General features: G+C 43.5%; 49 protein-coding genes and 1 pseudogene (2 of these 50 cut by a window edge). 18 read left to right on the top strand and 32 right to left on the bottom strand.

Features of this window, described 5'->3' with window-relative positions; genetic code table 11:
• On the bottom strand, nt 1-1,210 hold the 5' portion of the coding sequence (locus HRE53_RS01920) for a glycosyl hydrolase family 57 (RefSeq protein ID WP_235108866.1). It extends 275 nt beyond the left edge of the window; 1,210 of the gene's 1,485 nt are visible here — the first part of the coding sequence; it begins with the start codon at nt 1,208-1,210; its stop codon lies beyond the left edge, outside the window.
• Nucleotides 1,211-1,830: 620 nt separating this feature from the next.
• On the opposite strand from HRE53_RS01920, the gene HRE53_RS01915 reads away from it, so the two are divergent.
• Complete coding sequence (locus tag HRE53_RS01915; protein ID WP_235108865.1) at nt 1,831-2,673, top strand: DUF1350 family protein; 843 nt, start codon at nt 1,831-1,833, stop codon at nt 2,671-2,673.
• A 138-nt stretch (nt 2,674-2,811) separates the two neighbouring features.
• Here HRE53_RS01915 and HRE53_RS01910 read toward each other — a convergent pair whose 3' ends face one another.
• Nucleotides 2,812-3,132 carry a hypothetical protein gene (locus HRE53_RS01910; protein WP_235108864.1) on the bottom strand — a complete coding sequence of 107 codons (321 nt, stop codon included), beginning with the start codon at nt 3,130-3,132 and terminating at the stop codon, nt 2,812-2,814.
• An 859-nt stretch (nt 3,133-3,991) separates the two neighbouring features.
• Between HRE53_RS01910 and HRE53_RS01905 the strand changes: the two genes are divergently transcribed.
• Together HRE53_RS01905 and HRE53_RS01900 are read left to right on the top strand one after the other, a co-directional pair.
• Nucleotides 3,992-4,513 (top strand): Spy/CpxP family protein refolding chaperone, encoded by a 522-nt coding sequence (locus tag HRE53_RS01905; RefSeq protein ID WP_235108863.1) that lies wholly within the window; start codon nt 3,992-3,994, stop codon nt 4,511-4,513.
• Between the two features lie 398 nt (nt 4,514-4,911).
• Entirely contained in the window at nt 4,912-5,136 is a 225-nt protein-coding gene (locus HRE53_RS01900) for a hypothetical protein (protein WP_010472706.1), read from the top strand.
• Nucleotides 5,137-5,351: 215 nt separating this feature from the next.
• Here the strand turns inward: HRE53_RS01900 and HRE53_RS01895 are convergent, their stop codons facing one another.
• The 6 genes from HRE53_RS01895 to HRE53_RS01870 form a co-directional block, all read right to left on the bottom strand.
• A complete protein-coding gene (locus HRE53_RS01895; protein WP_212661973.1) occupies nt 5,352-6,668 on the bottom strand; it encodes a cell wall metabolism sensor histidine kinase WalK in 1,317 nt (438 codons plus the stop codon).
• Nucleotides 6,669-6,720: 52 nt separating this feature from the next.
• Nucleotides 6,721-7,398, bottom strand: a complete 678-nt coding sequence (locus tag HRE53_RS01890; RefSeq protein WP_235108862.1) for a response regulator transcription factor — start codon at nt 7,396-7,398, stop codon at nt 6,721-6,723.
• 146 nt (nt 7,399-7,544) lie between these two features.
• Nucleotides 7,545-8,915 (bottom strand): DUF4168 domain-containing protein, encoded by a 1,371-nt coding sequence (locus HRE53_RS01885; protein WP_235108861.1) that lies wholly within the window; start codon nt 8,913-8,915, stop codon nt 7,545-7,547.
• Between the two features lie 277 nt (nt 8,916-9,192).
• The gene (locus HRE53_RS01880) at nt 9,193-9,486 is read right to left on the bottom strand and encodes a hypothetical protein (RefSeq protein WP_235108860.1); all 294 of its coding nucleotides are present in this window, start codon (nt 9,484-9,486) and stop codon (nt 9,193-9,195) included.
• Between the two features lie 191 nt (nt 9,487-9,677).
• Nucleotides 9,678-10,745 carry an ISKra4 family transposase gene (locus HRE53_RS01875; protein ID WP_235108859.1) on the bottom strand — a complete coding sequence of 356 codons (1,068 nt, stop codon included), beginning with the start codon at nt 10,743-10,745 and terminating at the stop codon, nt 9,678-9,680.
• Nucleotides 10,746-10,821: 76 nt separating this feature from the next.
• Complete coding sequence (locus tag HRE53_RS01870; RefSeq protein WP_212661970.1) at nt 10,822-11,766, bottom strand: ribonuclease Z; 945 nt, start codon at nt 11,764-11,766, stop codon at nt 10,822-10,824.
• Between the two features lie 133 nt (nt 11,767-11,899).
• On the opposite strand from HRE53_RS01870, the gene HRE53_RS01865 reads away from it, so the two are divergent.
• The gene (locus HRE53_RS01865) at nt 11,900-13,753 is read left to right on the top strand and encodes a tetratricopeptide repeat protein (RefSeq protein WP_235108858.1); all 1,854 of its coding nucleotides are present in this window, start codon (nt 11,900-11,902) and stop codon (nt 13,751-13,753) included.
• 142 nt (nt 13,754-13,895) lie between these two features.
• Here the strand turns inward: HRE53_RS01865 and HRE53_RS01860 are convergent, their stop codons facing one another.
• From HRE53_RS01860 to HRE53_RS01835, 6 genes are all read right to left on the bottom strand, one after another.
• Complete coding sequence (locus HRE53_RS01860; protein WP_235108857.1) at nt 13,896-15,221, bottom strand: hypothetical protein; 1,326 nt, start codon at nt 15,219-15,221, stop codon at nt 13,896-13,898.
• Between the two features lie 28 nt (nt 15,222-15,249).
• A complete protein-coding gene (locus tag HRE53_RS01855; protein WP_235108856.1) occupies nt 15,250-16,413 on the bottom strand; it encodes a glycosyltransferase family 4 protein in 1,164 nt (387 codons plus the stop codon).
• 177 nt (nt 16,414-16,590) lie between these two features.
• Nucleotides 16,591-17,577 (bottom strand): glycosyltransferase, encoded by a 987-nt coding sequence (locus HRE53_RS01850; RefSeq protein WP_235108855.1) that lies wholly within the window; start codon nt 17,575-17,577, stop codon nt 16,591-16,593.
• Nucleotides 17,578-17,788: 211 nt separating this feature from the next.
• Nucleotides 17,789-19,033, bottom strand: a complete 1,245-nt coding sequence (locus HRE53_RS01845; RefSeq protein WP_235108854.1) for a glycosyltransferase family 4 protein — start codon at nt 19,031-19,033, stop codon at nt 17,789-17,791.
• A gap of 15 nt (nt 19,034-19,048) precedes the next feature.
• Complete coding sequence (locus HRE53_RS01840; protein ID WP_235108853.1) at nt 19,049-20,185, bottom strand: glycosyltransferase family 4 protein; 1,137 nt, start codon at nt 20,183-20,185, stop codon at nt 19,049-19,051.
• 156 nt (nt 20,186-20,341) lie between these two features.
• Nucleotides 20,342-22,987 carry a TIGR03960 family B12-binding radical SAM protein gene (locus HRE53_RS01835; RefSeq protein WP_315876134.1) on the bottom strand — a complete coding sequence of 882 codons (2,646 nt, stop codon included), beginning with the start codon at nt 22,985-22,987 and terminating at the stop codon, nt 20,342-20,344.
• 154 nt (nt 22,988-23,141) lie between these two features.
• On the opposite strand from HRE53_RS01835, the gene dapB reads away from it, so the two are divergent.
• Nucleotides 23,142-23,969 carry a 4-hydroxy-tetrahydrodipicolinate reductase gene (dapB, locus tag HRE53_RS01830; protein ID WP_212661963.1) on the top strand — a complete coding sequence of 276 codons (828 nt, stop codon included), beginning with the start codon at nt 23,142-23,144 and terminating at the stop codon, nt 23,967-23,969.
• 236 nt (nt 23,970-24,205) lie between these two features.
• Nucleotides 24,206-24,541, top strand: a complete 336-nt coding sequence (gene psb28 / locus HRE53_RS01825; protein ID WP_212661962.1) for a photosystem II reaction center protein Psb28 — start codon at nt 24,206-24,208, stop codon at nt 24,539-24,541.
• Nucleotides 24,542-24,698: 157 nt separating this feature from the next.
• Here the strand turns inward: psb28 and ctpB are convergent, their stop codons facing one another.
• Both ctpB and HRE53_RS01815 read right to left on the bottom strand, forming a co-directional pair.
• Nucleotides 24,699-26,045 (bottom strand): carboxyl-terminal processing protease CtpB, encoded by a 1,347-nt coding sequence (gene ctpB, locus HRE53_RS01820; RefSeq protein WP_235108852.1) that lies wholly within the window; start codon nt 26,043-26,045, stop codon nt 24,699-24,701.
• Nucleotides 26,046-26,292: 247 nt separating this feature from the next.
• Nucleotides 26,293-26,502, bottom strand: coding sequence for a hypothetical protein (locus tag HRE53_RS01815; RefSeq protein WP_212661960.1), 210 nt, complete (start codon nt 26,500-26,502; stop codon nt 26,293-26,295).
• A 471-nt stretch (nt 26,503-26,973) separates the two neighbouring features.
• Between HRE53_RS01815 and HRE53_RS01810 the strand changes: the two genes are divergently transcribed.
• Nucleotides 26,974-27,471: a cyclic nucleotide-binding domain-containing protein gene (locus HRE53_RS01810; protein WP_212661959.1), complete on the top strand. Its 498-nt coding sequence runs from the start codon at nt 26,974-26,976 to the stop codon at nt 27,469-27,471.
• Between the two features lie 155 nt (nt 27,472-27,626).
• On the opposite strand, the gene ilvC is transcribed toward HRE53_RS01810, so the two are convergent.
• The 3 genes from ilvC to HRE53_RS01795 all read right to left on the bottom strand — a co-directional run bounded on the left by ilvC (nt 27,627) and on the right by HRE53_RS01795 (nt 29,556).
• Complete coding sequence (ilvC, locus tag HRE53_RS01805) at nt 27,627-28,622, bottom strand: ketol-acid reductoisomerase (RefSeq protein ID WP_212661958.1); 996 nt, start codon at nt 28,620-28,622, stop codon at nt 27,627-27,629.
• Nucleotides 28,623-28,854: 232 nt separating this feature from the next.
• Nucleotides 28,855-29,034: a 30S ribosomal protein S21 gene (rpsU, locus tag HRE53_RS01800; RefSeq protein WP_010476866.1), complete on the bottom strand. Its 180-nt coding sequence runs from the start codon at nt 29,032-29,034 to the stop codon at nt 28,855-28,857.
• A gap of 261 nt (nt 29,035-29,295) precedes the next feature.
• Nucleotides 29,296-29,556, bottom strand: a complete 261-nt coding sequence (locus HRE53_RS01795) for an RNA-binding protein (RefSeq protein ID WP_212661957.1) — start codon at nt 29,554-29,556, stop codon at nt 29,296-29,298.
• 311 nt (nt 29,557-29,867) lie between these two features.
• On the opposite strand from HRE53_RS01795, the gene mnmA reads away from it, so the two are divergent.
• Nucleotides 29,868-30,935: a tRNA 2-thiouridine(34) synthase MnmA gene (gene mnmA, locus HRE53_RS01790; protein ID WP_235108851.1), complete on the top strand. Its 1,068-nt coding sequence runs from the start codon at nt 29,868-29,870 to the stop codon at nt 30,933-30,935.
• Nucleotides 30,936-30,951: 16 nt separating this feature from the next.
• Here mnmA and HRE53_RS01785 read toward each other — a convergent pair whose 3' ends face one another.
• The 4 genes from HRE53_RS01785 to HRE53_RS01770 form a co-directional block, all read right to left on the bottom strand.
• Entirely contained in the window at nt 30,952-31,659 is a 708-nt protein-coding gene (locus HRE53_RS01785) for a GDSL-type esterase/lipase family protein (protein WP_235108850.1), read from the bottom strand.
• 318 nt (nt 31,660-31,977) lie between these two features.
• Entirely contained in the window at nt 31,978-32,445 is a 468-nt protein-coding gene (locus HRE53_RS01780; protein ID WP_212661954.1) for a YlqD family protein, read from the bottom strand.
• Between the two features lie 23 nt (nt 32,446-32,468).
• Nucleotides 32,469-34,409: a long-chain fatty acid--CoA ligase gene (locus HRE53_RS01775; RefSeq protein WP_235108849.1), complete on the bottom strand. Its 1,941-nt coding sequence runs from the start codon at nt 34,407-34,409 to the stop codon at nt 32,469-32,471.
• 128 nt (nt 34,410-34,537) lie between these two features.
• On the bottom strand, nt 34,538-35,074 hold the full coding sequence (locus HRE53_RS01770) for a pentapeptide repeat-containing protein (RefSeq protein WP_212661952.1): 537 nt from the start codon (nt 35,072-35,074) through the stop codon (nt 34,538-34,540).
• A 498-nt stretch (nt 35,075-35,572) separates the two neighbouring features.
• On the opposite strand from HRE53_RS01770, the gene HRE53_RS01765 reads away from it, so the two are divergent.
• The 5 genes from HRE53_RS01765 to HRE53_RS01745 all read left to right on the top strand — a co-directional run bounded on the left by HRE53_RS01765 (nt 35,573) and on the right by HRE53_RS01745 (nt 42,935).
• Nucleotides 35,573-39,550: a magnesium chelatase subunit H gene (locus HRE53_RS01765; RefSeq protein WP_235108848.1), complete on the top strand. Its 3,978-nt coding sequence runs from the start codon at nt 35,573-35,575 to the stop codon at nt 39,548-39,550.
• Between the two features lie 271 nt (nt 39,551-39,821).
• The gene (locus tag HRE53_RS01760; RefSeq protein WP_235108847.1) at nt 39,822-40,238 is read left to right on the top strand and encodes a hypothetical protein; all 417 of its coding nucleotides are present in this window, start codon (nt 39,822-39,824) and stop codon (nt 40,236-40,238) included.
• A gap of 694 nt (nt 40,239-40,932) precedes the next feature.
• Complete coding sequence (locus tag HRE53_RS01755) at nt 40,933-41,433, top strand: hypothetical protein (protein WP_235108846.1); 501 nt, start codon at nt 40,933-40,935, stop codon at nt 41,431-41,433.
• Complete coding sequence (locus tag HRE53_RS01750) at nt 41,381-42,079, top strand: hypothetical protein (RefSeq protein WP_235108845.1); 699 nt, start codon at nt 41,381-41,383, stop codon at nt 42,077-42,079. The genes HRE53_RS01755 and HRE53_RS01750 overlap by 53 nt, the downstream gene beginning before the upstream one ends.
• Nucleotides 42,039-42,935, top strand: coding sequence for a hypothetical protein (locus HRE53_RS01745; RefSeq protein WP_235108844.1), 897 nt, complete (start codon nt 42,039-42,041; stop codon nt 42,933-42,935). The genes HRE53_RS01750 and HRE53_RS01745 overlap by 41 nt, the downstream gene beginning before the upstream one ends.
• A gap of 472 nt (nt 42,936-43,407) precedes the next feature.
• Here the strand turns inward: HRE53_RS01745 and HRE53_RS01740 are convergent, their stop codons facing one another.
• The 9 genes from HRE53_RS01740 to HRE53_RS01705 form a co-directional block, all read right to left on the bottom strand.
• On the bottom strand, nt 43,408-43,629 hold the full coding sequence (locus HRE53_RS01740; protein ID WP_235108843.1) for a hypothetical protein: 222 nt from the start codon (nt 43,627-43,629) through the stop codon (nt 43,408-43,410).
• On the bottom strand, nt 43,610-45,064 hold the full coding sequence (locus tag HRE53_RS01735; protein WP_235108842.1) for an exopolysaccharide transport family protein: 1,455 nt from the start codon (nt 45,062-45,064) through the stop codon (nt 43,610-43,612). Before HRE53_RS01735 ends, HRE53_RS01740 begins: the two co-directional genes overlap by 20 nt.
• 16 nt (nt 45,065-45,080) lie before the next feature.
• On the bottom strand, nt 45,081-45,320 hold the full coding sequence (locus HRE53_RS01730) for a hypothetical protein (protein WP_235108841.1): 240 nt from the start codon (nt 45,318-45,320) through the stop codon (nt 45,081-45,083).
• A gap of 824 nt (nt 45,321-46,144) precedes the next feature.
• Nucleotides 46,145-46,459, bottom strand: a complete 315-nt coding sequence (locus HRE53_RS01725; RefSeq protein WP_235108840.1) for a hypothetical protein — start codon at nt 46,457-46,459, stop codon at nt 46,145-46,147.
• Nucleotides 46,460-46,488: 29 nt separating this feature from the next.
• The gene (locus HRE53_RS34845; protein WP_315876540.1) at nt 46,489-47,073 is read right to left on the bottom strand and encodes an O-antigen ligase family protein; all 585 of its coding nucleotides are present in this window, start codon (nt 47,071-47,073) and stop codon (nt 46,489-46,491) included.
• Nucleotides 47,074-47,092: 19 nt separating this feature from the next.
• Nucleotides 47,093-47,563, bottom strand: coding sequence for a hypothetical protein (locus tag HRE53_RS01720; RefSeq protein ID WP_235108839.1), 471 nt, complete (start codon nt 47,561-47,563; stop codon nt 47,093-47,095).
• A 669-nt stretch (nt 47,564-48,232) separates the two neighbouring features.
• Nucleotides 48,233-49,459, bottom strand: a complete 1,227-nt coding sequence (locus HRE53_RS01715) for a lipopolysaccharide biosynthesis protein (protein ID WP_235108838.1) — start codon at nt 49,457-49,459, stop codon at nt 48,233-48,235.
• A gap of 34 nt (nt 49,460-49,493) precedes the next feature.
• Nucleotides 49,494-50,303: a glycosyltransferase gene (locus HRE53_RS01710; RefSeq protein WP_235111024.1), complete on the bottom strand. Its 810-nt coding sequence runs from the start codon at nt 50,301-50,303 to the stop codon at nt 49,494-49,496.
• Between the two features lie 174 nt (nt 50,304-50,477).
• On the bottom strand, nt 50,478-51,389 hold the full coding sequence (locus tag HRE53_RS01705) for a WecB/TagA/CpsF family glycosyltransferase (RefSeq protein WP_235108837.1): 912 nt from the start codon (nt 51,387-51,389) through the stop codon (nt 50,478-50,480).
• A gap of 21 nt (nt 51,390-51,410) precedes the next feature.
• Between HRE53_RS01705 and HRE53_RS01700 the strand changes: the two genes are divergently transcribed.
• The 5 genes and pseudogenes from HRE53_RS01700 to recJ all read left to right on the top strand — a co-directional run.
• Entirely contained in the window at nt 51,411-51,584 is a 174-nt protein-coding gene (locus HRE53_RS01700; RefSeq protein ID WP_235108836.1) for a hypothetical protein, read from the top strand.
• 573 nt (nt 51,585-52,157) lie between these two features.
• Nucleotides 52,158-54,810: pseudogene (gene mutS / locus HRE53_RS01695) on the top strand (DNA mismatch repair protein MutS).
• A gap of 81 nt (nt 54,811-54,891) precedes the next feature.
• Complete coding sequence (locus tag HRE53_RS01690) at nt 54,892-55,662, top strand: hypothetical protein (RefSeq protein WP_235108835.1); 771 nt, start codon at nt 54,892-54,894, stop codon at nt 55,660-55,662.
• 190 nt (nt 55,663-55,852) lie between these two features.
• Nucleotides 55,853-56,017: a hypothetical protein gene (locus HRE53_RS01685; protein WP_212661948.1), complete on the top strand. Its 165-nt coding sequence runs from the start codon at nt 55,853-55,855 to the stop codon at nt 56,015-56,017.
• Nucleotides 56,007-57,671: the 5' portion of a single-stranded-DNA-specific exonuclease RecJ gene (recJ, locus tag HRE53_RS01680; protein WP_235108834.1), read on the top strand. Its footprint extends 678 nt past the window's final position; 1,665 of the gene's 2,343 nt are visible here — the first part of the coding sequence; it begins with the start codon at nt 56,007-56,009; its stop codon lies beyond the right edge, outside the window. Before HRE53_RS01685 ends, recJ begins: the two co-directional genes overlap by 11 nt.

The raw sequence follows: 57,671 nt of genomic DNA, 5'->3' as shown, positions 1-57,671 counted from the left end.
ACTGATGATCGGTAGCTTGTAGCTCTTGAATCGCGGTTTCAACCTTTTCCGGGCTAACCGTGTCAGTCCCAATCTTGTTCCAAATCTTATATTGGCCCACCGCTTGGCAAGTGGGATAATCGTCTGGACTTACGCCCGCAGCATCCAATAGCTCTAAATACTCCGTACCATGGATGCCCGCGACACCAGATCCTTGATTTTTCAGCTCATGCCAAACGGGCTGGTAGTCACGAGCGAATTCATTCATCATTACGCCCCCATTTTCACCATCGGCGATTTGGGTCACACAAGAGGGGACTGAGATACCTCCAATTTCTTGGCGTCCCCGACCTTTGGCCTCGTGGTAAGGCTGCATTTGAGCAACAAGCTTCGTATCAGAACCTTGAGTTTTGATCAAAGCGGTGATGCTGATGGTCTCGCCTTGTGAGTTGCGGGCTACGAGCTGATTAGGAATGTACTTATCGTCATGCCATAAGTCTGATCCATCTAGGCGCTCAACAGAATGTTCTTGTACCATCAGCCAACGATAACCACATTCTTTCAGAGCTTTGATGTATTCAAAGAGGGTATCGGGATGGTTAGGCAGATGCATTTCAGGGGGAGAAAACCCTTTGACCCGTTTCAGTGCTTCATCCCCAAACAGGCTGGCAAAATACTGCTGCCATGCCTGAATTTGTAATTTTAAATCGGGGATGGGTGTGGAAGGTGCAACAGCATGACTCCACATGGTGCCCAACCACTCAACATAGGGTTGATATTGAGGATTACAAGTCAGCTTCTTCAGATTATCCAGAATATCGTTCCGACCCATCTGATGGAGTCCCCACAGAAGGTTGCCGGAGTAATCCAGCATAATTCTTGGAGAGCAGCCAGCGCTTACCAATTCAGGGATAAAATCTCCCATTCGGCTGTAACACCAGGCAAAAACTTCAGCGTTATGGTTATCACCATCGCCAGGATTCTCAAACATATGCTGCAGGTTGCTGATCAATGCTCCCTCAGAGCCGGCTGGAATGGTGGGCTGGTGCATATGAAGGGCACAAGCAAAACTGGAGTGAATGTTCTCTAGCCGTAGATCAGTAGTGGGTAAATAAATCGGTTCAGAGTGGTTCGCCAGAGCTGCTAGTTCTGATTCCCGACCTGTGAGATTGGGTAACAGAGACTGAAGATCATCTTGATGAGAATCAGGCGATGGTGCAGTTGCAATCATAAAGGCTTAATCCTTGCAATAGTGAGGATTTCGATCAATTCGGAAGATTTTCCTGTCAGATGATAGATCACTCTTTCTGGAAATAGGCTTAAGCTCAGCTAAATTCTATAAACAATTGTCAGGATTCTGAAAAGACCGACTTTCTACGCCCAGCATCTGTATGCACGTTATTGAAAAGACTTCCTTTTTGTCATGGGTCTAGGGACTGGATATTGCTGTAGTGATTAGTGTCAAGACACGACAACTTCCCCAATGTTAACTATGTATCGTTGCAATAACTATTCTCTTAGTAATATGTAATTGGATTTATGGATGCAGCAAGGTTTGATAGTAAAAAAATATTCCCAAGCTTTGTCTTTAACAGACATACTTGCATAAAAAAAGTAAGATATCGCTGATATAGCTTATGGGGCCTCTAGTTTCTCTGATTCATACCTAGGCCGAGATAATAGCTTTATTTTTTACTATTGGTATTTATCTCATAAGTTCAGGATGAATTTGAATCTTAATAATAGGCAGTTATTTCTTCTTTTTTGGATTAGGTGAATGGTGGCATTTTTTAACTAATGAAATTGCTCATTATTCGATTGTTCTAAATTTCATCATTGATGAGGGTTTTTATGCAATCAACATTTAAGTTTTTACCATTGCAATTTAGTTGGGTTGCAATCCATCCCAAGCCTGTGGGGGTTGTTCAATTTATTGGTGGTGCTTTTTTTGGGTCATTCCCCACCATCTTTTACCGATTTCTCCTACAAAAGATCTATGACCAAGGATATACAATCATTGCATTGCCTTATCGATTCACATTTCGCCATTGGTCTGTTGCAATCGGATTAGTGCGTGAGCAAAGAGCTCTCCGTCAAGCCATTCTAGATGAGGCGAAACGTCGAGACTATGATTATAAAATTTATGAAGAGGATCCCAAGTCAGCAGCTAAGAATTATTTTTGGTTGGGACATAGCTTAGGGAATAAATATATAGCTTTACTCGAGCTATTGACGGATCTAGAAACCAAGTCAGAAAAAGAGATCTTAGGAGGCTGTGTTGGACGGGATCAGTACCAGGAACTTGAAGATCGATTAAATGGGGTGGATTTCAAAGATATTTCTCTATTGAATCAGCCTTCTATACTGATGGCTCCAGCTATTACGGGCATTGAAAGTGCGATACCAGTAAAAGCAGTTGCTGATTTTGTTAAACGTCTGGGCTTAGATGTTAAACCCAGCGTAGAAGAGACCTATTGCCTCATAAAAGAAAGTCAATTATTCGGTCTTATGGGGTTAATCTCTTTTACAAAAGATAAAATTGCTAAAGATACCGTTGACTGGCTGAAAGCTAATTTACCCAATAAACCTACCAAAATGAGAGAGCTGGAAGGTGAACATCTCACACCTATGGGTTATCGCCAGGGCGATCCTGCCCTTGTCGAGACTGTACTTGAATTTCTGAAGGCCCTTTAAAAGACTGCGCCAGACTTTGTAGTTTCTCAATTAAGCGGCTTTATGGGATTGAAGTTTTCTAGAGCCGCTTAATTATATTGAATCGATGACATTATTGATGAATCTCAGGCCTGAGGTTGAAATCAACTTGCATCAATTTTAGAAATGATGTCCCCCATGATGTACCCGGAACTTTTTCCAGTGGCAGTGGCGCTTGAATTTCACGATTTTACGTCCATGGCGATAGAAAACGACAGGGCGCTTGAAGCATACCCACTTTTTGCGCCAGCGTACTCGACGCAATTTGCGTCTTCCTCGCCAGCGATGATGAGATACTACTAATGTACTTTGAGTTTGTTCTGCAGCTTCTGATTGTTGCCCAACCGACGATGAAGAGTAAGCATTAGCTTGGGGGATAGCAAGTGTGGTTGTGGTTGCTGCCATTAGACCTAGCAGCGTAACTTTAATTGGCTTTAGCATGATAGATTCTTCCAACAGAAAAATAGAATAAGAACGTTGACTGATTTGCCAGAGATATATTAGATGAAGTGATACTAGAGTCTCTATTTCTTATTAATAGAAGAGCAATGAACTTGCTTCTAATCTGTTTATCTCTCTTTTCCTAACTTATCGGTAAAGGCCAATGAATCATCCGATTTGGATCACATGAACAATGTGATACTTTCTGCTTGTCAGCGTGATCTTACTGAGTTTTTAGTTCTGGATCTATCGTCATAGTTTAATCTCAGAGAGATATTGAGCTATATGCTAGTAAGTTTGATCTGCAAGATCTCTAGATTTAATTCTTCCGTTAAGACTATTGTCCCGTCCCTATTCTTAAATCAGACTATGAATGAATTATTAGATATTTCGTGAATCTTGTAGGCAGCATATTTATTGAGGATGGGGTATTCTTTTAGGATTTAATTAATTCAAGAGTTGTATGCCTTGTTTTTAGGGATTGAATGATATCAAGGTTTGAATGAGGTAAATAAACAATCTTGGAGAGAAATGATTTTTTAGTGAAAATATAGCAAGAGTGTTGAAACTATGCCTGAAAATAGTTTTTAATCACCAAAAGAATGCTTATGTCAAAGTCTTTGTTAGGTACACCTGAAAATCATAATTGTCTGAACCGGACTAAAGTGAAGTTTATCCATCTTCGTTTTTTGTCCTGAGATCTAGAACTTTGGTACTACTCCAATCCGGTTCTTTAGATCCATACCAATTTGGGAAATGTGATCCTTTCGGTCATAGTAGTGCTTTTCTTATGATTAGAGCGTTGGGAGCACTTATGCACATACATCACCCAACATCTCCAAACAAGAGGTTTTTTAGTATGAAATTCCGTGCTGTTTATTTACTGGCTGCCCTACCGCTATTACTCCCAATAGGTAATGGTTTGACTGTTGCGACCGAATCTTTGTTTCCTAGTTACGCAATTGCACAAGAAACGACTGAAAAACCGAATAAGGAAGAATTTAGAAAACGTCGACGAGAGCAGTTCCGCCAGCAACTGAATCTTAGCCCGGATCAAGTCTCAGAAATCGATCAAATTCGGGAGCAGAATAAACAGGATAAGCAAGCAAAACGAGAAGCTTTGCGAGCGGCTAAAGACAAAATTCAAACCTTGATGGCTAGCGATGCATCTGATGATGAATTGAGAGCGCAACATCGAATTTTACAAGATTTGCGCCGTGACATGGGTGAGGCCCGATTTGAAACTAAACTAAAGATTCGACAAGTTCTCACTCCTGAGCAACGAACTAAAATGGCAGAGCTAAAGAAGCAAAGGAGAGGCCGTTGGGGCCGCCGACATGGCCGCCGACATCACGGGCCAGAAAACTCTCAAGCGAAATAACGCCACAAACTTACACCGAATTCCCAACCAAACGCAGGTTGGGAATTCTGGTTATTGGAGTAGTTAATAGATCTTCTTACTCTGCAAACCTATAGGAAGTGTGATTTAGTGCCTTGAGTACAGTATTGAATTCCTCCTCTGGTCCATAGATATTCACCATGGAGCATCATATGTAACCAGACAGAAATGTTCTAGTTCCAGAGTCTTATTTTTTATTCTCCTCCGGGTAAACCACTAGAGCCTATCAGTGATTCGAACTCGGACTACGTAGGATCTCTATCCGGGTAAACCACTAGAGTTTTGGGCCATCTCGCAGAACAAATCCGTGATAACTCTGTTTCGCTCTCAATTACTTTGGCAGATGATAAAAGAGAACTCAGGAAAAAAGCGGGGAGATCATGTTAACCAGCCTGTTAGCCGAAGCATTAGCAGTTACCTTTGATAACTTGACCATGACAGCTACAATCCTAGATTGTGCAGAAGAAGCTGCCGAAGATTTGAGCCCAGAAGCGCGACAGAGACTGGCGCTTGTTCATACTGGCCTTGCAATGGCGATTCAAGGTATGGAATGTGATGAACTACAGCAGTTGATCAAGCAATCTGAACTTTTTTGCGATTATTAATCATGCTCTGTATCTGTCAGTCGGGTCTTCCAACTAGTGACGAACCCGTTGCATCTCCGTATGCCTTTACCTCAATGTATTTAAGAAGCTGATGGTAGGTTAGCTTCCTAGCCTTTGATTTGTTCAGAGACTTAGGGTTAAGACATTTGGGTGAGTTTGGTGAAAGTACTGATGATACTAAGTTTAAGCGATTCTTACTGTTGGGGCACTACCCTTTATTTAACTTTTGGAGATACTAGTGGAGTACTCCTAGAAGCTAACTGAATAGAGTTATTAGATACTTCAATGACACCCATTTGTACCGTTGGTAAATGAACTCGGAAACAACTCCCTACCCCAACTTGACTCTGAATAGTAATTTTGCCTTTATGGAGTTGAGCAATGGATTGAGCTATAGCCAACCCAAGGCCTAAGCCTCCTTGCCTTCGAGCTCGGTGCTTATCTACACGATAAAAGCGGTTAAAGATATAGGGGATTTGTTCTTTAGAGATGCCTATTCCAGTATCCTCCACACTAATAATGGTGACCTGGTTAGTCCGCGCTACAGATAGAGTCACTTTTCCCCCAGAAGGGGTGTAAGCCACAGCATTCCTTAATAGATTTGAGAATAATCGAGCCAATTGCATGGCATCTCCAACTAATGTCATTGGAACAATGCCTTGGGTCACTAATTCAACCCCTTGAGTTTGAGCAGAAGGATCTAAAAAGTCGACTAAGTCCTTCAGGACTTCATCTAAAGCCACTCTAGTCCATTCTCGTCGGGCAGTTGGTACAGATGTATCTGTTCTCGCCAAAAAGAGTAGATCTTCAACTAATCGGTTCATTTGTGCAGTTGCACTAGAAATAGCCGCCAGTTTTTTTGCATCTTTGGGGTGGACTCTTTCTGGGTGATTCATCATCACCTCAACAGATGTTTTGATCACTGTTAGGGGAGTTCGTAACTCATGGGAAGCGTCCGCAGTAAACTGCTTTAGCCTCAAAAAACTTTGCTCAACTGGTTTTAGTGAATATTCCGTTAGCCACAACCCTCCTATTCCGACTAAACCTAGTGCAATCGTTCCTCCTACTCCTAGTCCCCAAAGCAGCCTCAGCTGAGCTTTTTCTACAGGAGTAATGGACTGACTAGCCCGAATATATCCTTCTAGTAAGGGGCGCTTTAGCGCATCGGCATCGCTATGAACAGAAATAGTAAATGCACGAACCTGAAAAGACTTCTCTTCTCGTATGACTCGGACAACAATATTTTGTTCTCTCAGTTTGGGTGGCAAGTGAAGTGTAATCGCCCCTTTCCGAGCCAACAACCGACCATCTGCTGTGAACCATTCCAAACTATGTCGGTCTCGATTAAAGATATCGCGCCATGGAACTTTATCTACTTTATCGAGATAGGGCTTGCCTTCCTGTTTAATATCTGAGAGAGAAAGGGCTGCAGATTGAGCTAAAGTTTGTAGCTCTGCATCAATTTGGGCGTAGAGTCGTCGACTTACAAAGACATAGACTTGTACGCTAAAAACGGCCAAGATTGCTGCCATAACCAATAAGTAAGACAGCAATAAACGCCACCGCAATCCTTGAAAGAGAGGATTACGAAACCTGTTTAAGACGATAGCCAAAACCATAGACCGTTTGAATTAAATCATTGGGGGCTCCTGCCCCTTTCAACTTATGCCGTAACCCTTTGATATGGGCTTTTACCGTATCTTCTTCTGGTAAAACTTCATAAGCCCAAAGATGCTCCAGGATTTGGGCTCGACTGAATACTCGACGTTTGTTTCTTAAAAAAAGCTCCAACAAGCTATATTCTTTGGGAGTCAAAGCAATCAGCCCTTCTTGAAAGAAGACCTCGCAGGTGTTGGGATTTAGCTTCAGATCCTCCCATTCCAGGATTGGTGGCGAAGTCATGGGACTCCGACGCAAAAGGGCCCGAATTCTGGCCGATATTTCCTCTAACTCACAAGGTTTGACAACATAATCATCGGCACCTGCGTCTAGCCCATCGACTTTATTTGCTGTGGTATCTCGAGCTGTCAGCATCAGTACGGGAATATCCAAACCTTGGTCTCTCATCTGCCGACAAAAAGTCAAACCATCCATCTTGGGCAACATAACATCCAGCAAAACCAAATCATAGGTAAATGCCTCCAGTAGCTCCCAGCCCATTTCTCCATCATGGGCGATATCTACTGCATAGTGCTGATCCGTCAGATCTTCTGCCAATGCTTCTGCAATTCGCTCGTCATCTTCTACTAGTAGAAGCTTCATGCCGCTTTTTCTCTCTTTGTCTCAATACTAACTGGAGAAGATCCAGCTACTCATCAGATGTCCTATACAGAAAACATTACGGCAAACTGGTTGTGCCGTAATGTTTTCTTATCAAAACAGTAGTTTCACTAATTTAGTGAACTGCTCTAGTTTGTTTGTAACATCTGCTGAACTTTGGTTCGCAAGGATTGGTCTTGGCGAACAGCCGCTAAGATCTGACTAAATCTCTGAGGTTCTAGTCCTTGGGAACGAATCACTTTTTCTTGCTCTGCTTGCCCCTTTTTTTCAATGGCCTGAATTTTGGTCATTGCTTGTTCAAAGGACTGTTTTTCTGCATCAGTGGCATCTACTGCTGGGCTACTGGCTTGCTGCCCATTGTATAGAGAATTGAACTTATCTTGGGTCAGTCCTGACTGACCAATCACTTGGGAAATTTCCCCTTTGGTTGTTTTCTCAAGTGAACTTAATTGAGGTATGGCGGTTGCAAATTGCTTAAGCTCACCCTCAGAGATGGAGGATTGTTCTCCTGATGCAGAATCAGCTTCTGGCTTTAAAGCATCAGCACTTGGAGTGGTTTCAGGGGTACTGCTGGAGGGTTGTTCAGTTTCTGAAGGCATTGCTCCTTCAGGGCTCGTTTCCTCTATAGGAGCTGTAGGAGTGGCACCGGTATCATCAGCGGGTTGTGCAGCACCACCTTCACCACCTTCAGGACCTGAAACAGGGGGAGTTACGGTTGGGGGAGTAACAGTGGGAGGAGCGACAGTGGGAGCTGTCATTGTCGGAGCAGTGGCATCCGGTGTAGTGGCATCACCAGCAGATGGATCGTCAGCAGGTTGTTCTGCACCACCTTCTGCAGTGGCGTCCGTCTCGTCAGTAGCTCCCATAGCATCGTCAGCAGGAGCGTCACTGGCAGATGGATCGTCAGTAGGTTGTTCTGCACCACCTTCTGCAGCGGCGTCCGTTTCATCAGTAGCTCCCATAGCATCGTCAGCAGGAGCGTCACTGGCAGATGGATCGTCAGTAGGTTGTTCTGCACCACCTTCTGCAGCGGCATCCGTTTCATCAGTAGCTCCCATAGCATCGTCAGCAGGAGCGTCACTGGCAGTCGGTGTTTCGGTGGGTTGTTCTGCGCCACCCTCTGCAGTATCTGTCGGCTCAGCCGCAGCATCTACTTCACCACCTGGAACATCGCTCATGGCGGGGGAATCAGCCGATTCTTCTTCTGCAGATACTGTAGTATCAGCAGGAGCACTATCCGTTGCTGAAGCATCTTCGCTAGTTTCGGTTGCTGCTCCAGTGCAACGAGAATTCAGAGGGAAGTTCTTGCATAGAACTTTCAAGGCAGCAGGAGAAAGCTCTTTAGGGGCTTGAGCTTCAGCTATCAGTTGTGTGGATGAGTTAGAGAGAAGAGAAGATTGGCTGGCAACGCTAGGTAAGCTGGTCAAAACACTCATGCTTGCTAGACCGAGCAGCGTAGGGAAGATTTTCAAAGTTGATACATACTTTTGAGTATTCATAGGTACTCCTAATGAAAATAGGTAACGAATGGTCTGGAGTGATCTGTAAAACTCAGCTCATTAATGTTGTAAATGCTTTTGTTCTGAACAAGGCTATTCATTCAACTATTGTCAACTTGACAATTGCTCTATTCAGAGAGATTTGGATGCACACGACTGTGGACGAACCAAAACAGCATTTGCGACTTGTGCCAAAAATTAAGTTTTCCAAGTCAAGAAGGGATTCAACTGTTTCTTTACAAAGAAACAGTTGAATGGGGAAATTTTGCTTCTAAACTTAAGGAGCTTGAGGGGCAGTCGAGTCTGTTGCATCAGGTGCATCTGGAATTGCAGGGGCTTCAGCATCAGGTACAGCGGGAATCCCAGAAGTTTCGTCAGGGCTATCACCAGGAACTGCATCAGGTACAGGGGGATACTTGGGACTTTCTGTATCTTCTAATTCTGCACCACCCTGAGGGACGTCTGCTTCGCTCCCAGGTTGAGTTGGAGCATTTTCGCTAACTGTTTCACAAGCGCCAAGGAATGTGGCTAGTCCTAAAGTTAGTAATGCTGGGATGAGTTTAAGTTTCACTTCAAATACCTCCACCAAAGTAATAAAACAGAGCTTTTTTAGAACTCTTTCAGATACTGAGGATAAATTTAAAGTGTGAAGAAATTGGGAAATAGATGTACTTTCTTCTCAAAAACTCATTTTTAACTAGACTTGTTAACCTATGTTTTCCCGATACAACCGTTGACAGAAACCCCTCTACAGGGAGCATGTCACCTTTGCATGCCAATTAAACCATTGAGATAAGCACACCGATGTGCAAGCACTTGCGGAACATTGCTTTCATTCCACTGCGCCCCTGAAATTTTGACTCTGCGACTAATCTGTTTGATAGCAGATTCAACAGCTCCAGACCCAATAGAACAAATTTGCTCACTCTGGTAATAGTCATAATTGACGATCCGATGCCGATGTTTGCGGATATAGTTGCAAAAGACTTGGGCTTGCTTTTTCTTCAACGATTCAAACAGAGTCAAGGTTTCATCCACCTTCCCCTGCCATAAGAGTTGTTCAGCCTGGTGCAGACGCTTGAGAGATCCACCGACCTTATAAAGATTTTCCACCAGATGGTACCAGTCCAGAATCTCCCGTCGTTGCTCAGGTATGCTCAGCTGACGAATGATGTTCCAAATGCCATCATGACCATCCCCTAAGCAGGTCACTGGAGAGGCTAACGGTTGCTGGTGAGTCCAGCCAATGAGCCGGGCATTATTGTGATAATCCGCAATGAGTCCCACGTCTGTTGCTAAGGTTTTATAGTCTTTCCACTGACAAGGTTGGCCTGCAGGTGTGCGGATGCGTACTTTGCCACCATCGACACTCACTTCAGTTAAAGCTTCGTGGGCCTGGGGCGTAGGAAACCGTTGCTGATGGACCAAGCGTTGCTGGGTTTTGGCTGCAACCTGAATACCCGTTAAATAAGCCACATCTTTAGCAGCTTGGGCGTAGGAGACATTGGCACTGATGCGCAAGCAACAATTCTCTAAATGAGGACTGATTTGACGGTAGGAGGAAACGGCTAGACGACTTGCCTGTTGAGTTGTAACCCTTAGAGCGCCCAAGGTGCTTTTCAGTTGTCGGTTGCGCCCTGCTGCTGTGCCAGTAACTGTGCGGATAAAAAAATGACCGAGTTCAGGACTGACATGGGTCTGGATTTGCTGACGCACCGTCATCTCAATGCCTTCTAGCGTCTTCATGTTTTCTGGGTCGCTCTCCTCATAGAGTAATTGTGCTATCGCATCGAGATGGATTTTGAGTTGAGCGGTTTTATCTGAGTTCATTGCTGAAGATTGCTGGGCAACACTTCATATCCTGAACGGTTTCAGATAAATCTGCAAAGGTGACATGCTCCCCCCTCTACACGGTTGCAAGTGTGCGACGAGGCACTTGATAGTTCAGGAAATCATAAGCTAACTCGGTATGGGGAAAGATGGCACTTGCTTCCGCCAAAAGTTCTTGTAACCCAGTTGCACCATTAGGGGCATATCGAGGGCTAAAGTGCGTTAGGAAGAGTTTTTTAGCCCCTGCAGTCTGGGCAACTTGTGCCGCCATTGTAGATGTCGAATGCAGGCGTTGATAGGCTAATTCGGCTTCTTGATGGGAAAAGGTGGATTCATGAATTACAACATCGGCATCCCTTGACAACTCAACCGCTTCTGGACAATAGATTGTGTCGGTGCAGTAGGAAATTTTTCGTCCAACCTCTTGAGGTCCACAAAAATCTTGGCCTAAAAAAGTGCGCCCATCGGGCAAAGTAATGCGTTCTCCCCGCTTTAAGCGCCCATATAGTGGTCCTGCAGGTATTCCCATGCTGATGGCTTTATTAGTATCGAAACGGCCGGAGCGATCGCATTCTTGTATCCGATACCCAAAAGCCGGAACCCGATGTTTCAGCGGAGCACAGACAACTGAATAATCTTGATCCGAAAAAACTTCTCCTGGTTGAACCGTATGAACTTGTATCGGATAAGAGAAATGCGTTTGAGAATAGCGTCGACAAGCTTGCAAATATTCCTCTAAACCTGCAGGACCATAGATATCAATCCGTTCCGTATTACCAGCCAAACCACAGCTCGCTAACAATCCCATCAAGCCAAAAATATGGTCCCCATGCATATGGGTGATAAATATGCGTCTGAGTTGGCTGCTCTTCAACTCACTCCTCAACAGTTGATGTTGAGTTCCTTCACCACAGTCAAACAACCATATCTCTGCCCTTTGAGGCAATCGAAGGGCAACACTAGAGACATTGCGTGATCTCGTAGGCACTCCTGAACTTGTACCTAGAAAGGTAATTTGCAAAACCCGACTATCCTTATACCTGATTTACTGTTTAGTCTATTTTCCCCGATCCTTGTTATACCCCAACAAATGAGCCACTACTCTCTAATTAACGGTATTTGCTAGGCTAAGACCAATTCAAACCCATGAACCCATGCGCGATCACTACCTTGAACTCCTAGATCAGATTGTTGCAGATACCTTGAAAGGCAATATTCGCTCCAAAGAGCAGATTTACCACATCTTAGAAGCAGAAATTAGCGCTGGGACTGGAGAACTCTTTGAAAGATGCTTACAAACGCGTATAGATGCACTTAAAGGACTGCTAGAAGCTGACGATGAACTCAAGCAAGCCAAAGCCATTCGTAAGCAAAGAGCCCTCAAGACCATCCAAAGTGAATGGGAACGATGGCAAAAGCAAAACCAGGGTAATACCGTATTGACCAATCTAGTTCAGGCTTTATTGGTAGCGCCTGATGAACAGAGATTACAGCATCTATTAATGGTGCTCGATCCGAATCAGAAAGAAATTTTAACTTTAGACCAACTTCGCCAGCTAAAACAGTCACTTGAGCAAGAGAGTCACTCCCCTAATAATCTGGAACCGTCTGAATCAACTGCTCTAATTGGGATAGCAAGAGGACTCCAACAAGGGTTGGACTCGTGGCAACAAATTGAGACCCAAGTGGTGAACTGGATCTACAGCCAGAGCCAAAGCTCCCTTGGATTTGGGAATATTACTGAACAACAGGGTCCCTGGAGCCATTGGGCCAAGACGGTCGATAGTCAATTCCTCCAGCAAGTCTTTATGGACTTGGCCCAACATCAGGAAATTACAAAAGCCGGAATCGGACAACCCCTTCAGATTAGCGATTGGCTAGAATTAGCTCTAGTTTTGCAAAAACTGCAAACTAACCTTGTCCGCTGGTTTGATCAGCAACCCTATGACTCCAAAGCAGGCAAACGTCTTTCCATCGCTACCTACTTAACCTTCACCATTGTCTGGGGGCAGCTTTCACAACGGTCTCAACAATTAGGACAACCCATTCTGACCGAAGCCTGTTTTCAAATGGCATTGCAAGGGTTAGTCCAATTTGCTCAACAATCCTACTTCCCCCTATACGGTGGATTGTTTACAGCCCTTTCAGGTGAATCGCTACAAACCCTCCTAGACTATCTGGATAGTCCCTTGAAACAAACCCCTAACACAGGCATAAAAGCTCGTATTCTCATCCTTTTGGGGTATACACAACACGCTCTTGGCCACGATGACCTAGCCCTCAGTTTTCATGAGCAATCGCTGGAAATTGCTCGTGTGGCCCAAGATCTCCGTTGTGAGGTTGCTAGTTATAACCACTTAAGTCGAACCTATCTCTCACAACATGAGTATTCTGCAGCGATCACCAGCAGCCAGAGAGCCTTAATTCTTGCCCGTCAAGGTGGAGATCGATTGGGAGAAGCTAATGCTCTTGCCAACTTTGGTTATAGCGAAGTTCTCCATATTCAGGCCGAAGACCCATTAGATACTCAGCGATATGAAAACGTCCTTCCTTATTTAGAGCAAGGTCTACAACTCTCTGAGCAACTGGGAGATCGTCCCAGTCAGGCGTTGTGTACTAACAGCTTGGGCATCGTGCTAGTCATCATGGGTAAATATCAAGCAGCCATTACAATCCTTGAGCAAGGAACACGTATCGCCGAAATTATTGGCGATCAATGGCTGGTCAGCCTCAATTATTGCTACTTAGCAGAAGCCTATCGTGAACTCGGAAATATTGAAAATGCTATTTACACCGGTAGCTTAGCCATGTACTTAATGTTTCAAATCGAATCATCAACCTGGCGTCAACCCGCTGGCTTACTCAGCATCCTTTATGGACAGCTAGGTCCCGAGGCTTTTCAGGAATACCTAAGTCATCTTCGAAAGCAATTGCTGATGATTATTGGCGTTGATGGTTATGATTATTTACCAAAACTGTTAGCAGAATATCGGCAATCCTTAGCTTAGGACATAAACTCTACATTTCTTGAACAACCCATTCTGATAAAAAGACAGGCCCATAGTTTGAGGAGGTCAAGAAAAAGTATGGGCCAGAATCTAATAGTTTTGGGAATAGGCAGAATACCGTAGCTCTTTGAGATGAAGCTCCTTAATTCGTTTGTACTGCCACTGCAAACCGATAATCATGACGATAAACAGCATAAAACCTGGCTCCTCCATTTGTGAAAAAAATTAAGCCATGGGCTAAAACAGTTAGCCAGCAGAATTTGGAGAAGTCATCCTGGCATAAGTAAATAAAAACCAAAATATACAGAAATAAATAAGCACCTAAGCCAAACAATCCTGTATCTCCCCAGATCCCTGCCCAACCGAATAAGGGTGAGAACATACTGGACTGATCTCCTAGCCAACTATCACTTACAGCGCCCCAAACGGCACCACTTGCCGGATGAATGCTAGAGCCTAGAGGAGCTAGCAAATCTTCATACTCTCGCAACATCCAGCCTCCTAGCCTACCGACAGAATGTCCTGGGCCTAAACCCAGAAACATATTCAATGGAGTCTCATAGAAAGTAGGAATGATTCGTAAAGAAGCTGTTTTTAATAACGTTGCTTCACCATCAGAACCATATATGTCTGGTCTCATCCAAGTGTTAAAGGCTCCAAAAGCAGGTACGTTCTGGACACACCACAAAAAAACAACCGTGAAAATAAGACCAGGAATCAGGTATTTAAGGGTTTCAACAATATCTTTAGTCTTCGAAAGAAATAAAATCCCACCCGCAATTATAAAAGTGAATAATACCTGCTTTGCATCTGCCAGGAGCATTCCCCAAAAGGTTGCAAATAGCACCGATATTCTGATCCAAATGGGTGCCGCCTTCGCAAAGAAAAAATAATATAACCCAAAGGTCAATCCAACCGAAGCACCAACAACATGTCCTGATCCAGATTCATAAAATATTCCTTGTACATAATCTGGATTGCCTGCTTTAGGATGACGTCCGAGCACAATAAATAAAAAGTATTGGCCATATATCAAAAAGATATGAGAGAAGCAAAATCGGATCAACCATTTCCGAATAAACTCATAACTCTGGATAGATAGAGGAATACTTGTTATAGCTAAAAGCAAGAGGAAAGGCTCTACTTTAAGCAAGTAATCTACCACCAAATTAATAATTCCAGCCTGATTGATCAGAGCGCTAGCAGTCATGATTGTTAGGTAGACTAATAACCCAGCAATAACTAGCCAAGCAATATTAATTTGTTTGGCATCTTTAGATTTACTTTGCGAAATTGCTAGAATACAAGCAAATGGAACAGCAATGAAATGAAGAAAATTTAGTGGTTTTGGAGCACCCACAGTGGTAATAATACGAGGCAAAAATGCTGTCGCAAAAGCTACCAGGATGAGTGTAGAAGTTCTATAATAATTTTGGCGTTTAATATTCGTAAATTGATTAATACTCATTTTTTTTAATTTGTAAATTTAGAAGGCATTAATTACTGGCAGCCATTTGATAAATTTCAATGAGTTGTTTGTAATTAGCCCCTGCTGTATATTTCGATTCAAACTCTTTTCGGACTTCTATTCGCATTTGTTGCAGTTCATCAGGATGAGAAAGAGCCCATTCAACTTGCTCTGCTAAATCTAGAGAATCACCAGGCTGAAACTGTAAGCCAGTTCTCTTATGTTCTACTAATTCTGCAATTGCACCAATCTGGGAAGCAATCACTGGAGTTCCCTTTGCAAAAGCTTCTATCGCCACCCTACCAAAGGTTTCATACCATTTAGAGGGGAAAATCAAAAAGGAGGCTTCACCCATTAGTTGGTGAACCTCATCAATTGATTTACGGCCTAACCAGGAAATATGGGGAGACTCTTTTATCTTGTCAAGAACTAATTCGGATAAAGGTCCATCGCCAACAATGCGAAGGGGAAAAGGGGAATGTAACTTATCCCAGGCAGACAATAGCGTGTCTAGACCTTTCTCAACGGATAGCCGACCCACATATAAAGCAAATTCGCCTTTGCCGGAGCCGACACCAGGATCTGGGTTAACAAAATTTGGTTTGACGATAATCTTATTGGCTGGCAAACCACCTTGGATTAATTTATTCCTAGCAAAGTGAGTCAGTGCAATGTACTTATCTACCTTTCGATCCCATGTTTTCAGCAAACGGTGGATGCTGATCATGCCTGCGGTAATGCCACTCGCTAAGCGATTATTTCGATAGCAGCCGTGGATTACTCCAGGCAACGGGATAGCCTTATTGAGACAGTCTTCACAGACATTCCCTTGGCGAAAAAATAGAGCATTGGGACATAACAATCGATAATTTCGGATTGTTTGGATGACAGGGACCCCTTCTGCTTGTGCGGCATAATAGACAGAAGGTGAAATTAAAGGGAAAGAGTTTTGGACATGAATAACATCATAAGAGTGTTGTTGTAGTTTCTTCCTCACCGCTCGGTAGGACTCTTGAGACCAAATTGTTTGGGCAGCGAGTTGTAAACTCCGATATGAAGGGATCGAAATGTTGTCTTTCTCATATTCATCGACGAGATGTCCCATCTCTCTCAATAGAGATTTCTCAGATTTACAAGATTCGTCTTCACCTCCTCGAATTTTGTAATAGTTGTGAACACTAAGAATACGCATACAGTGGCCTATTTCAAAATCCAAGAAAAATTAATGCAAGCCGATAGATATTAAAGTCAAGATCGATGGTCTCACCCTTATGCGGTGACTGAATTGAGGAAAAACAACCTTCTACTATTACGACCTATTCGTTGACCCAGATTTATCAGAGAGAGTTGCAGGGATGGTCAAAAAGCTCTAGATTTCGCCACTCAAAACAGATTCATAGATTCCTTCTAATACCTTAGTTTGTTTTGCTCGATCAAATTGGGTTTCAACATGTTCACGCCCTTTATAACTCATGGTTTGCCATAGGGTGTGATCTTGAAATAGACGCACCATAGAATTAGCTAGGCCTTGGGAATCAGCCTCTGAGGATAAATAGCCAGTTACACCATCAACAACGGCTTCAGGGATTCCAGCATGCACTGTACTGACAACGGGCAATGACATCGCTTGTGCTTCCAGGACAACATTCGGTAATCCTTCTGCATCTCCTTTTGACGACGTAACGCTAGGTGCTGCTAATAGGCGTGCTCGATTCATCCAGGATTTCACTACTTCTGGTGGCTGAACCCCCAGGAATTGATATCTTTTAAGACTCTTTTGAGCCATTGTTTCTAACTCAGATCTGAGGGGCCCATCGCCAATGATGACTAACTCAACATCAGAGCATTCTCTCTGGACCATAGACATGGCCTCAAGCAGATACTTACATCCTTTCTTCTCGGTAAGACGTCCCACGAACAAGACAATGGGTCCACGAGCAATGTTTGGATCTGCCCAAAACTTCTGGATATCAACACCATGATAATGGTTGAGAATCTTGTCTTCAGGAAATCCCTGAGCTATGAGTTTTTGGCGTATAAACTGAGAGACGGTGAGGAATAGCTGCGCTTTGTTCTTGAGGGTCTCTTTTTTCTGAAAGTACAGCCAATGATTCAATGAAGTGTACTTCGAATCTGCTTCAGATATAGTGGCATCTGCTCCTCTATAGTGAACAATCAGAGGAATATCCAGATCTTTGACCCAAGGAAGCATGAGTACACCACTTAAACCAAATTGAGCATGGATCAGTGCTGGTTTCAATGCCTTGATCTGCTGATAAAGTTGGGGAGAAAAACCGGTTAGTTTAAATACCTGTTCTTCAATCTTGCCGAGAAGATTACCTTGATTAACAACCAATGTCCTCTCTAACGGTAATTCCAGTCCTTCAACTCTGCGAGACCCTACGTAATAGGCCGTAAACCGCTCTAGTTTTTCTGCTGGATCTCGGATGAAAGTTTGAGATGGAGGTAATAATAAACTATTAAAAAATAATGATATTCATCAGAAAAAAGCGACTCTCTACCTGCTGGAGGGCAAAATGCATCAATCTGTGAGGGAAATCATTAGGTTATGGGTAAGCGGCTTCCAAGAGTTCTTGGTAAAGCTGAGCTTGAGCCAACCCTTTACTTTCCCAGCTAAACTGGGTCTGAGCACGCTCTTGACCCGCCTGACTACAGCGTTGCCAAAGATCTGAATCTCCAGAAATTTGTACCATGGCAGCTGCTAAATCATCAATGACCTGTTGTGGAGTTTGTACAGAAATTTTGAAACCCGTTTCTTCCGTTACATGAATGGCTGGACCTCCTATGTTCAGACATATGACTGGGCACCCTGCAGCCATTGCTTCCAGACATACAAGACCACCAGACTCATGCAAACTCGGGTGGATCAATGCCAAGCATTCCCCTAACTTATTAAGAGTTTCTTCTCGAGAGAGTTGAGACCAGAATTTAACTTGGTGATCAATTTCAAGTGTTGCTGCTAGTTGTTGTAAATGTTGACGTTCAGGGCCATCACCAATAATCCAATATTCGGTATCTTCAGGTAAATTAGCTTGTGCAAAGGCCTGCAACCCCAAGTGAAACCCTTTCCAATGTAGTAAACGCCCAATACTGACAAATCGCGTTGTCCGCTTATGATTATTCGATTTGAGGTTTAATGTGGCAATTTCGCTTGTAGACAATCCTAATTGCGAATAAACCTCTACTTCAGAAGCACCGAGAGCCTTTAGCCGATCCACGGTATCTTGGGTGGTACCTCGGGCAAGGGAACTTCTTACAGCCGTCTGATGGACAAAAGGATCTACTTCTCCTAGTCGACGGGCAGAATCACGAAGGATTTCATAGATCTTTCCCCGAAGGCTGAAACTTTGCCAAAACTTATCAGGCGTGGTTTCTCCGCCACCTACCGGCCCCCAAATGAAAGGAGGGGGTAAGAAAGACAGAAAGCTTGGGGTTGAATATCGAACATAAGTCACATGGTGGACAATATCGAAATTGACTTCTTCATGTAATTTTTTGGCTACCCAGTAGGCTTTTAACTGCCAGAGATAATAGTGTAGGTGAACAATTCTGAGGTTTTGATTCAGCTTGGCTAGAACTTGCGATGGTTCACAATAGATAAAGTTGAGATCTGCAACAGGATGTTGACTGAGTTCAGTGTCTATAGGGACTTGATTATTTCCTCGAGTTAATACCCAAATACGATGGTACTTGGATAATTCAAGCACCAAATTCCAACCCACTCCAGGCTCAGATCCTTCATGGGGTCGGCAGGCATAAGCAGAAATCAACACATTCAAGCGTTGAGACATTAGCAGAAATCACCTTTATTGCAATGTGCCTTTAGCAACGCTAGCAAGGAATTCTGCTGCGGCTTCAGGAGTATATTGAGCCATGATTTGTGATGATCGTTCTCCCATACGCTGACTTAAGGATGGATCATCTACAAACTTCTTCATTACAGATGCAAACGCATTTGTATCATTGGGATCGAATATATAGCCATTATCATCATTTGCTACCAGCTCCGAGGCTCCAGCGAACTGGGAGCAAAGAATGGCCTTACCTACAGCCATGGATTCTAAGACAACCATCCCCCATGTGTCTTCCAAAGTCGGTAATACGAATATATCTGCATAATCAAAATAAGCCCCTAATTTCTGATAATCGACTTTTCCTATCCATTGGATGTAGTCTTCTAAGCTATGAGTGTGGCAATATTCCTCCAATTCTTGCCGCTGATCGCCATCTCCCACAATCATCACTGTAAAAGGCTGACACCCGGCTTGGACTAAAGCGTCACAAGCTTTGAGGAGTAAAGAAATCCCTTTGCGAACACTGACACTTCCAACAAATACAAAAATGGGTCGTTTAAACTCAAGATGACTTAAATCTTCCCCTGCCGAAGAGGCTTGGAGGGCATTGCCGGACGGCACCTCATAAGGATGTAAATGAACGAGCTCAGCAGACGCTGCGAGGAATTCTTCTAAATATTTCTTGCCAGCATGACTATTGGTAATACAGGCATCCGCTGCCTGGACCATCGCTTTGCGAATAGATAATCGAAGGCTCGAATTACGATAATCAACGCCTGGTGAACTGCCTTCATAGGCAATCACGACCCGCCATTTGCCGATGGGTTTAGACAAGAGTGCCAGGATAGTCCAAACGCCAAAGGAGTTGCAGAAGATAACGTCAGGCTTAAATTTTAGTAAGCGATTGACAATATTTAGGGGCATGACCGTGAAATTGTCGCCATAACTAGCCGTTGATTTTCGTAAGGCAACAACCTTTCGTTCACCGACAATGTCAACTTTGAAGGCATTTTCATATCCGGGTGCAAATCCTCTCCAATTTGCCACAAATGCCTGAGTATCAGGGTTTATATCTGAGAGGCTTTTGAGCATCGGATGCCAGTAGTCAGCTGCTGAAGTTAAAAGCCAAGCAATACGAAGATTTTTCATTTCAGGTATGGGGGTAGAGCAGTTCCAAACTCAAGACATCAACTAGTAAGGCGTATATGAGGTTTATTTGGGCTTCGTATTATTCATACATTTCAATCATGGCTCTTACTTTTTCAGATTACCCCCAAATGCAGAATGGATATTGTCAAGTTTGAGTTATGACATATTTGACAGAATTAACTGGCAGCGATGAATTTGTGCCAATACTATCTGTTGTTCGCTGATCTGCTCCAACATAAACATAAGATGCTCTGGGCGCAGGATAGTCCCATCATTACGGCAACTGCCAATATAGTTTATTTGAGTTGGATTAACTGAACCCAAATTCAAGGAGAAAAGGCGATCACGCAAATTGACCACTTTCTTTTTCCCAGATTTGGTCGTTTGCTCAAACAAAATTTCTTTTGCCTCCCAGATTTGATCGAGCCAGATTTGCCATTGCTCAGCATCGATGGATGAGTCATCGCTGGCTGTGACGGTTAGCAAATATTCAGCTTGCCCTACCGATTGAGTGGCAGAGGACGCTTTGAGATCAATGACTTCAGCTTTATAGATAGGGATGTCAGTAGGCAAAAACGTATCTAGCGTTTGTCGAAAGGTCTCAATATTGACGCATTCCGTTAGCTCAAAATCGACGATCTCACCTGAACTGGTGGCCCCTAACATCAAGGCGTTAGCTGGGGCAATTCGAGGACTGGGATGAAATCCTCCCGTGTAAGCGATAGGAATTTGAGCTCGCCGCACAATACGGTCCAATAGTCGCAGTAAATCAAGATGGCTAACCAATGCCATATCTCCTTGCTTACCGAACCAGACCCGAATGCGTTGAACACGATCTTGGTTGGGAACGAAGTTGCCGTCAAAAGCAGGAATCGGTTGAGGTGGAATAACGACGTTATGACCAAAATCAACGCTACAGACCCCGCAGTGAGAGCAACCCTCGAAGGAACAATCAGGGACAGTCGCTGCTTCTAAGGCTCGCTTAAGATCGTCTTGCAACCATTGTTTATCGATGCCTGTATCCAGATGGTCCCAAGGTAAGGACGTGTCTAAATTCTGGAGAGGTTGAGGAATATTCTGTGAAGAGGCTTCGTTGTTCAGAGATGAAAGATCAAATAGATTCCATTCTCCTTGTTCGACTTGGCGATATTTCCAGGTGAGATTCGCTTCTGCGATCGCATCGGTCCATGCCTCAAATGCCTGACCTAAATTCTCCCACCAGGAATCCATGCCAGCCCCGAGTTCCCAGGCTCGTTTAACCACCGGAGCCAAGCGACGATCGCCTCGGCCGACAAAATCTTCCATTGCCGAAATCCGCACATCCGTGAAGTTCACCTTCACCCCTTTTAGGCGTCTAAACTCAGCCCGTAGGAGATCTTGCTTGCGCTGAAATTCCTGGGTAGACACAGAATGCCACTGGAACGGGGTATGGGGTTTAGGGGTGAAATTAGAAATGGTGATGTTGAAGTTGAGACGTCGCTTGCCTTGGTCTTGGCATTCGCGGCGCAACCACCGAATCGTTTCGGCGATGCCTAAGACATCGACATCTGTCTCACCGGGTAAGCCAATCATGAAATAGAGTTTGACCTTGGTCCAGCCCTGCTCATGGGCAGTTTTAATCCCCCGCAACAGCTCTTCATTGGTCAAACCCTTATTAATGATGTCTCGCATCCGCTGGGTGCCTGCCTCGGGGGCAAAGGTGAGTCCCGTTTTACGAGTCCCGCCAATAATATTGGCAATATCTTCATCAAACCGATCCACCCGCTGACTTGGCAAAGACAGGGAGACATTTTCATCTTTCAGTCGATTCTTGATTTCCATCCCCACAGAGGGGAGGGCCAGATAATCTGAACAGCTCAGGGACAAGAGCGAAAACTCGTTATACCCCGTCTCCCGCATCCCCGTCTCAATGGCATCCACCACCTGTTCCGGTTCAACATCCCGAGCGGGGCGGGTCAGCATGCCTGGCTGGCAGAATCTACAGCCTCGGGTACAGCCCCGTCGCACTTCAATCGTCAGGCGATCATGGACGGTCTGGACGTAGGGGACCAAGCCAATAGAGTAGGCAGGCATGGGATCCGCCACCCGTCGCAATACTCGTTTGGGCACATCAGGACGGTTAGGATGAACTGCCCCATCGTCAGCCATATCGTAAAACTGAGGCACATAAACGCCGGGGATTTGGGCCAAGTCTAGCAAGACGGCTTGACGGCTTAACCCTTGAGCTTTGCCCTCTTCTAAAATTAAGCCGATTTCAGGGAGAAGCTCTTCGCCATCTCCCAAAGCCACGAAATCGAAGAAATCTGCATAGGGCTCGGGATTGGATGTGGCGGTCTGCCCCCCAGCAAAAATTAGTGGATAGGTGGCAATGTTCGCCTTACCCCAATCTGCCTGGTTGCGTTCTTGCCAAGTTAAGGGAATTTCGGCAAGATCTAGCATCTCTAGAATATTGGTAGCACCGAGTTCATAGCTGAGGCTAAAGCCCAAAATGTCATAGTCAGCCAGGGAGCGCTTGGTCTCAACGGCAAAGAGTGGCGTTTCGGTCTCTCGCAGTTTGGCGGCTAAATCCGCAGCCGGGAGATAGGCGCGATCGCACAATTGTCGCGGCTGGGCGTTCAAAATGTTGTAGAGAATAATATGCCCAAGGTTAGATGCCCCGACTTCGTACACTTCGGGGTAGGTCAATACCCACCGCACGGCAGCCGTATCCCAAGCCTTATGCACAGCACCTAACTCGTTACCTAGGTAACGAGCGGGCTTCATAATGTCAGGCGTAATTAGCGATTCAACAGCTACAGGCACAGGCAATCTCAAACTTCAATGTTAACCGTTCAAATCTACTATAACGAGGGACAACTCGAGTCAGAGATTAGCCGTCATATTTTTTCTCCTGTCAATTCAGGATGGCCCCTATATTGATAAAGTCAAATCAGTAGGTCAATCGAGCAGTTCAACCATGACAAATGCAACGCCAACTCCCGTTATCGTCACTGGAGCCGCTGGCAAAATGGGGCGGGAAGTGATCAAAGCCGTGGTTCAGGCGGATGATTTAAGACTCTACGCTGCCGTTGACCACAATCCTGAAGTGTTTAGTTTAGATGCGGGAGAACTGGTTGGCCTTGAAACTTTAAATATTGAACTGACCAACGAACTCGAACCGGTTTTGGCGGCAGCGGCTCAAGAAAAACAGCCCTGTGTCATGGTGGACTTTACCCATCCCAGCTCTGTTTACCGCAATATCAGATCTGCGATCGCATATGGTGTATTTCCCGTGATCGGCACCACCGGACTCAGTGATAAGCAGATGAACGATCTGATTGAATTTACTGAAAAAGCTAGTATGGGCTGTTTGGTTATTCCCAACTTCTCCATTGGCATGGTGCTGTTACAACAGGCAGCCGTTCAAGCTTCTCAATATTTTGACCATGTTGAAATTATTGAACTCCACCACAATCAAAAAGCAGATGCACCCAGTGGAACCGCCGTTAAAACTGCTCAGCTACTCGGTGACTTGGGTAAAACCTATAACCCCGCCCTCGTCGAAGAACAAGAGCATTTAGCAGGAGCTAGGGGCAGTTTAGGTAGCGAGAATATTCGAATTCATAGTATTCGGTTGCCTGGATTAATAGCTCATCAGGAAGTCCTATTTGGTGCCCCGGGTCAACTCTATACCCTGCGGCATGACACAAGCGATCGTGCTTGCTATATGCCCGGTGTTTTGCTCTCCATTCGCAAAGTTACCCAGTTACAAACTCTGATTTACGGCTTGGAGAAAATCCTGTAACTCACCTGAAAATTTAGCGATACCCGTAACACTATTGGGAAGGCCCTCTAGGCCGACAGAAGCTCAAATTGGGGCGAAAAAGTTTGTCTATGATTACCCTCTATGGCCTAATTTCTAACAGGCCAATATTGGCAAAGACTTGCATGCTTATTGGTGGCTTCTATGGAACATTAAGGTCGAGTATGTGAGTATAGTTAAAGACAACTTAACTGTTCTTAAAATATTCAACTCACATTATGTCAGCAGCAATTCAGTTTATCCGGGGCGTTGATGAAGAGGTCATCCCTGACGTACGGTTAACACGAGCTAAAGATGGTACTTCAGGCCGAGCTATTTTTTACTTCGAAAACCCAAATCTGATCCAAGAAGGGAAATTGGATGTCATGGGTATGTATTTGCTAGATGAGGAAGGAGAGTTATCCACTATAGACGTGAACGCAAAATTCGTAAATGGTAAACCTCACGCGATTGAAGCCAACTACGATATGAGATCTGAGGAAGAATGGAACCGATTCATGAGATTTATGAATCGTTATGCAGAATCCCACGGTCTAGGGTTTTCAAAAGCTTAGGTAGCAGTTATTACTCAACGAATCACCTTTCCGTCAAGTCACTTCGCTGTGCAACAGAATATATACATTCGAATAGGCCTTTGCACAGCGACTGTTGGGATTTTCTACCCATTTCTGGATTGCCTAATACTAAAGTTGCAGAACAGTCCTAGCTAATTCACTTCGTAGGATCTGCCTGAGCATGATTAGCCGATTCAGTCTTTATATTCTGCTTGGGCACTGCTACAGAATTTTGATTCTGCCCATTATGTGAATGAATGGATTGCTGCAGACTTCGGATCGCCTGCATATATTGAGGATCATTAAAAGTAGCCAGTTGACTTGGATCTGAGTAAAGAGTTTGCAATTGTTCCGGCGTGAGCTTCACAGGAATATCGGGAGTAATACCTGTATGGCTAATATCAGTCCCATTTGGGGTGAAATACTGCGACACCGTAATCGCGATTCCTGAGCCATCTGATAGTTTGTGGACAGATTGAACTAAAGCCTTCCCAAACGTTGACGTTCCAATCACTTTTGCTCGATGGTTATCTTGTAAAGCGCCTGTTAAAATTTCGCTAGAACTGGCAGAATCTCCATCAACCAAAACCACCAAGGGGCGCTTTGTCAGCGCAGTGGGATGTGCCCGAATATCATCTTGCTTGCCCTTCCGATCAATGGTGTGAACAATAAATCCTCGATTGAGCCACATTTCAGCAATCTCGATACTGGCATTAAGTAGTCCTCCCGGATTACCCCTTAAGTCGAGCACAAAGCCATCGACCTTTTGAGCCTCAAGTTCTTCGATCGCCGTTTTCATTTGCTCGGAGGCATGTGCACTAAACTCCAGCAAACGAATGTAGCCAACGCGATTATTCCCTTCCTGTTTGACTTTGGTATGTACCGTAGGGAGTTCAATCACATCTCGGGTAATATCCATGTCAAAGGGATCTTGCCCAGCTCTACTAATCCGTAGCTTGACCGCAGTATCAATCTCTCCTCGAATTAAGCTGGAAGCATCTTTGAGATCCATGACATCAGTATTGTTTCCATCAATGGCAACAATACGATCTCCAACCTTTAAGCCAGCCTTTAATGCAGGGGCGTTAGGCAAAAGCTTAATGATTGTAATTGCATTTGTAGTCTCATTCTGCTCTAACCGAATACCAATGCCAGACAACTGACCTGAAGTCTGTGTTGTTAGCGCCTTAAACTCTTGGGGAGACATGAACCGTGTATAGGGATCATCCAATACTGCTAAGGCTTTACGGAGCGCAGAATAGGCATGCTGCTTAGAGGCATACTGATCACTTAACAAAGTCTGACGTGTTGCCTGCCAATCCTTCTGATTAAACGTACCGTCAACATAGTAGCGGTTGACCAACTGCCAAGCTTCATCCAAGACGACCTTCGGACTATCTTCAAGGGTGGCTTGGGCTTCACTCGTTAAACAAGGTTGAAAAAAGGTGATGGCTGTTGCAGGAACTAAAACAACACTTTTCCAAATTCCATGGCTACGAGTCATCGAACGGAGCTTGAATAATTGATTCATATACCGAAGAAGAAAGAATGGTTACCGAGGTCAAGCGTTCAAAGGAACCTGCCATCTTTGCCAAAGCAAGAAAGTGGAAACTCACTGAACAGCTAAAGTGCTATTGATTTGAAGATTTTTAACCCCACAGCAATTGTCATTAGGATGGACAGAAAGAGCTAGAAACCATCACATCCTCTAAAAAATTCATAAACCCAGAATCAGGACGCCAGGAGCAGCCTTACCAGCGCCCAGAAGAGCGGGCTAGGCCTTTTAATCCTATCCTAGCGAGTCCTGCACAGAGAAGATGAGCCCGTCCTTTACCAAGCTGAACACTAAGGGTTGGGGAATCAAATTCTTCCTCACAAACCACACATCGGGGTTTATTGGAGCGTGTTAATCGAGATTGCTGAAAGAGCCGTTTACGCTTAGCTCGTCGTCTTGGTGCCATATAGGAACTGAGTATCCCCAGGTTATCGTTAGACTTACAGCTATTGTATTGGATCGATCTCAAAAAGGCTTCTTAAGTCCTATTGATCAGCAGATGAACAAAATTAAGTTCATAGCTTTTCGGCTCAACCTCTTGATTCCGCAAGAAGATGGACTGTAATGAATTTTGCATCGATGCTGATGCAATTATTGTTCCAATACTCAGTAATTTTACGGTCATAGGGTTAGTTGATGAGATGAAACATCACCATTATCTAGTCATTTTGAGCAGCTCGGCACCACTCATCCTAAATATGCGCTAGTGCTTGCCGTATCTACCTTTCCGTTACACTCTGCTTTACTTGTATCTTCAATTTAACTACTGGTTAAAGAATAAAAAAACACAAGAATCAGTGGTTATACGGTCGATGCTCCTCATCAGAAAGAAGATACTAGGAAGCATAGAAACTTTTCAAGTATCACTTTCTTAAGTATGTTTTCCAAAACTAGCCCAACAGTGGTGAATCACTTAGCATTTCTCAGGACAACCGATTTCCTACAAAATATTGAGAATGAGGCTTTCTTAGAATGTTTAGCGGCAGAAATGGAAGAGCAAACTTTTGAGGAGAATCAAGCCATCCTCCATAAAGGGGATCGAGAAAGACTGATTTTCTTCATCGTTGAAGGGAAAGTCAAAATTCACGTAGATGACATCAAGATGGCTGAGCTTTCACGAGGAGCCCATTTTGGGGATATCAACCTATTTGATAGCCAGCCAGCCTCTGCAACTGTCACTACAATTCAAGCCAGCCAGTGTTTGGTTTTACATCAATCTAAATTACAAGCTGCGTTACAAAAGCATTCGGAAAGTAAAGCCGACCTAATTGCAAGCCTCTATCAGCGACAGCAAAAAATTCAAACCTCAACCTTTCAACAAAATGCACTCCAAAGCTGGTGCACTAGAGTCCAAACCCCAAGTTGGGCATATTAAAAACTTGAGGTTTTAAACCCTGGTTTCTTCCTACAGAAATTGAAAATTGGAAGGGAGCAAACACTATTCAGCCAAGCTACTAAAAAACCTCAGCTGAGATTAATCGCTAGTCTACAAGAGATAAGACTGTCAGCTAACCTCAAACTAAAGGTTAATTATGCTTTATCTGTCCAGCTGAACATTGCTCGTAAATCCTTGCCAACTTCTTCAATCGCGTGTTCAGACTCACGTCGGCGCGTAGCTGTAAATCCTGCTTTGCCAGACATATTCTCTAGCACGAATTCCTTGGCAAACTGCCCCGTTTGAATTTCATGCAGAACTCGGCGCATTTCAGCTTTAGTTCTATCATCAACAATGCGAGGTCCGCGGGTGTAGTCTCCATACTCAGCCGTATTAGAGATGCTATCTCGCATCTTAGCTAGCCCGCCTTCCACAATTAGATCCACAATTAGCTTCACTTCATGCATACATTCGAAATAGGCCAATTCAGGCTGATATCCTGCTTCCACTAAGGTTTCAAAACCTGCCTTAATTAAGGCGGTCAACCCACCACACAGAACAGCTTGCTCTCCGAATAGATCTGTCTCTGTTTCTTCTCGGAATGTCGTTTCGAGAATACCTGCTCGGGTTCCCCCAATTCCTTTGGCATAGGCCATAGCTCGATCTCGTGCTTGACCCGTAGCATCTTGGTACACAGCGAACAAGCAGGGAACGCCTTGCCCTTGAGCATAAGTGCGTCGTACTAGGTGCCCAGGACCCTTTGGAGCTACCATAACGACATCAACATCCTTTGGAGGAACAACCTGGGCAAAATGGATGTTAAAACCATGGGCAAATGCCAACACCTTATCTGCACTCAAATGAGGTTGAATATCTTGGGTGTAGACGGTTCTCTGGACTTCATCAGGCAGCAAAATCATAATTAAGTCAGCAGCTTTTGCAGCGTCCGCAACTGACTTCACAGTTAGTCCAGCTTCCTGGGCTTTAGCTGTGGATTTGCTCCCTTCGTATAAACCCACAATGACCTGAACACCACTATCTTTTAGGTTTAAGGCATGGGCATGCCCTTGGGAGCCATAGCCAATGATGGCAACGGTTTTATTCGCCAATAAATCTAGATTGGCATCGGCATCGTAATACATGCGGGCCATAATGTTTTGCTTTCTCCTTAACAGCCAGGGGCTGTCTGCTGGCTTCTAATTCTACAATTGATTGCTGGTGAATCATACTACGAACAAGCAAACGAAGAACAACAAATTTCTAACACCGTTGCTCAAAAAAGTGTGTTGTTCAGCATAACAACCACTGCCTTTACTAAGCGAGGCAGTGGTTAAAAAGACTATTGGCCGATATCTTGGCTTTTGCAGTCGAGAAATGTATGTCCTAGCGAAAACGACGTTTACGACGAGTAGCAATGCGCTTACGCTTTTTCTTCTCTAAGGGGGTCTCAAAATGGCGTCGACGTTTTACATCTGCCAAAATCCCGGCCTTTGAGACTTGACGCTTAAATCGACGCAATGCAGATTCAATACCTTCGTCTTCACCTAAAACCACCTGAACCACTGCCTAACTTCTCCTTAGATTTTATTTCAGTTACAGTATGGGCCATCCTTTGTGAAGAAGTATTTCACTATAGGAATTCCAATCTATTCTACTGTTTTTTGGAAAAATCCAGCCATCCTTATCTTGTGAAAGCATACCCTCGCAAAGATAACGACATCACATTCCTATGATTTGTTGCTTACACAAAACAGAATTGAAATAGATAAGATTTTGAAGACTATTCTTGCAGGAGTTAAAGTTGTTATAACCTCTGCAATATCTCTACCAAGAAGGGTTGGGAGTACGAGGACGAGCTTTATTGACCTTCAACTGGCGCCCCATCCACTCAGCTCCATCCAAGGCTGCAATCGCAGCCTCTTCTTCTGAATCATTTTCCATATCCACAAATCCAAAACCGCGTTTCCGGCCTGTTTCCCGATCAGCGGGAAGGTGAACTTTCGCTACTTTGCCATATTCTGCAAAAACAGCAGACACGTCATCTTGGCTAGCTTCGTAGGATAAATTCCCAACGTAAATCGACATTAGTACATCTCCAAAGGGCGAGTAAATTAAGGGTAAAGCAGGAAATATCCTGTCTATTTTTGAATTAAAAGCGTAGCTTTACAGTCATAACCAACACAGCAGAGCTTATGCGCTTCTAGACCTAAAGGCCCCATTGCGGCATGATTAGGTCAGAATGCTATATCAATAAGTATCTGTCGTGATTGGACATGATGTTGCCCCAAGGATTGGTCGGAAAAGTTAGCATGGAACAATGGAATTAGATAATGTTGTTCTAACTCTATCGCTTTTACCGTATTTTTCCTAATGCTTACCCACGCACTATTTTGAACATGAAGAAAGTTGTTGTTGGTCTCTCTGGAGGAGTGGATAGCTCCGTTGCAGCAGCGAGTCTTAAAGAAAAAGGGTATGAAGTAATTGGTCTTACCTTATGGTTAATGCAAGGAAAAGGGCAATGCTGTTCTGATGGTCTAGTGGATGCTGCCCAACTTTGCGAGGATTTAAATATTCCTCATCACGTGGTGGACAGTCGAGACCTGTTTTCCAGTCATATTATTGACTATCTAGTAGAAGGATATCAGCAGGGAATTACCCCTTTACCCTGCTCACAATGCAATAAAACCGTTAAGTTTGGCCCCATGTTGAACTATGCCCGCCATGAGCTCAACACAGATACGATTGCCACAGGCCATTACGCTCGGATTGCATACAGTGAAAAGGACAAACGCTATCAGCTTCTACGGGCAGTGGATCGGAACAAAGATCAATCTTATTTTCTCTACGATTTAGATCAAGATTTGCTGAGCGGCACAGTTTTTCCATTGGGAGAACATACGAAAACTGAAACCCGCCGTATGGCGACTCAGCTTGATCTTCATACAGCCGAGAAACCTGAAAGCCAGGATTTGTGCTTAATTGAGGCTCATGGGTCGATGCAAACTTTTTTGGATCAATATATTCAGACTCATCCAGGAGAAATCGTAGACCAAGAGGGGAATATTCTAGGACATCATCAGGGGATTCATCATTTTACGATTGGCCAACGGAAAGGGATTGGTGTTGCAGCTCCTCGTCCTTTATATGTGGTGGATTTAGATCCAGGCAAGAATCAAGTCATTGTCGGTGATCGAGAGACTGCTCTTCGGACTGAATGTATGGTGAAACGAGTCAATTGGGTTTCGATTGCCCCTCCCCAAAATCCTATTCATGCTGAGGTCCAGGTCCGCTACCGCTCGAAGCCAACAGGCGTTACTATCGTTCCCTTGGAAGCAGATGCACAGGGTAGCCGAGTGAAGTTGGTTTTTGAGACCTCCCAATTTGGTATTGCACCAGGCCAAGCTGCGGTTTGGTATGACCAGGAAATCCTGTTGGGTGGAGGAATTATTGAGGCTTTTTCTTAATTCTGTCGTTTGCGCTTTAAGCCGTACCGGACTGCATTAAAGCTTGCATCGGTTGCCAGTTGCAAATATCCATTAATAGAGATTGATATCCTTGGGGATTCGGATGCAAGCCATCAGCTCCCATCTGTGGATCACACCAGCTTGCTCCTCTTTGTTGCCAGATATCAAACAGATCTAGGAAAGGAATCTGCCGCTCATGGCATGCCAGCCGAGTGGCTTCATTATAAAGATGCTGATCCGCGTGGTTGTAATAAAAGGCATCTAAGAAAGGCATGGCCTGTTCGTTTACAGGCACCATGCCGACAAACAATACGGGGCAAAGTTCAACTGCGCGATCGAGCAGTTCCGCCAATTGATTTTGAAAGTCTGGAAACGGCGTAAAACACTGGCCATTAAGCCGTCCAAGGCGAGCAGAATCATTCACCCCAACCGATAAAATGATTCGATCCGGGACCTGATGTCGCAGTTCCCCTCGATACCGAAATTCACTTTCTAGTCGCCGAGCAACGTGCTTAATGGTATCTCCACGCACCCCTAAGTTATAGAGGATATGGCCTGCATTATCGGGATACATCCACTGTCGTCGGAGTCGCTCGACCCATCCTCCTCCTTCAGGATCGCCATACCCATAGACCAAGCTATCCCCTAAAGCCACAAGCTTTAAAGGGACTGGGAATTTAGGTGTAGGCTGTTGGAGTTGGGGAGATGCAGAAAGACTATGCATTGTAGGTATAGTGTTTTGTTTTAAATCGAATTTGTAATATTTTGAATTAATTTTTTGTTAATTTCTTAACATTAGCATTCGATTCCCCTCACTTTAAAGCGTTACTCCAAAACCTTGCAGTGATGAATCTCACATTTCCAAGCCAATGAGCAGGGCAAGTTTAGATTCATTCTCCACAATCCGACGGTCATGGTTGCAATACAAACTCAACCCAGTATTTGCCAAGCTAAATATTGGCAAATACTGGGTTGAGTTCAGGCCGACTAACATCTGATGCACTGAAAGGCTAGTCAATATTGAGCTAACGGGGCAATTAAATTAGAGTTCGCCTCGAATATCTTCAACTACACCATCTCTTAGTAGGACTTCGACCTGCATTCTGCGAATGAGGTGATCTCCTTTCTTGATGTAGAAAAAGCTATCGATCTGCCCTTGCTCAACTTCTTGCTCCATCTCCAGGGATTGGACTTGGTTAAGTTGTTGTAAAACCTGATTTTTTTGATCTAGGAGTTCACTTTTGCGATTATTCGCTTGCATTTGGATATCTTGGATTTGAGCTTGGGTTTCTTCTGAAGTGCTACCTTCAGCCCCAATAATTTGAATTGTTTGCTTTTTCAACTCGCCGATCATTTGTTGAACTTGGTTATCAAGTTGCTGAAGCTGACCATCAAATTGATTGATTTGGGTTTGGAGCTGTTGTTGAGCCTCATCTTTCCATAGAGGGGTAACAACTGCTTTCACGGTAATGGGGCGTTTCAACAGAAGCTGATCAGCAGGAATTTCCATAGGTCTTTTGCAGCGATTTGAATCTATTTAAACATTCCGTTGATCATATCGCGGTAATGCTCCATGACAACACGACGGCGAACTTTTAGGGTTTGCGTAAGCATTCCATTTTCGATGGAAAAGGGTTCTAAGGCAAAGGCAAAGGGACCAATTCGCTCATCAGGGCGGTAGTTCGGACGATTTTTGACTTCTCGAGTAAGTTCCTGGCGAAAGAGATCTTGTATGGGTTGATCGGAAAAGGTGAGGACTTGGTTCCCTGGAGTGAGCGTAGTATCCGGTTGTTGAATGGAGACATTTTGATCGGAGGCCCACTGTTGCAGAGCATCGAGATTAGGAACAATTAGGGCTCCTAGGCTGCGTTGATCCTGCCCAACCACCATGATTTGATCAATGAATGAGCTGCGGGCACAGGCGTCTTCCAGAGGCTGCGGCTCAATATTTTCACCGTTGGAGAGCACAATGGTATCTTTGGCTCGTCCGGTCAGAACCAGATCTTGTGTCGGCGTCAACCAGCCTAAATCTCCTGTATCAAACCAGCCTTCTTGATCAATCACTTTTGCTGTCGCTGTCGGATTTTGGTAGTAGCCCTGCATAACTTGAGGTCCTCGGACAATGACGAGGCCTTGTTGACCTGTGGGTAAGGTTTGACGAGTTTGCGGGTCGACAATTTTAATTTCTGTTTTAGGAATGGGCTTACCCGCTGAGCGGCGCAAATTTTTTCCTGTCCGACGAGAGGTTAATACGGGCGAGGTTTCTGTTAATCCATAGCCCACGAGTACATCAATACCGACGGTTTCAAAGAAGGTCTCTAGGTGCATGGCTAAGGAGCCGCCGCCGCTGAAGGACAGCTTGAATTGTCCGCCCATGGCCTGTCTGATTTTGGTATAGACGATGCGATCGCCCAATTGATGCAAAGGACCTAGGAAAATCATCTGCAGTTGAGCCGAAAACCGCTGTAGCCCTGACGGATTGAGATTGTTAATGTTGAGTCCTTGTTGAGTCCGGCGGGCCAAAATATATTTCTGGCTGATCCCAAAAAACGTATTGATCAGTTTTTGACGAGTGGCAGGTTCACTCCGAAATTTTTTCTGCATCCCTTCGTAAAGAGACTCCCATAAACGCGGCACACTGCCCATATAGTGGGGTTTATAGGTTTGCAGATCTCCTTTGAGGTTTCGAATGCTGGTATAGATTTGCGTGCATCCTTGGGACAGGAAGTAGTAGTCTACCAAGCGACCGAAGGAATGCCAGGTGGGGAGGATACTGAGAATGCGATCGCCTACTTCTGGCTGAACCGCCGCAGGCATGGCCGTAATGATGTGGAGCAGGTTGCCATGACTCAGCATGACTCCCTTGGGTTTGCCACTCGTTCCAGATGTATAGATCAGCGTCGCTAAATGTTCTCGATCCAAAGGAACCGCACGAACGGCACCGTGAGTTCCTTCTTGGAACACTTGGGGAAAGTTCAATACCTGAGATTGGCCGTTGTTTGACACTTCTTCATCCGAAAGCAAGGCCACCAATTTTAAAGGGATTTTCGTCAGGAATGGCTGCAATTTACTGAATGTTGCCGCATCCTCAACCAGTAGAAAAGTGGCCCCACTGTTTTCTAGAATGTAGACAAGCTCCTCTGGGCTGGCCTGGGAACTGCGGACCACATTGACGGCCCCTGCCATAATGCTGCCTTGATCAGCGATAAACCAGCGGGAACTATTATCGGCAAACAAAGCCACCCGATCGCCAGGTTTAACTCCTAAGGCCTGTAAACTAGCTGCGAACCGTTGGACTTGGCGGTTCAATTCCACATAGGTGAGATTCACTTCTGGCTTTACATGGGGATCTCGAAGTGCCACAATTTCCCCAAACTGCTGGGCGGCAATCGGCCATATTTCAGAAATAGACTGTAACTGGTTATATTCCAACTTCACCGTTTCTGAAGATTGTGGAGGATGGCCAACAGACATAGCTTGTCTTTCTCCGAGATGCGTGTGTACCTACATGACGATTCTCTTATAAATTTGAGCTTCGATCACAGGGAACACATTTAGATTAATTTCTTCAGGGACCAGAGAATATCAGATTATTCCCAAATTCACTGAGAAATACCGGGATATCCATTGGGCAAGATGGTCGTGGGATGAATGTCAGTGCCACTAAAATCAACAAAACTGGCGCGAAAAAAGTTGCTGCGAATTAAGATAGATTGTGATAAGTTGCACCTCTCTAAGTTGGCCCCACTCAGATTGGTGCCAGTAAGATTAGCTGCGGAGAGATTGGCTTGTTGTAAATTGGCATTTTGCAAATTAGCATGGGTCAAATCAGCTCTGATGAGTTGAGCAAAAGCTAATTCTGTACCGATGAATGAAGCCTCCTGTAGTTGGGAGTCTCCTAACTGAACGGAGTCCAGCCAGGTCTTTTCTAACTTTGCCTGGTAAAAGTTGGCTTCAATTAAATTAGCTCGACTCAGGGTTGCATAAGCTAGATTGGCGTAGGTTAAGTCACAACCTTGGAGATTGATGTCTGGTAAATACGCCTCAAATAAATTAATTTGACTTAAATCTGTATGACTGAAATCTCTAATTCCTGAATCATATTTTGCGAGTAAGTCTTCAGTACTAATCTTTTGCATGTGTAACTCGAACGACGCACATCCCCACTGGGCTAATTAGGTTGAGCATTTATACCTAACGCTTAATATGAATTTACATTCCAGTTTTGGGAAGGAGGTCAGTCTTAATAATGGCTTTAGCTTCTATACCGCTTAGGATTGTCTGGTCTTATATGACTCATTGAGTCAGTTAATAGTCGAGAGCATTAGCTAAGTTACGTAATACATCTACACAAAAAATCAAGATTCAAATTGACCCGTTAATATTCTGCCTAGCACTCATGATGGCTTCCGAATAGGTCGTGGGTATGTATTTGCCTAGAGACTTCGGCTATGCTTGATGGTGGGGAAAGAAGCAATCTAGGCATGCAAGCATGATTTGAAATTCATCTCAGATTTTCTTGCAAATTGTGTCAGTTCCTGACCACCGTACCGTTTCACAGCAAATTGTTTGGTACAAATCTTTATAGAACCTAATAGTCGTGCACAAGATTGTTCACGTTAAAGGAGCGCGATCGCATGTTCACTCACGTCAAGTCCACCATTAGACATATTGTTCCCAAGGAGCTGCAGGGACGTTCCTTAATGAAGGTGGTCTATGTCGTGTTAGAGCCTCAGTATCAGAGTGCCCTGACGGCTGCTGCCAATGCCATTAACAATAATCATGACAGTGTTGCTGTAGAACTCAGTGGTTACCTGCTAGAGGAATTACGGTCACCAGAAAACTATGAAGCTTTTGAAGCCGACATAGCAGAAGCCAACATCTTCATCGGCTCATTGATTTTTATTGAAGACTTGGCTGATAAAGTCGTGGCTGCGGTTGAGCCTCATCGGGACCGTTTAGATGTAGCGGTGGTCTTCCCCTCCATGCCCCAGGTGATGCGCCTAAATAAAATGGGTAGCTTTACGATGGCGAATTTGGGGCAATCCCAAAGTGCGATCGCACAATTTATGCGCAAGCGGAAAGAGCAGTCGGGTGCCTCGTTCCAGGACGGCATGCTGAAGCTGCTGCGCACCTTACCTAAAGTCCTTAAATATTTGCCCGTTGATAAAGCCCAGGATGCTCGCAACTTTATGCTGAGCTTTCAGTATTGGCTAGGCGGCTCTCAGGATAACTTGGAAAACTTCCTGCTGATGCTGGCTAACAAATATGTGCCAGAGCTAGAGGACAAGGTCCAATTTGCAGATCCGGTCACCTATTTAGAGATGGGCGTTTGGCATCCCCTGGCCATGGAGATGTTTGCCGATGTCAAAGAATATCTCAACTGGTTTAGCTCTCGGCGCGATATTCCTGATGCGCTCAAAAATGGGACGGCGCCGACAGTTGGTCTGATTCTCCAGCGAACTCACTTAGTAACGGGCGATGACGCTCACTATGTAGCCACGGTTCAGGAATTGGAATCTCTAGGCGCTCGGGTGATTCCGGTGTTTGCCAGTGGTTTGGACTTTTCCAAACCTGTGGAAGAGTTCTTTTATGAGACACCAGGTGGTGAGACTGCATTGGTAGATGCAGTTGTTTCCTTAACGGGCTTTGCCCTGGTGGGCGGTCCTGCCCGCCAAGATCATCCCAAAGCAGTAGACGCCCTCAAAAAGCTAAACCGCCCCTATATGGTGGCCTTGCCCCTAGTCTTCCAAACCACGGAAGAGTGGGAAGAAAGTGATTTAGGCTTGCACCCGATTCAAGCTGCCCTACAAATTGCTATTCCTGAGCTGGATGGAGCGATTGAGCCGATTATTTTGTCGGGTCGAGATGGCGTTACCGGACGTGCGATCGCACTGCAAGACCGGATCGAAATGGTTGCCCAACGAGCCATGAAGTGGGCCTCCCTACGCCGGAAAACTAAAGTGGAGAAGAAGCTAGCGATTACGGTGTTCAGCTTCCCACCGGATAAAGGCAATGTGGGCTCCGCTGCCTACCTGGATGTGTTTAACTCCATCTATAAAGTGATGGAAGCCATGAAAAAGGATGGCTATACCATTGAGGATATGCCCGAAGACTCCGAAGCTCTGATGCTGGAAATTCTTCATGATGCCCAGGCTCAGTACAATAGCCCCGAGCTGAACATCGCTCACCGAATGTCGGTGCACGAATATGAGTCCCTCACCCCCTACTCCAAACGCTTAGAAGAGTCTTGGGGGCCTCCTCCTGGACAACTCAATAGCGATGGCCAAAATCTTCTGGTTTTCGGAAAAACCTACGGTAACCTATTCATTGGGGTTCAGCCCACCTTCGGTTATGAAGGTGACCCCATGCGCTTGCTGTTCTCCCGCTCCGCTAGTCCCCACCATGGATTCGCCGCCTACTATAGCTATCTAGAAAAGATCTTTAAGGCAGATGCCGTTCTTCATTTCGGCACCCATGGGTCTTTGGAATTTATGCCCGGTAAGCAAATTGGTATGTCCAACGAGTGCTACCCCGACACCTTAATCGGCAACATTCCCAACCTCTACTACTATGCCGCCAATAATCCGTCAGAAGCGACCATTGCCAAGCGCCGTAGCTATGCCAACACCATTAGCTACCTCACCCCTCCTGCAGAAAATGCAGGTCTTTATAAGGGCCTAAAAGAGCTCAGCGAACTGATTGCCTCTTATCAAACCCTCAAAGAAAGTGGTCGAGGCATTCCTATCGTTAACACGATTATGGATAAAGCCCGCTTGGTGAACCTAGATCAGGACATTAACCTGCCTGATCAGGAAGCCAAGGATATGACCCAAGAAGAGCGCGACACCATTGTCGGTCGGGTCTACATCAAACTGATGGAAATTGAGTCACGGCTCTTGCCCTGTGGTCTCCATGTGATTGGTAAGCCCCCCACGGCAGAGGAAGCCATTGCTACCCTCGTAAACATCGCTAGTCTCGATCGGGGTGAAGATAATATCTTGGGTCTCCCTCGTCTGATTGCCAATAGTATCAATCGCGACTTGGACGAAATTTTCCGCAATAGTGATCGGGGTGTCCTTGAAGATGTTGATCTCCTTAACACCATTAATGAGACGACACGGTCTGCCGTTGCTGCGATTGTCCACACCCAGGTTGATGAAGAAGGCCGAGTTTCCACGGTTTCTCCCTTGAATTTGTTTAACTTCGGTCGCCAAGAAGAACCTTGGGTAAAAGCCCTGAATGAAGCGGGCTTCCCAGATTTAGACCAAGAAGCTTTAACCCCTTTGGTGGAGTATTTGGAGTTCTGTCTCAATCAGGTGGTTGCGGATAATGAATTGGGTGCCTTACTCCAAGCCCTAGAAGGCGAATATATACTCCCCGGACCAGGGGGTGACCCGATTCGCAATCCAGATGTGTTGCCCACTGGCAAAAATATCCATGCCCTTGACCCCCAATCCATTCCCACGGAAGCAGCAGTTCAATCTGCTAAAGTCGTTGTTGACCGACTCTTAGCCCGTCAAAAGCAAGAGAATAATGGCGAATGGCCTGAATCCATTGCCCTAGTCTTGTGGGGAACGGACAACATCAAGACCTATGGTGAGTCCTTGGCTCAAGTGATGTGGTTTGTGGGTGTGAAACCCCTACCAGATTCTTTAGGTCGGGTGAATAAGCTAGAACTGATTCCCTTAGAAGAACTGGGACGACCTCGCGTTGACGTAGTCGTTAACTGCTCAGGCGTGTTCCGTGATCTGTTTATCAACCAGATGGCTCTGTTAGACCAAGCAGTTAAGATGGCCGCTGAAGCGGATGAGCCCTTAGAGATGAACTTTGTCCGTAAGCATGCCCTTAAGCAAGCGGAAGATATGGGCATCAACCTGCGACAAGCTGCTACCCGAATCTTCTCCAATGCCTCTGGTTCCTACGCGGCCAACGTCAATTTGGCAGTAGAAAACAGCACCTGGGATGAGGAAGCTGAACTACAAGAGATGTACCTCAAACGGAAGTCTTTTGCCTTCTCTGCTGATTCCCCTGGCGATATGGAGCAATCCCGACAAATTCTGGAAGCCTCTCTCAAAACAGTAGATGCCACATTCCAGAATCTCGACTCTTCTGAGATTAGCCTTACGGATGTGAGTCACTATTTTGATTCCGATCCGACTAAGGTGGTTTCCAGCCTGCGAGATGACAAGAAGAAGCCTAATGCCTATGTTGCCGATACCACAACGGCCAATGCCCAAGTCCGAACCCTTTCGGAAACAGTTCGCCTGGATGCTCGCACCAAGCTCCTTAACCCTAAGTGGTATGAGGGAATGCTCAGCCACGGTTATGAAGGTGTACGGGAGCTGTCTAAGCGCCTAGTGAATACCATGGGCTGGTCGGCCACGGCAGGTGCAGTAGATAACTGGGTTTATGAAGACGTGAACACCACCTTCATCGAAGATGAAGAGATGCGGAATCGTCTCAAGAATCTCAATCCCCATTCTTTCCGCAAGGTGGTGAGCACATTGCTAGAAGTGAATGGTCGAGGGTACTGGGAAACCAGTGAAGAAAATCTGCAAATGCTTCGTGATCTCTATCAAGAAGTTGAAGACAAGATTGAAGGTGTTGAATAGCCATCCTAACTATCAACCCTAGAGAAAGAAGCGTCCTACGTATAACGGGGCGCTTTTTTTGAAACTTAGTTTCAAGTCTTCCAAGTAACAGTTAGGATCTTAACCCTAGTCCAGACCGAGCTCATCCTTGAGTATTTATATATGAAGATGGGTATTCCAATATCCCGGAAGTAGGCTGCTAGTTTGATGACGGGCAAGCTATCAGAAAAACGGTAAGAACCTCTTCTTCATTAATTTGTCTTTCGCTCTTTTCTCGTAAAGAAGACCGCTTTTGTTTAAAAACCTATTCATTTATCAATTTATTAAATGGCTGAATTACCCCCAAGCTCTGAGTTCTCTACTCACCCCTGCCGAGAACACTCAGATTGATCAAACGTTGCTACCCACGCGAGAACGCTTCTCCATTCGTCTCACAGTTTACTGTTGGAGATATCTACAACAAATTAGTACCCAACTGCAAATACCTATTGAGTCTCTTTCGTCTCCGCAAATCCAGGACTGTATTGGCAAAGACACTCAGTTACTTGCAGGTCCCCAAGTAGATGCTGACTTTATCGATTGGTTTAGCCATTTAGTCACATCTTCGCTCAAACCGTTAAGTGCGATCGCATTAGAGGATCAAGTGCTCATTAATAATTTGACTTTAGAGGCAATAATTAGTTGGTATACACAAAGAGCTATGCAATAAATAGGTCAATCATCTATCAAGTTAGTAGAGAAAATACTAGCCTTATTGCTTAAGTTAATGCTATAGCTAAATCAAGGGTGAGAAATCTCCCTAAATATTGGTAAATCACTGATTAGTCTTAGATTTGCTAGGAAATGACTATCTCTGATAGTAAATCTCAAACTATTGGATTATCCTGAATAATAAGTAATCGCTATATTACTATTTTTTATAAAGAAAAGTGGTAGTACTGGTCTTATACGCGAATATAGATTGCTTTTAGCCCTTAGTTAATAATCGTATAGACCATTTGTCTAGATTTACTCCAAATTCCTCATAAAACATGGGTTTTGGACTTGTGAATTCTGATAAAAGACGAGTACAAAAGTGACTACCCTTAAAAAATTTTGTATGAAATGGATTGTATATTGGTTGGCAGTGATCCTAATCATTGAATCGCAATAAGAATAATATTATAATTGAGTCCGATTTTACAAATACTTATTTTTTATGTGAATGGATAAAAAATAAGTATTTAGTGAGTTATTGAACTAAGATTCTTGAGATCCAAAAAAATTTTTATCTTGTGAGATACCTATTGGTTTAAGAAAAAACTTTATAAGTTTAAGTTGATTATTTGTGAAAGCATACCGACCATTAGGTTCTCTTTTATCTATTTTTTTACTAATAAATTATTTAACTCGTACTTTTAGCCATGCCTCCAAAAGTGTTTTCATTTGATGTATTTGACACAGTTATAGTGAGAGTATGGGCTAGGCCGACCGATTTATTTATCCAAGTTGCTGATGAGCTTATCAAGGCAGGGCTGATATCGACGCCCCAAGAGCTATGGCCAAATATAAGAACTGGTATTGAAAGAGAACTACGATCCAATAATCATACGAAAGAGATTCACATTGACTCGATTTATAATGCTCTAGCACTAAGATATAGTTGGTCATTAGCTGAAAGGGAATTAGCTCTTCAGATTGAAACCAAGATAGAGAAAAAAGGATGGCATTTAGTCCCATCAATAAAGAAGTATATTCAAGAGATACACCAATCTGGAAATAACGTTATTTATCTTTCAGACATGTATCTAACTGATGTCACTATTCACTCATTTCTGCAAGAAAAAAAATTTATGGAGAGCAGGAGATATTTTGTATGTCTCTTCATCAATAGGATTAACAAAAAAGACTGGAAAACTATTTGACTTCTGCCTAAAAAAACAAGATGTTAGTCCTCAGCAGCTATATCATATAGGCGAAAATAAGATTAGTGATTTTTTGGTCCCTAAACGGTCTAGAATAAATGCGCACCATTATACTGATACCCAATTAACAAGATATGAAAGAAAAATTGCAGAGCATACTTCTCTTCCAGTAAAGTTGCGTTCTTTATTGTCAGGTAGTTGCCGTCTTAACCGTTTGAACTCACCATATATAGACCCTCATCAATCGGTGATTTGGCAAACAGCTAGTGATGTAATGGGGCCAGTTTTATTTAGCTTTGTTTATTGGTGTCTTGTAGAAGCTAAAAAACGGAATATTACACGTTTATACTTTATAGCTAGAGACGGTCAAATTCTACATAAAATTGCAATTTCTATTTGCAAGATTTGGGGATATGAAATTGATTGTCGATATTTATATGGATCACGCCAAGCAATTAAATTCCCTAGTATTACGGAATTAAATGCATATGAGCTAGACTGGATTTTTCAATTCAAAGAAGGATCGCTATCAGTCAATAGTATTTGTGAAAGAGTAAATATAAATCCATTGCAAATAAAAAGATATGCTAGTCCGGCATGGATTCTTGCAAAAGGATTGGCAAACAGAACTCACAATTTTAGATAGAGATAAACTGAGGAAAGTTTTTCAGAATGAGCAGGAAATTAGCAGTTTAATCTTAGCAACTGTCAAAAGCTATCGCGAAGCAGCTATAGGCTATTTTGCACAAGAAGGAATGTTGGATGATATTTCTTATGGCTTTGTTGATTTAGGGTGGACAGGTAGTGTTTTAAAAGCACTTGGTGATTTGCTGAGAGGTGAGAACTTACAGCCTAATAATGAAATACAAGGCTTTTATTTTGCATTGAAACAGCGAGTAGATTTACCTTCTGAAAGCCTAACGGCATATTATTATGACAACTTAAATCCTAAATTCAAAAGACTTTTAGTTTGTCAGTCATCAGAACTATTTGAGGCTTTAGTGGCTGCAGACCATGGAAGTACGGTTAAATATGAAAGACAAAATGGCCGATATATACCTATACTTCGCAACTCTGAAAATAAAGAAATATTAGACTGGGGAATACACGCCTACCAACAATCTATTCTGTCATTTTCAAATATTTTATTGTTAAATATTGAAGAAGATTTATTTGATATTCCTCACTCTCTCACTATAAGTGATGTACTTCTAAACTTATTTGTAAAGTCTCCTAGTCGCTTAGAATCTGAGGTTTTTGGCCAGCTTCAACATTCACAAGATATGGTAGAAGCGCAATTATTCTATTTAGCTCCTAAATTAAGTATGAAGGATTTTTTGTGTCTATCACTCCAGGGAAACCCTTTTCCAAGCTATTTATGGATTCCTGCAGTTTTTGCCCAAAGCAATCGCTATTTAACTCTGCCTTTTGCTGTTCTCTTTAGTCTTTTTCAAGCATTAAAGCTGATAAAACAGCGAATCATATGGTTAGTAGGTGGCTAAGCTTAAGTTAAATATACCCTAACTTTAACTTTAAGGACGCATTGCTTCGAACAAAAGCTTTGGTATTTTGGTTGATATGAATTTATTGTGGGTCTATTTCAAGCTAACAACCACAGTCTTTGTATTTATGGTTGTTCTGATACAATGCAATTTCAAGAACTTTCAGGTTGCTAAAGCTAGGCATAGTTTTTAGTGCATGATGATTATAGATTTGTTTAAATAAAATTAATCACAACATCGAGTGGAATATGGTTACCTGTTCTTCAATTCAGGCTCAAAGATTAAAAAGAAGATCACGAGAAAAACCTTGTGCTTGCTCACACCTCAAACGAGTAGATCTTTTGTAATATTCAGTTCACGATATGCTACTGACTCAATTTATGAGCCAATTTTGCCTATATGTTGAGGCTCCTATCATATTGTAAAACCAATTATGCAAGAGGTCTATTGATAAGTGTGTGTGAAAAAGATCCTAGATGGGAACTGCTGGACTTGGATCTACAACATCGACTGAATTGTTTCTTGCTTTCCATGAATTTCTGGGAGAGAAATTTGATGACTCTGTGTCATTGACGGCGAGACCTGCCAATCTTACTTGGCTTTGCAAGAGGATGTCCAAGGCATCTTGAACAGGAAAACGTTCACTTTTACCAGGTTTAACCACTAATAAAACATTAGAAATAATACTTGCCATTAATGTTGCGACACTGCCTTTTTGTTATTGGTGGGCCATCCACTAGTACAAAATCATAGTCATTGGAATCAATGATTTTATGAAGACGATCTTCAAAACTATTTCTATTAATAAACTGGGTGTAAATCACTCGCTTTGGCTTAGGGATAGGAAGCTTTAGTTCAGAATTGAATAGATTCTCTTCGTAAATGTCATTATCTTCTTCTGGATGATTACTGGCATGCTCTAGGCTTAATAATTTCTTTTTAGGAAGATTCTTAATGCCATTTTTGATGATTAAGACTTTAAGCCCTAACTCTTCAAGAGCCCAAGCGAGATGTGTGGTCACAGTGGTTTTACCTTCGCCTGCCACAGCACTAGTAACCATAAGGCAACGACTGTCTATTGATTGGGTTTCAGGTAGCTGGGATTGAATTCCTGCAGCCAACTGTAAAAAAGCTGGTTCTCCATCGCTTCCTAAAACCGTTGTGACATCAACATCATCTAGTTGACGTTTCATGTGAGGAATTCTGACCATTAAAGGGAACTCTATATTCGCTAGATCTTTGGGGCGGAGTAGAGGATTACGCGACTCCAACAATAACAATAATGCTAGACTGCCCAAACCTGCAGCGAAGAAAGCATTGACGGCGATTAAGAGGAGTTTTGAAGAAGGAATAGGGTTTAGTGCAGGTGGACTTAATAACTGAACATTAGGGTATGTTTGAAAAGCATCAATGTTGCTCTTTTCCATTTGAGCAATTAAACCATTGTAGACACCCTGAGCAATATCATATTTTCTTTGCAAATCTTGCAGTTGAGCTTGATTTGCTGGAAGGGTGTTCAATTGAGAGTTAAGAGAATTAATTTCAGTTTGATATTGTTGAGCCTCTTTTAATTTAGCTTGTACGCGACTTTCCGATAATACAAGCTGTTCAATAAAAGTTGTCTGACCTTCTATACCACTAGATAAGAGCCCACTTTGTTTGTTTGTCTTTGCTTGATTAATATACTGTTTAAGCTGGCGTTGTAAGCCTAGGCGAGTATTTAAAGTTTCTTGAACTGCCGGGTGATTTTCAGTTAATTTGGCTCGCTGTTCCTTTAGAGTTGATTCAAGTTCAGTGAGTTTTTGGCGGACTAACAAATAGTCTTCATTCTTGTCCAACTGAAGTGCGCGTACTGCTTGTTTGGAAGTAATTCCAAGGCGAGCTGATAGTGATTTTGCTTGATCAGATTCAGCTCGCGCTTCAGCGAGTGCTTTTGCTTGGGCTTCTTTTAAGGAGGATAAAAGAGTTATAGCCTTGTCAACTTGTACCTCATCGCTCACGAGGCCAGAAGATTTTTTGAATTGCGCTATGGCATATTGGCCTCGGCTGACCTCCTGCCGAGCACGTTCTAAATCAGATTGGTAAAATTCCTTTCGACTTGAAACATCTGTTTTTCTAAGCTCATGCAATCTTTGCTGATAGACCTTAGTCAGAATTTGAGTCTCTTTTAAGAGAGATATCCGGATCCGTCGCACTCACCTCAAGAGAGAAAACATTTGATAATTCTACTGCATTGATTTCATATATATTTTTGTATTGCTCTGTATCTGAAAAGCTTGTAGACTCAGGATCGAGTCGTAAGGCCTTAGCGACTAAAACATCACTTCTTAATATTGTTTCTTGAGTCTTAATCGGATTTAATTGGGTTGAAAAAAGTGGTCCCATTATCTTTTAAAGATCCAAGATTCCCTAGGCTTGCTTCCAGTTGGCTAGAAGCTTGAGGGAGAACAAACTTGATAGTAGAAGTCCAAGTCTTCTCTGATGTGCTCCACGCATACATTACTATGATGGCAACAAATATATTCCAAGATAATAAATATCTCTTGTGCCTAAAAAATAGTTACCCAAAAATTCACTTTTAAAACTCCGTTGTAATTGATTTAATATAAGATATTATTCGTGATGATAGAGCTTGGAAATTATTTATTTGCACACAAAAATAATATTATATCCTGATTTTTGCTCACTAATTTACTTGAAATAAGTCAAACCAAGGACTCCCCTCAAATCTCTCTTTGAGTTCAAAGAAATTTGAAATTGCTTGAGATAAAGGTATGCTGGATTGTTTTGGTGTGGAGATATACAAATTTCTAAATGGTAAATTCAAGAATTCTTGAAGATTTCTTGAATAGTATTCAATATCCTTCAAAATATCCTCATAATAAACTTCAAAAACATTATGATCTGAGAAAAAAATCATGATTTTTTTTCTTCCTGCTTTTTAATGCTATTAAAGAATTCTAAAGTATTACTGTAATCTAGTTTAATTGGGTAAATCTGGCTGGGGTTCTTTTTCCCTACCCATATCTGTGTTTTTAATGCAATTTGTTCAGAAAGGTGAGTTTTTAATAGGTTTTTTCGCTTTTAAATGAATTATATTTAGATCTTTGGATTCTTTTAAATAGTCCCAGACCTGATTTTCATTACTTGATCTAGCATGGGTATAAAATAATTTAAATCCTACTCCTGAAACAGATTTAGGCATTTCTCTATAAACTAACTTCTTTAAAAAAACTGACAGGCTCTTCTTCTTTATATTGATATACATCATCAATGTCATAGTTGATAAAATCCCAAAATGTTTTATTGCTAAGAGATTTGTTAAACAACTCATAAAATAACCTTAGATTTGGATGGGATTGCAATAAACTAACTAGGAGATTTGAACCTGTTCGAGGTCGAGCAAGAACAACGAATTTCTGGTAGTTATGATGTCCTTGTATGAGATGCTGATTAAGCATCTTATCTTCAACTACGGATCTGAATCGTTTTATTCTTAGTGTTGTTTTAGGCAGATAAGGCATAGAAGTAAGGAATAGATAAGATGGGCGAGCTAACTATGAGATATTTTTATGAGTTCGTCATTTTGATTGTTTAATTCGACTAGAATACTTCCGATCCAAATAAAAAAGAACCAAAAATATACTGCCATCCAAGATAATGGAATAGCTTCCATGAAAATGATTAAGGCAATTACAGCTCCCAGAGCCTTTTGCGCAGTTGAATTATCTTGGATGGCAAGCTTCCACAAATTCAATAATGTACTGAGTAAAGCTACTAAAAAGAAAGTGAAACCCACAACGCCATGTAAATAGAGAACTGCAGCATAGGTGGAAAATGAGCCTAGTGTAATACTGTAGGTATGCCAATCAGCAGTCCCTTGGGCAACCCCCCAACCTATAAAAGGGGATTCTTGCCAGGCTTCTAAGGTTTTACGAACTACGAATTCTCTATCTGTAGAGGAGGCAGGGCGTGCACTTGTAAAAACCTCCAGTGGTTTATTTAATAGTTCTGTAATAGTTATACCTCCTAGTGATGCGCAAAGAAGAGCTGCTGATGCACCAGTCCACAGCGATCCTAAACGAGCTCTTTGACTACGAAAGATTGCATATATGCAGAGAGAAAGAGGTAAGCAAATCCATGCTAGTCGACTCTGACTAATAACTAAGGCTGTAAAACTGCCTAATAGCCCCCCATCTTCGTAAAGTAGGAGAAGTTTCTCCTAGGCATATGATGAAGCACAGAAGTCCGCAAATACCAAGGATTGGTGGGTCCGGAAAGTATAGAGTCGTTCGAGGAACAATAACACCAAAAAATGCCTGAAATGTTGGTGCTTTAACAACAAAGCTAGCTGGATTTCCAGGAAAAAATTTAGCCCAGGGTGGTGCAAAAGATTCAGTGAAACCTAGGAAAAGAGTGAAGATGTGTAAGATTATGTTTATAAGATAACCGCTCGCCATCCAAGCTACTGCTCGGGTGATTATTGCTGTACGAATAGAATTCCAGAAAGGCAATATTAAACAAATAAAAATAAGAAAATATCCTTTAGCAAAGGTAACAATAGCGGCTAAAGTTTCCTTCATTCCTAAAGATGCATAGCTAATACCTATTAAGGCAGTCCATAGCATGATCAATGACATTGCTAGCCATGCCCATACAGATATAGGAGGAGGATTTCGAATAAGTGTGTCTAGATTAATAGATTTAATGAAAATAAAAAATTAAAATAGCTGGGTAGAGTAGTGGTTGTATTCCTAGTAGCCACCATAAAGGAGTCAAAATAATAGTCCAGAAAATTATTTTCTCAGCATGTGATGCATGCCTGATTCTGGCATTCTGATGGATGAATCTAAATAATGGATGAATTGTCTGATTCATTGGTCAAAGGCTGAGAAAGAGTGTTCTTCTGGTCTTTTCTATTTTACTGAAACTTAAAAAAAAACAACTGAGTTTTCTAGGATAGTGGTTTATAAAAAATCGTAGTAGTAATTAAAGTGTGACTTATTGAATAATGCTGGGTGATTTATAGTAGTTCACGAATTATTTTTCGCCCATTTGGAATGATTACCCATATAGCTGCATAAAAAAATTATGTAGGCAATTAAGTTGATGACTAAATTAATAAAAAATACTACCTGTAAGAATTGATGCTCTATTGAGTAAGTAAATGATTAATGCTGCACTGATGGAAGCTGATGCAGGTCTATAAATAGAAAGAAATAAACCTTTGAGTGATAAAGGTGTATTTCTATAGCAATAAATCAAAGAAGGAATAATAATTAAAGGCCGAGTGATCCCTAAAGCTGCAGCAACTCCGATGGCCCCCCCCATCGAACTCCAATGACAAAGGCAATGGCTGTCAATATTGATATAACTAGCCCTGATCTGAATTGACGATCAGCTCTACCAAGAGATTGGTATGCCCAAGCCATTGCAGGTTCTAGAGTTCCTAGAAATGCAGGTATGGCCAAAAAAAGGAAGATTGGTACAGCATCAGACCACTTATCACCTAAGACAAAAGGAATTAGTTGGTCTGCAGTAGCAAACATGTAGCCTACAAGAGGCATACCTATTGAAGTGACAGATAATACTGCCTTGTAGTAATAGTTTCGATATTTTTCTTGGTCCTCAGTGATTCGGCTGAGAGCTGGAAGAGCAATAGTTGTTAGAGGAGCATTAATTTGGTCCATGGGAAGCAGGACGAGTTGATAGGCTTTGGCATATAGCCCCAATGCAACTGTTCCCCATAAACGTCCTATTAAAATATTATCTAAGTTCAGAGAAAGATAATTAGCAATTTTGAAACCTGTTAAATTGCTTCCAAAGGCCAGCATTGAACGTACATTTGCGTTACGTCGAGGTAATCCGGGACGCCAAGGACAAGCGATCCAGACGCCAATGGTATTAACGGTAGACATCATTAATAGCATGTAAACGATGGACCAATAGCCTGAACCTTGAGTTGCAGTGATGATGGCGATAACGACCGCAGACAGCATAGAAAGAACATCAATTTTTGCCAAAATGTTAAACATCATTTGGCGTTTCAACAATGCCTCATGTTGAACTGATAAGGCTCTACAAATAAAAATAAAGGCTAAAGCAGTAGTAATATTAATCAGCCTTGGTTCTTTATAGAACCAAGCTATTAACGGAGATAACCCTGCAACAAGTAAAGCAACAAATATTCCAAAAGCAATATTTATCCAAAATAGTGTGCTGACTTGTTTGTGATTGATATTAGCTCTTTGAATGGTTGCAGTTGATAGACCCAAATCTTTGAATAGGACAACAAATTTGATGACAACTGTAACCATTCCAATTAGGCCATAATCATCAGGTGTCAATAGACGGGCCAAAACAATTGTTGAGCACATCTGCAGCATAAACTTCATGGCCTGAGCGACCATTGTTATTGCTCCACCTCGTACAGACTTTTTCTTTAGATCTTTCTGAAGGTGATCAGTTTTAAAGAAAGTTTCTCCTGCTATCGCTGCTGATGTTTGTGCTTTGGCCTTAATCACTTTATCTATCTCAATACTAAAAAAATCTTTATTGTTAAGGCTTAGCGGTAGAGTTAGAGCCTAATATTCTTCTTAATGTAACTGTGGTAATGGGTGAAATAATTATAGAAATTAAGGTTAATAAAGATCTTGGATCTTGGATGAAAATAGAACGATCATAGGATAAAGACTTACTAATGTACTCGCGTGCTTGAGGGATATCTCCGGAAGTTAAGCTTAATCTCGCTAAATATCGGAACATATAAGCATGAGCTTTAGGAAGGATTGGAGCTACTGACTTCGGCGTTCGATCAAGAGCCATACTGAGTACTTGTTCATTACACTTTCTCATTCGACTAATATTGAAAGAAAGGCCTGAAGGGCGAACTCGATAGTAAGAGAGGATTGCCTTCTCTCTATGGAATTTCCAACGTCTTGTACTAGCAACTCTTAACCAAAAATCTAAATCTTCTGAGCTAGGTAAGGATTCGTCAAAATTACCAACTTCATCGATTAAGCAGCGACGGAAAACCCCATTCGAACCATGTCCAATAAAATTTTTGCATAGTAGAGAAGTAAGGAGGTCTTTATAGAGTGGCTTACCACTTAGGATAAAAAATGTGGGCTTGCCATCATCACGAATCGCTTTAGATGCACTATATACAACGCCAATTGATGGGTCATTATCTAAATGTGCGACATGATTGGCCAATTTGTCTTTGCTGTAGATGTCATCACCATCTAAAAGAGCAATGTATTGGCCTTTTGCATGATCAATACCGTAGTTGCGAGCGGATGACAAACCACCATTCGCTTTCTTCAATAATTTAAATTGTTGATTAGACTTACAAAAATCCTCAACAATTGAAGGAGTCTCATCTAAAGATCCATCATCAATAATAAGAACTTCATAATTTTTTATAAGTCTGTTTTTTTAATTGATTGTAAAGCGTCAAGTATATATTTTGAGATATTGTACGCTGGAACTATAACAGATACCTTAGGCTGCATACATTTCTGGAGTTTAAAAGAGCTAAGCTTAACTATTAAATATTTTTTGTTCAGGATAAATATTACGAGCGAGGAATAAACCTACTGATTTTTTTGATGAATGATTAAGGGTTGAATACCAAGGGCAGACGCTAAGGCAATATTCATCAAAAAAAGTAGGATTTCCAATAACGTACCGGCCCATTAGGCGCCTGGGCTCACGAACTAATCGAAAAATCCACTCTAGCCCCAATTTGGTTAAGAGTTGAGGGCAGTCAGGTACTTCACCAGCCAGTCGGTCGATAATTGCTCCCCCCAACATAATGGCATTAACACTGAGGTGCTCTTTATTCTTATCCACCCATTGTTCCTGTATGGGCATCCCCATACCCATGACCAGAATATTGGGTTTAATTTTATTAATGGAAGCTAGAACTTTTTGCTGATTTAAGGAATTCTGAGCTGGGTCATCTGATAGAAAATATCCATGATGACCAAAAAATCTAGCATTGGAATAGTTGAGTCTTAGATTATGGAGTGCTGTCTCCAAAATATGGAGTTTGCCCCCAAGAAAAAATACTGAATAGCCTTTTTGGTTCGCAAGATCAAGCACCTTTGGCATTAAAGATGTATATGATGTGTGGTAATTATTAGGCAGATCCAATCCAAGAAAATTAGCCGTTTTCAATATTCCCATGCCGTCACAATGGACATAATCTGCTTTTTGATGGAAGCGATATAACCAAGGCAACTGCATTGACAAGTTGAAACCATGGACATTGTAGTTAGATACTACAATTTTATTGTGGCGAAGACAGGTATCATCTATGACGTCAACTATTCTTGACGTGGTCATAAAGGTGATGCGTCGTTCAAGTAGTGAAACTTCGATAATTGGATGATCAACTGAACCTTTTTTGAGGGTTAGGTCTAGTTTGGTCGGTTCTGATTCTAGCTGCATGGATTCCAGTGAGGGAGGAGTATGGGGATTTCATTATCAGGGGATAAGCAGTTTGTAGTATATCAACCTGAACTTACTAGCAATGAAGAATTTACTGAATGGGTGAAAGTAAGCTTTAAAACCACTTATGGATTGGCCTCACTTGCATTAAGTTCTAAAAGGATAATAACAAAGGGTTATTATGTCAATGAATAATATTAGTTAGAAAAAAGTAGTATTTAGTCAGTCAAAGTTAGTTAATGCAATTTTTTTATTTTGCCAAGATCTATTCTATGCATGGATTGTAGGTTTAAAAAATAATGTCAGGCGAGGTGCTAGAAAATGTAATGTATATTGATCCTAGAAAATAACTAAAATTTATTTTATATTAAAAAAATATAAGCTATCTGAATAATAGATTGGTGCATTTATTGAAGTTTTATATAGAGCCTGAATGTTGTTTTGGAACTAATATCAATAATTGTTCGTCTATGTTCTTAGGAAAATTTTTTTTGGTGCATAGTAATAGGCTATATCTGAATTTATTTTGGGCTGAAATAACTTGTGATTTAAATGCATAGATTAAATCGTAATTTACTGAAAATATCATCATGGTTGAATGCTAAGATTTTCATAGTAAATTTTTATTTTTAACCTATTTTTTTGTGATTAATGTAAGACAGGCCTGAAGCTTCCGGCAGTGTCGGAGGTAATTGAACTTACCTAGTTGAGCTGCCCGAGGGGCTGCGATAGAGTCGTAAAAGTACGATTCAGACTTGATGATCCTCCATGAGCGATTCTGTTACCCCTGACTCCCCCGTTTTAAGAGAAGGCAAAAACCCCCGCCCAACATCGCGATCGCACATCCGTAGACCGGGAAGCTCTCTCCCCAATGATGCGTCACTATGTAGACCTCAAGGATGAATACCCTCAGACCATCTTGATGTATCGGATGGGGGATTTTTATGAGACTTTCTTTGAAGATGCTTGTACTATTGCCCAAGCCTTAGAACTTGTCCTGACCAGCAGGCAGTCTGGGAATGATGTAGGACGGGTGGCTATGGCAGGGATTCCCCACCACCAGTTGGATCGTTATAGCCGATTGCTAGTGGAGAAAGGCTATGCCGTAGCCATCTGTGATCAGATGGAGGATCCAGCCCAGGCCCAGGGGTTAGTGAAGCGGGAGGTCACCCGGGTGATTACACCTGGCACCCTGTTGGAAGAGGGGATGCTGAATGCCCGCAGTAATAACTTCCTGGCGGCGTTTGTGTTGGCGGGGAACCACTGGGGTTTGGCCTATGCCGATATTTCCACTGGAGAATTCCTGACTACTCAGTTTAGTGAGCGGGAAACTTTGGCCCAAGAACTGCTGCGGCTTCAGCCTTCAGAAGTGTTGTTCCCAACGGATGCGCCTGATATTCAGCAGATTTTGCGACCTGGCGAAAATTCGGATCTGCTCCCGGAAGGATTACCGAATCAGTTCTGCTACTCGTTGCGATCGCAAACGTCATTCACCCAAGCAGAAGCCCGCCAGCGAATTCAGGAAGTCTATGGGGTGCGCTCGTTAGAAGGTCTGGGCTGTGAGCATCTCCCCTTAGCCATTCGGGCTGCAGGTGGACTACTGGCGTATCTAGAAGCCACACAGAAAGACACCCATATTCCTCTTCAACCCCTTGCGACCTATACCCTCAGCCAGTATCTGGTACTCGACCATCAAAGTCGGCGGAATTTGGAACTGACCCAAACTTCTCGTGATGGAACCTTTCGGGGGTCTTTGCTTTGGGCGATCGATCGGACTCGCACTGCTATGGGCAGTCGAGCATTACGGCGATGGTTATTGCAACCCTTGCTCGATCTAAATGATATTCAAGCCCGCCAAGCCACTATTACTGAACTACTGCCCCAAACGGGATTTCGCAAAGAACTCCAAAATCAGTTGCAGAAAATCTACGATCTGGAACGATTGGCCGGACGGGCAGGCTCGGGTACTGCCAATGCCCGCGACCTGGTTGCCTTGGCGGAATCTTTAGGGCAACTAACGGAGCTATCCCACAAAGTGGCTAAGTGCGAAGCCCAATATTTGCAATGCCTGCAAACGGTTCCTCCGATACTTGATCAGCTGGCTCAGCGTCTGCGTGCCCACTTAGTAGAATCACCACCTATCTCTCTTACGGAAGGGGGCATCATTAAACCCAGCGTCAATACTGAGCTGGATCAGATGCGTCAGCAAATTGTCAGCGATCAGCAGTGGATTGCCAACTTGGAAAAAGATGAACGAGAGCGTACCGGTGTTTCTACTCTGAAAGTGGGGTTTAACAAGGCCTTCGGCTACTTTATTAGTATTTCTCGTGCCAAAGCTGACCAAGCTCCTGATGACTATATCCGTAAGCAAACCCTGACCAACGAAGAACGATTTATCACCCCAGAGCTAAAGGAACGAGAAGCCCGCATCTTCACAGCACAAGCAGAACAATTTCAACTGGAATATGACCTGCTTGTAGCTCTCCGAACGGAAGTCGGTGAACAGGCCAGTCTGATTCGCACCGTTGCCGCTGCTGTGGCAGCCGTTGACATTCTGGTAGGTCTAACAGAAGTGGCGGTCTATCAGGGGTACTGCTGTCCTGATATGAGTGAGAGCCGCGAAATAGAAGTTCTCGAGGGCCGTCACCCGGTCGTAGAGCAGTCTCTGCCCCCCGGTTTTTTTGTGCCTAATGCTACTGAACTAGGGAGTTCTCCCTCTCCTGATGTCACGCCTCATCCCGATCTTGTGATCTTGACAGGACCTAATGCCAGTGGCAAAAGTTGTTATCTACGTCAAGTCGGTTTGATGCAGTTGATGGCCCAGATTGGCAGCTATGTGCCGGCTCAATCAGCTCGGTTAGGAGTGTGTGATCGCATCTTCACTCGTGTAGGTGCAGTGGACGATCTGGCGACGGGGCAATCCACCTTTATGGTGGAAATGAATGAAACGGCCAATATCCTCAACCATGCCTCTTCCAAGTCTTTGGTACTTCTAGATGAAATTGGTCGAGGGACTGCCACCTTTGATGGCCTGGCGATTGCTTGGTCCGTAGCTGAGCACCTTGCTGTCGTTATTCAAGCCCGCACGATTTTTGCCACCCACTACCATGAGCTAAATGAGCTGGCGAGTTTGGTGGAGAATGTGGCTAACTATCAAGTAATGGTCAAGGAACTCCCGGATCAAATTATTTTTCTGCATCAAGTCTGTCCCGGTGGGGCCAGTCGCTCATATGGGATTGAGGCGGGCCGGTTGGCTGGTTTGCCCCCATCGGTGATTAAGCGGGCCAAGCAAGTGATGAAGCAAATCGAGCAGCATAGCAAAATTGCTGTGGGGCTTCGCAAAGGAAATACTCAACCTCGAGCCCGTAAATCATCTGCGGAAACCGAAGCTAAAACCCAGCAGTTTGAATTGCCTTTCTGATGAATGGATTGAGATTTAGGGGGCAACCCAGCATGTTTGCCTGTGGGTTTGCAGTGGTTCTATAAAATGTTGCATTCTGGAATGCAAGGTTTTTGGTTGGCTGAGTGGATGGTAAATAACGCTTCAGGAGTTCCTGACTACACCCCAATACTGATCGACTTGATGAAACGATCGGGGTTTAAGAGCTTTGCTGAGCTGTCCCGAATCTCAGGTCTTTCGAGAACGAATATTAACTGGATCCGACAAGGTCGAATTCTGGATTTGCGGTTACAAAAGGTTCTCTTGTTGAGTGAGGTTTTCCAAGTTGAATTGGCAATATTGCTATCCAACTTTTCTCCCAATAACTCCGTGGGAATACGGAGATTGCAGCTTCAAGATGGAGAAAATCAGCCGATCTCCGTAAATTTGCGTAGAAAACCTGACTCCTCTGATCATAAGCATGAAGAACTTCAGCAAAAGGTTGTGATGCTGCAACAGGAATACCAACGCCAGCAGCAGCAGCTCCAGACCCAGAAAGAATATCTGCTAATGGAGTACCAAAAATCTACGATTCAGGCTCTAGAATCTTTGTTATTGCAATGGCCGACTGCGGCCTATGCTGCCCGTAAAAACCCGGATGCCCCGGCGATAAAATTGTTGCCTTTACTGATTCCTCTGGAAAAATTATTAGGGTCTTGGGGGGTCATCCCGATTGGCGAAGTGGGAGCTGAAATGGCCTATGATCCCCAGTGGCACCAGGTTGTATCGATGGCTGGACAGGCATTGATACTAGGGGATGCAGTCCGCATTCGCTATGTTGGCTATCGTCAGGGTGAGCAGCTTTTATACCGGGCAAAAGTGTCGCCTGTGTGAGATGAAGGGGTGTCAAAGTAACTGCTCGTCTACTTTTTGTCTTTCTCCCAAATGAGATTTTAGGGTACTTCTAAATAATCCGTATTTTTCCGGATTTGTTTGGTTTGTGATCTCGGTATTGTTTAGTTAATTCGAAAAACAAGTCTGAACTGACTTAACTGACACTATTAACAAAAGGGATCGGTACATCATGAGCACAACTACATTAGCCCACAAAGGTCAGCCCCTTATGCAGGCCATCGCCGAGGTGTATCAGCGCTATCTTAGAGGAGAGATTGGTGTCCACCACTATTCCTCTTTAGTGGATGAGCTAATTGAGCAAAACTCTGTCCACACAACTGCGAATGCCCACTGACCTTCAATGGCATCTGATTCAAACCGTAACGCCACCGCAGTGGCTGATTGCTGATATTCAACGTGTAGTGCCAGAGATATCTGGTCAATACTTAGCTCAATTACTCTGGCAGCGGGGGATTCACGACCCTCAGATTATTTCCGGGTTTTTAGACCCGAACCAATACCAACCCACTCCTGCTTCTGCTTTTGGGGCAGAAATGGAACAAGCGATTCAACGGCTGATACAGGCCCGCGATCGCAACCAAAAAGTAGCTATCTGGGGCGACTTCGATGCCGATGGCATCACCTCAACTGCCGTCTTCTGGGATGGACTCGGACAATTTTTTACCCAGAATCACTCCCTCTCGTATACGATTCCCAATCGCATTACTGAATCCCACGGTCTTAATCGACCTGGAATTGAGCGGTTAGCTGCGCAAGGCTACCAACTGATCGTCACCTGCGATACAGGGAGTACAAATCTTTCTGAAATTGAATATGCCAACGAGCTGGGGTTAGATGTGATCATTACAGATCACCATACTTTGCCCCCGGAACGGCCTCCTGTGACCGCCATTATTAACTCGCGGTATTTCCCTGCCGATCATCCGTTAGCCCATCTGTCTGGGGTAGCAGTAGCGTTCAAGTTGGTAGAAGCCCTTTACCTGGCTTTGCCTGATGTTCCTCAGCAGCCCCTAGACCATCTATTAGACTTGGTGGCGATTGGTCTGATTGCCGATCTGGTCGCTCTAAAAGGAGATTGCCGCTACTTGGCCCAACGGGGGATTCAGCAGCTGCAACGGCAACTTACCCAACGAACACGACCCGGCGTTGCCAAGCTCCTAGAGCTGTGTAAGCGTAATGGCGATCGACCCACCGATATTTCTTTTGGCCTTGGCCCCCGCATTAATGCGGTCAGTCGCATTCATGGCGAGGCTAGTTTTTGCGTTGAGTTACTCACCAGTAAAGATCCGGCTCGCTGTCAGCAATTGGCGGAAGAAACTGAACTCGCGAACGCACGTCGTAAATCTCTACAAAAAGATGTGCTTCGGCAGGTGACCCGCAAGCTCGAACAACTCGATCTGTCTACCACGTCCGTGATTGTTTTAAGCGATCCACAATGGCCGATTGGTGTATTGGGATTAGTGGCAGGTCAGATCGCTCAAACCTATGGCCGACCGACGGTTCTCTTGTGTGAAGAAACGGTGGCAGACAAAGGCAATGTTTGTCTTGCCCGTGGATCGGCCCGGTCTGTGAATCAGATCGATTTATATGAACTGGTCCATAGCCAGGTGAACCTACTGACGAGTTTTGGCGGACATCCCTTTGCCGCAGGATTGAGTTTGCCCGTTGCCAATATTCCCTTACTGATGGAGGGCATTAATCAGCAGGCGCGGCAACAGCAGGCCTCGGAACCTGCAGCTATAGTCAAGGCAAATTTGGTTTTGACCCTAGATCAATTAGCCGCCGATGGGGGGCGGTCGTTATTTAAAGAATTAAAGCTGTTAGAGCCCTGTGGAATGGGCAATCCAGTGCCTAAGCTATTGATTCGTAATTGCTGGTTTGAGCAGGTCTGGAACAAGAATATCCGTGATCGCAAGGGCAATACGGTTAAATACATCAAAACGACCTTTCATATCTGTGATGTGTCCTGTGAATCAGGGTTCCCAGGA

The organism is Acaryochloris sp. 'Moss Beach' (assembly GCF_021497025.1).
Classification (GTDB): Bacteria; Cyanobacteriota; Cyanobacteriia; order Thermosynechococcales; family Thermosynechococcaceae; genus Acaryochloris; species Acaryochloris marina_A.
The sequence above is the reverse complement of the archived record's forward strand: the minus strand, read 5'-3'. Positions and strand labels throughout refer to the sequence as shown.

What these genes read in the sequence shown, in the direction of transcription:
- HRE53_RS01915 (WP_235108865.1), top strand. Translation starts at nt 1,831, where the DNA reads ATGCAATCAACATTTAAGTTTTTACCATTGCAATTTAGTTGGGTTGCA.
- HRE53_RS01910 (WP_235108864.1), bottom strand. Translation starts at nt 3,132, where the DNA reads ATGCTAAAGCCAATTAAAGTTACGCTGCTAGGTCTAATGGCAGCAACC.
- HRE53_RS01905 (WP_235108863.1), top strand. Translation starts at nt 3,992, where the DNA reads ATGAAATTCCGTGCTGTTTATTTACTGGCTGCCCTACCGCTATTACTC.
- HRE53_RS01900 (WP_010472706.1), top strand. Translation starts at nt 4,912, where the DNA reads ATGTTAACCAGCCTGTTAGCCGAAGCATTAGCAGTTACCTTTGATAAC.
- HRE53_RS01895 (WP_212661973.1), bottom strand. Translation starts at nt 6,668, where the DNA reads ATGGCAGCAATCTTGGCCGTTTTTAGCGTACAAGTCTATGTCTTTGTA.
- HRE53_RS01890 (WP_235108862.1), bottom strand. Translation starts at nt 7,398, where the DNA reads ATGAAGCTTCTACTAGTAGAAGATGACGAGCGAATTGCAGAAGCATTG.
- HRE53_RS01885 (WP_235108861.1), bottom strand. Translation starts at nt 8,915, where the DNA reads ATGAATACTCAAAAGTATGTATCAACTTTGAAAATCTTCCCTACGCTG.
- HRE53_RS01875 (WP_235108859.1), bottom strand. Translation starts at nt 10,745, where the DNA reads ATGAACTCAGATAAAACCGCTCAACTCAAAATCCATCTCGATGCGATA.
- HRE53_RS01865 (WP_235108858.1), top strand. Translation starts at nt 11,900, where the DNA reads ATGCGCGATCACTACCTTGAACTCCTAGATCAGATTGTTGCAGATACC.
- HRE53_RS01860 (WP_235108857.1), bottom strand. Translation starts at nt 15,221, where the DNA reads ATGAGTATTAATCAATTTACGAATATTAAACGCCAAAATTATTATAGA.
- HRE53_RS01855 (WP_235108856.1), bottom strand. Translation starts at nt 16,413, where the DNA reads ATGCGTATTCTTAGTGTTCACAACTATTACAAAATTCGAGGAGGTGAA.
- HRE53_RS01845 (WP_235108854.1), bottom strand. Translation starts at nt 19,033, where the DNA reads ATGTCTCAACGCTTGAATGTGTTGATTTCTGCTTATGCCTGCCGACCC.
- HRE53_RS01840 (WP_235108853.1), bottom strand. Translation starts at nt 20,185, where the DNA reads ATGAAAAATCTTCGTATTGCTTGGCTTTTAACTTCAGCAGCTGACTAC.
- dapB (WP_212661963.1), top strand. Translation starts at nt 23,142, where the DNA reads ATGACAAATGCAACGCCAACTCCCGTTATCGTCACTGGAGCCGCTGGC.
- psb28 (WP_212661962.1), top strand. Translation starts at nt 24,206, where the DNA reads ATGTCAGCAGCAATTCAGTTTATCCGGGGCGTTGATGAAGAGGTCATC.
- ctpB (WP_235108852.1), bottom strand. Translation starts at nt 26,045, where the DNA reads ATGACTCGTAGCCATGGAATTTGGAAAAGTGTTGTTTTAGTTCCTGCA.
- HRE53_RS01815 (WP_212661960.1), bottom strand. Translation starts at nt 26,502, where the DNA reads ATGGCACCAAGACGACGAGCTAAGCGTAAACGGCTCTTTCAGCAATCT.
- HRE53_RS01810 (WP_212661959.1), top strand. Translation starts at nt 26,974, where the DNA reads ATGTTTTCCAAAACTAGCCCAACAGTGGTGAATCACTTAGCATTTCTC.
- ilvC (WP_212661958.1), bottom strand. Translation starts at nt 28,622, where the DNA reads ATGGCCCGCATGTATTACGATGCCGATGCCAATCTAGATTTATTGGCG.
- HRE53_RS01795 (WP_212661957.1), bottom strand. Translation starts at nt 29,556, where the DNA reads ATGTCGATTTACGTTGGGAATTTATCCTACGAAGCTAGCCAAGATGAC.
- mnmA (WP_235108851.1), top strand. Translation starts at nt 29,868, where the DNA reads ATGAAGAAAGTTGTTGTTGGTCTCTCTGGAGGAGTGGATAGCTCCGTT.
- HRE53_RS01785 (WP_235108850.1), bottom strand. Translation starts at nt 31,659, where the DNA reads ATGCATAGTCTTTCTGCATCTCCCCAACTCCAACAGCCTACACCTAAA.
- HRE53_RS01780 (WP_212661954.1), bottom strand. Translation starts at nt 32,445, where the DNA reads ATGGAAATTCCTGCTGATCAGCTTCTGTTGAAACGCCCCATTACCGTG.
- HRE53_RS01775 (WP_235108849.1), bottom strand. Translation starts at nt 34,409, where the DNA reads ATGTCTGTTGGCCATCCTCCACAATCTTCAGAAACGGTGAAGTTGGAA.
- HRE53_RS01770 (WP_212661952.1), bottom strand. Translation starts at nt 35,074, where the DNA reads ATGCAAAAGATTAGTACTGAAGACTTACTCGCAAAATATGATTCAGGA.
- HRE53_RS01765 (WP_235108848.1), top strand. Translation starts at nt 35,573, where the DNA reads ATGTTCACTCACGTCAAGTCCACCATTAGACATATTGTTCCCAAGGAG.
- HRE53_RS01755 (WP_235108846.1), top strand. Translation starts at nt 40,933, where the DNA reads ATGCCTCCAAAAGTGTTTTCATTTGATGTATTTGACACAGTTATAGTG.
- HRE53_RS01740 (WP_235108843.1), bottom strand. Translation starts at nt 43,629, where the DNA reads ATGGCAAGTATTATTTCTAATGTTTTATTAGTGGTTAAACCTGGTAAA.
- HRE53_RS01730 (WP_235108841.1), bottom strand. Translation starts at nt 45,320, where the DNA reads ATGGGACCACTTTTTTCAACCCAATTAAATCCGATTAAGACTCAAGAA.
- HRE53_RS01725 (WP_235108840.1), bottom strand. Translation starts at nt 46,459, where the DNA reads ATGCCTTATCTGCCTAAAACAACACTAAGAATAAAACGATTCAGATCC.
- HRE53_RS01720 (WP_235108839.1), bottom strand. Translation starts at nt 47,563, where the DNA reads ATGCTATGGACTGCCTTAATAGGTATTAGCTATGCATCTTTAGGAATG.
- HRE53_RS01705 (WP_235108837.1), bottom strand. Translation starts at nt 51,389, where the DNA reads ATGCAGCTAGAATCAGAACCGACCAAACTAGACCTAACCCTCAAAAAA.
- HRE53_RS01700 (WP_235108836.1), top strand. Translation starts at nt 51,411, where the DNA reads ATGGGGATTTCATTATCAGGGGATAAGCAGTTTGTAGTATATCAACCT.
- HRE53_RS01690 (WP_235108835.1), top strand. Translation starts at nt 54,892, where the DNA reads ATGCAAGGTTTTTGGTTGGCTGAGTGGATGGTAAATAACGCTTCAGGA.
- HRE53_RS01685 (WP_212661948.1), top strand. Translation starts at nt 55,853, where the DNA reads ATGAGCACAACTACATTAGCCCACAAAGGTCAGCCCCTTATGCAGGCC.